Below are 55,909 nucleotides of genomic sequence, written 5' to 3' on the forward strand. Positions count from 1 at the left end.
CCGGCGTTGTTGTCGCCGTATTCAAGCAGGATGCCGACCGACTGCGAGAACTGGCCCTGGTTGTGGGACAGGCGGCCCGACAGGCTGAAGTCCTGGTTTTCGCTGTTGCCGGTCGAACCGGCATAGGACAGGGCGACCGAACCGAAGGTGCCCTGACGGCTGTCCGGGGTGCCAAAGCGATAGGCGTCGTCCGAGCGGGCGAAGTCGTCGCGCACGTCACGTTCCAGGTCGCGCTGCGCCTCGGCAACATCGGTGATGCCGGTGGCATTGGCGCCGGCCATGGATTCGGACTGGGCGAACGCGGGCGAGGAGAATGCCGCGGCCAGAGCGGTCGCTCCGGCAAGGTAAGCAAGGGTTTTCATCTGTAGCAGTCCTTTTACTGAACCGTTTTCGTGTCCACGGCCGCTGTTCGGTGCAACCGTGAGCATCTCTGCTGGGGTAGAATTATCCCCAGCCTTGCCCCGCATAAAGGGTGAGCCGGAACGCACGCACAGTCGCAAAATCGTGAAAGCACTGTAGCTTTTTTGCATCGGCGGATTTTCGACCATGGCGATTTGTGATGAAACCAAATGTCGTTTTCAATTTTTAGGAGGTTTTTAACGAAGTTTCATACTCTAATGGGCAATGTCCAACATCACGGAACGTTAAGGAATCGTAACAGTTTTGTCCCGAACAAGCTTTGCGCAAATTTTAGGCAGGCTATTCTTGCTCGCCCCAAGGCTGCATTGTTGCACGGTGTCCACAGTTGGATCGTAAATCCTTGTGAAGGGACGGAACCGGAAATCGGCCAGGAACGTTGCCCGGCGATCAGGTGTTTTTCTGCGCCGGATCATGATCGGCAGCGGCGCGCCCACGGCCCTGCGCAGCCCACGCGGCCTCGAATCCCGGCCTTGGGCCATACGCATCACCGCAATGCCGAACTGGACGCCCGAAAACAGCAGGATGTGGAATGCCAGCAGCATGGCCACGGCGATGAAGCCGCCCCGGGTCGCCCAGACCAGATGCCGCAGACCCGCGACATCCAGCGCGATCAACAGGCCGGTGAAGACCGCCCCCAGAAGGGCGCCCCAGGCGATGCTGACGATATACAGGCGGACAAGACGAGGCATGGCGGCAGCACCGGCGCGGTTGGAACACTTCGGCACAATAACGCAATGCGGCGCTTTTGGGGAAAGAAAAATCGCGGCGAAGGGCCGCAGGGCCAGGATCGGCCCAGGGGCCGGACGTCAGAAGGCGTCCGGCCGGGCTTCGCGTGCCATGTGGTCCAGCACCGCGTTGACGAACTTGGGTTCGCGGCCTTCGGGGAAGAACGCCTCGGCAATGCGGACATATTCGGTGATGACGACGCGCGGCGGCGTATTGCTGGCGACCAGTTCGGCCCCGCCGGCGCGAAACAGCGCCCGCAGCACCGGGTCGATGCGGTCGATCGGCCATTTCGCGACCAGCGCGCGGTCGGTCGCCTGGTCGATGCGCGACTGCCAGTTCACCGCGTCATCCAGGATGCGGCCGAACAGCGACTCGTCGGCCTCAACCGAAACCATGTCGGAATCCTCGTCCTCGCGGCCGATGCGCCACTGGCGGAATTCGCGCAGGACGGTGTCGGCGGACTGGCCGGCGGCCTCCATCTGGAACAGCGCCTGCACGGCATAGACGCGCGCGGCCGAGGTGCGGGCCTGGCGTTCGGCCCGCTGCTCGGGGGTCCGGTTTTCCCTCGACCCGCTCATGCGCCGCGCGGCCCGTCAAGTTCGCCTGCCAGGCGGATGATGTCGGAGCTGACGGCCCCCTCGCCCGCGGTGCGGCTTTCCCAGCGCCGCTTCAGCGCGATCAGGTGCAGCGCGGCGGCGGCAGCGCCCCCGCCCTTGTTCTGCCCCTCGGGGTCGGCGCGGACGGCGGCCTGTTCGTAGTTCTCGACCGTCAGGATGCCGTTGCCGATGCAATGGCCCTGCAGCCCCAGCAGGGTGAGTCCGCGCGAGCTGTCGTTGCACACCGTGTCGTAGTGCGTCGTTTCGCCCCGGATCACGCAGCCGATCGCCACGTAACCGTCATAAAGCCCGCGCGCGGCGGCCAGCGCAATGGCGGTCGGGACCTCGAGCGCGCCCGGCACCTCGACCAGATCGACGCTGGCGCCCGCCTCGGCGGCGACGGCGCGCGCGCCCTCGACCATCGCATCGGCGATCGAGCGGTAATAGGGCGCGACGACGACCAGAAGCCGCGCGCCCTCGATGCGGGGCAGCGGCAGTTGTTGATGTTCGATGCTGGCGGCCATGTCTTACCCTTTGGGAATCGGACGGGTGGAATGGATCGAAAGCCCGTAGGCGTCAAGCCCGACGATCTTGACCGGGGCGGAGTTGGTCAGCAGCGCAAGCTCGGACAGGCCCAGGGCGGACAGGATCTGCGCGCCAAGCCCGTACTGGCGCAGCACATGGGGCGACACCTCGCCCTGCACCGGCAGGCGCTTTTCCAGGTCGCGGAACAGCACGACGACGCCGCGCCCCTCCTCCTCGATCAGGCGCATGGCCTGGGACAGTTCGCCCGCATCCTCGCGGCCGATGCCCAGCACGTCGTGCAGCGGGTCCAGCGCGTGCATCCGCACCAGGACCGGACCCGGGGCGGTCAGGTCGCCCTTGGTCAGCACGATATGTTCCGCGCCCGAGGTCTCGTCGGCAAAGACCCGCATCATCCAGTCGCCGCCATGGATCGAATGGACCGCGCGCTGCGCGCGCTCGGCGATCAGGTTGTCGTGGCGGCGGCGATAGGCGATCAGATCGCTGATCGTCCCGATCTTCAGCCCGTGGCAGCTGCGCGAAGCCAACCAGGTCCGGCAGGCGCGCCATGGTCCCGTCGTCGTTCATGATCTCGCAGATCACGCCCGCGGGGACAGGCCGGCCAGGCGCGCCACGTCCACCGCCGCCTCGGTATGGCCGGCGCGAACCAGCACGCCCCCGTCCCGGGCGCGCAGCGGGAACACATGGCCCGGCGTCGCGATGTCGGCCGCGCCCTTGGTCGGGTCGATGGCCACGGCGATGGTATGGGCCCGGTCATGGGCCGAGATGCCGGTGGTGACGCCCTCGCGCGCCTCGATCGACATGGTAAAGGCGGTTTCGTGCCGGCTGGAGTTCCTGGGGCTCATCAGCGGCAGGCCCAGCGGCGCGATCCGGGCGCCCGGCAGCGCAAGGCAGATCAGCCCGCGGCCATGAGCGGCCATGAAGTTGATCGCCTCGCGCGTGGCCATTCGGCCGCAATCACCAGATCGCCCTCGTTTTCGCGATCCTCATCATCGACAAGGATAAACATCCGGCCTTGCGAGCCTCGTTGATGATCTCCTCGGTCTTCGAGATCACGTCCGCCCAGTCGCGCTCGACGGGTCCGGGTTTTTCATAGTGCATCCGCCGCTCCATGCGTCCTTAGCGCGGGCGGGGCGGCGTCCGCCCGACCACCCGCATCGTCCTGTCCGGCCCGGCAGGGCCTGTTGCCGGGTCTGCACCGCACGGGCCCCGCGCGCAAGCCCCGATGCGCGCGCCCATGCGTCAAGGGGCCGGCATCCTTGTCACAATCCGCCCGCCAGCCGCGCGACATAGCGCGCCAGCGTGTCGATCTCCAGGTTGACGGCATCGCCCACCCGCGCCTCGCCCCAGGTCGTCACGGTCTGGGTGTGGGGGATGAGGTTCACGCCAAACCGCGCGCCCTCGACCTCGTTCACGGTCAGCGAGGTGCCATTCAGCGCGACCGAGCCCTTTTCGGCAATGAACCGCGCCAGCCCCTCGGGCGCGCGGAAGGTGACGCGCGTGCTGCCGCCTTCGTCGTGCATCTCCTCGATCACCGCGGTGCCGTCCACATGGCCCGACACGATGTGCCCGCCCAGTTCGTCGCCGACGCGCAGCGCGCGTTCCAGGTTCAGCCGCTTGCCGGGCGCCCAGCCGTTCGCGCCGATGTTGGTTTTGGACAGGGTCTCGGCCGAGATGTCGACCTCGAACCAGTCCGCGCCCTTTTCCACCACCGTCAGGCAGACCCCGTCGCAGGCGATCGAGGCGCCCAGGTCCACCCCCGCCATGTCGTAGTGGCAGGCGATGCGCGCGCGCATGTCGCCCCGCATCTCGACCTGGCTGACATTGCCGATATCGGTGATGATCCCGGTGAACATGGCCGCTCCGCTTTCGTCAATCCTGCGCGCAGACCTAGAGCCTCGGCGTCCGCTCTTCAAGCAATCCTTGATAATTTGCCGGGAAAGGGCGTGACACCCCGGCGCGATTCGTGCATCAGTCGGTCGTTCCGGCATTAACCGGCTGTTCCGTGATCGGTCCCCTCAGGTTTTTTCATTCCGGCTTTGGCGGCCATCTCCGTGGAAAAAGACGTTGTGAATGTGCTGACCCCGACCATGATGCCGCCCTTCGATCTTGCGGCGCGACCGGCCGAGCAGCGGGTCTTTCTGATGCTGCAGGGGCCGCACGGCCCGTTCTTTGACCGCCTGGCGCGGCTGTTGCGCGCGGCGGGCGCCACCGTCTGGCGCGCCGGCTTCAACGCCGGGGACGAATTCTTCTGGAAGGACGCCGCCCATTTCATTCGCCACACCGGCACGCCCGAGGAATGGCCCGCCCATCTTGAACGGCTGATCGCCGAAAAGGGCATCACCGACCTCGTGCTTTACGGCGACGTGCGCCCGATCCACGCCGCCGCCCGCGCCGCCAGCCTGCGCCACGGCCTGGTGCTGCATGTGTTCGAGGAAGGCTATCTGCGGCCGTTCTGGATCACCTACGAACGCGGCGGCTCGAACGGCAATTCGGCGCTGATGGGGATCGCGCTGCGCGAGATGCGCAACGCCCTGCGCGGCCGCATGGGAGAGTTGACGCGCCCTCCCGCGCGCTGGGGCGACATGCGCCAGCACAAGTTCTATGGTGCGCTTTATCATTTCTTCGTCCTGATCGCCAACTGGCGCTACAAGGGATACCGCACCCATCGCCAGATCGGCGTCTTTCGCGAATTCCGGCTGAACCTGCGCCGCCTGCTGCTGACCCCCGTCGACATGATCGCCCAGCACCGCGAGGCCGAGGCCGTGCGCCGCGGCGGCTTTCCCTATGTGCTGGTGCCGATGCAGCTGGAACACGATTCCAACTTCGTCGCCCATTCGCCCTATGGCACCATGTCCGAGTTCACCGACGAGGTGATCGCCGAATTCGCCCGCTCGGCGCCCCGCCACCATCATGTCGTCTTCAAGGCCCATCCGCTGGAGGACGGGCGCGGCGGCATCCGCCAGGCCGTGCAGCGCAAGGCCCAGGACCTGGGAATCGCGGACCGGGTGCATTTCGTGCGCGGCGGCAAGCTGGCGCGGCTGCTGAACCAGGCGCGCGCGGTGGTCACGGTGAACTCGACCTCGGCCCAGCAGGCGCTGTGGCGCGGGCTGCCGGTCAAGGCCATGGGGCGGGCGGTGTTCGACAAGCCGGGTCTGGTCTCGCATCAAAGCCTGGCCGATTTCCTGGCCGAGCCCGAGCCGCCGAACCCCTATACCTATCGCCGGTATCGCGATTTCCTGCTGGAAAGCAGCCAGGTGCCGGGGGGGTTCTATTCCGAGCGTTCGCGCGCCCATGCGCTGCGCATCGTCGTCGACATGATGCTGGCGCCCGAGGATCCCTATCAGGCCCTTCTGGCCGGACGTGGGAAATATCGGCAACAGTTGGACACCTATACGGAATGACAACTGGCGCAGTTATGGAAAACTCAAGAAAGCTGGGATAGTGTGCCCGAAAACGCGGCGCCAACAAGCCGGATTCGGACGAAAGTGACAGGAGTAAGAAGTTTGACCGCAACCAGTTTCTCGCGCCGCGGCGCGGTTATGACGACCGCGGCACGCCGTTCGCTGGCGATCCGCGCAAGCCGGATCGCCGTGATGGGTGCCGTCATGCTGCTGACAGCCTGCGGTCTGCCCCGCTCGGGCCCGACACGGGGTGAAATCTTCAAGGGTTCGGTCGCCAACGGGGGCAGCACCCATGTCGTCACGGTGGACGACCGGGTGAACCGGGCGGCGAACTTCTCGCCCGCCTATGGCTTCGGATCCGACTTCAAGAACGCCGGCCAGGTCGGCGCGGACGAAGTGCGGCCGGGCGACGTCCTGGGCCTGTCGATCTGGGAAAACGTCGATGACGGGCTGCTGGCCTCGATGGGGACCAGTTCGACCCAGCTTCAGCAGTTGCAGGTGGACAGCCAGGGCTATATCTTCGTGCCCTATGCCGGCCGCGTCCGCGCCGCGGGCAACACCCCCGACGAACTGCGCCGCATCATCACGCAGAAGCTGGAAACCCAGACCCCGGACCCGCAGGTCATGGTGACGCGCGTGGCCGGCGACGGCGCGACCGTCTCGGTCATGGGCAAGGTCAACGGCCAGGGCGTCTTCCCGATCGAACGGCCGACCCGCACGCTGTCGGCCATGCTGTCGCGCGCCGGCGGCGTCAGCATCGAACCCGAGGTCGCGGTGGTCACGGTCAAACGCGGCAACACCTCGGGCCGCGTCTGGTTGCGCGACCTTTACTCCAGCTCGCGCAACGACATCGCGCTGCGCCCCGGCGACATCATCCTGGTCGAAGAGGACGAGCGCAACTTCACCGCTCTGGGCGCGCTGGGCGGGCAGACCAAGGTTCCGCTGGGCAATGACGAGGTCAACGCCATCGAGGCCGTGGCCATGGTCGGCGGCCTGTCGACCACGCTGGCCGACCCCAAGGGCGTCTTCGTCCTGCGCGAGGAGCCGCAGTCGGTCGCCCGCGCCGTGCTGGGCCGCAACGACATCTACGGCGACCAGCGCGTCGCCTATGTGCTGGACCTGACCCGGCCGGACGGGATGTTCCTGGCCCGCGACTTCGTCATCCGCGACGGCGATACCGTCTACGTCACCGAAGCGCCCTTCGTGCAGTGGCAGAAAACGCTGAGCGCGATCCTGACGCCCGCCTCGCAGATCGGCTCGACCAGCCGCTCGTTCGAGTAGCGGGATGCACGACGACAGCAAGGCCGCCGGGACCCCCCGGCGGCTTTTCGTATTCAACGGCGGGTTCTTCACCCGCCCGCGCCTGCGTCGCATCCTGACGCTGGCCGGCTGGCGGCCGGTCCTGGGCCTGCCCAGGGCCGGCGACGCCGTGGGGATCTGGGGCGCAAGCCCGACCGCCTGGCGGGGCGAGGCGATGGCCGCCCGCGCGGGCGCCGGCCTGGTGCGCGTCGAGGATGCCTTCCTGCGGTCCGTGCTGCCCGGCCGCAGCCCCGGTCCCACCGGCCGGCGCGGTCCGGTCGGGCTGCTGATCGACCCGCTCGGCCTGCATTTCCGGCCCGAACAGCCCTCGCTGATCGAAAGCCTGGTCCCCTCGGCCCGGGCGGCGTCGCTGGCCGGCCAGGCGCGGGACCATCGACCGGCTGATCGCGGCGGACTTCAAAAAGGCGGCCTTCATAACCGCTTCGCCGCCGAGGTCTGTGCTGGTCATCGACCAGACGCGCGGCGATGCCTCGCTGCTGGGTGCCGGGCGGGCCGAGTTCCTGGACATGCTCTCTGCCGCGCGGGATGAAAACCCGGGCCTGCCGGTGGCCATCCGCAGCCATCCCGAAACCGCCGCCGGGCTGCGCCCCGGCCATTTCACCCGCGACGACCTGCGTCCGGGCGATTGCTTCTGCGACGGCCCGGTGTCGCCCTGGCGGCTTCTGCGCGGGGCGGCGCGGGTCTATGCCATGTCGTCGCAACTGGGATACGAGGCCGTGCTGGCCGGCCACAGGCCCCGCGTCTTCGGCCAGCCCTTCTATGCCGGCTGGGGCCTGACCGACGACCTGCACGGCTTTCCCCGCCGCCGCCCCGCCCCGGTCGAGGCGCTGTTTGCCGCAAGCCATCTGCTGGCGCCGGTGTGGTATGATCCCTGCCTGGACCGGCTGACCGATTTCGACGGCGCCCTGAACCAGCTCGAGGCCGAGGCCAGGGCATGGCGCCAGGACCACGCGGGCCACCTGGCCCATGGCATCCGCCTGTGGAAGCGGCCCTTCGTCGCCCGCGCCTTCGGCGGCGGCAAGGGCGTGCGCTTTACGGCCAAGCCCTCGGCCAAGGTGACGCTGGCCTGGGCGGGCCTTGCCGACCGGGTTCCCGGCGCGCTTCGGGTCGAGGATGGCTTCATCCGCTCGCGCGGGCTGGGCGCGGCGCTGGTCCCGCCCCTGTCGCTGGTCGCCGACGATCTGGGCATCTATTACGACCCGACCCGCGAAAGCCGGTTCGAGCGGCTGATGGCCGAGCCGATGCCACCGGGCGGCGCGGCGCGGGCAGCCGCGCTGGCCCGGGCGCTGGTGGCCAGCGGGGTGACGAAATACAACCTGGCCGGCACCGTGCCCCGCCTACCCCCGGGCCACCGCATCCTGGTGCCCGGCCAGGTCGAGGACGACGCCTCGATCCGCCTGGGCGCCGGTGCCGAGCGCACGAACCTGGCCCTGCTCCGCCGTGTGCGGGCCGAAAACCCCGGGGCCGTGCTGATCTACAAGCCCCACCCCGATGTCGAGGCTGGGCTGCGCCCCGGTCTGATTCCGCCCGCCGATCTGGCCGGGCTGGCGGATGTGGTCGCGAGGGAGACCGGCGCGGCCGCGCTGATGGCAGAGGTGGACGAGGTCTGGACCATCACCTCGACCCTGGGGTTCGAGGCGCTGCTGCGCGGCCTGCCCGTCACCACGCTCGGCGCGCCTTTCTACGCCGGCTGGGGGCTGACGCGCGACCTGGGGCCGGTACCGGACCGCCGCCGCACCCGCGCCGACCTGGCGCGGCTGGTCCATGCCGCACTGATTGCCTATCCGCGCTATTTCGACCCCGCGACCGGCCTGCCCTGCCCGCCCGAGATTGCGCTGGAACGCCTGGCCGACCCGGGCTTCGCCCCGGGCGGGCCGGGCCTGCGGCTGCTCGCCAAGGCGCAGGGCGCGCTCAGCACCCATGCCTGGCTCTGGCGACGCTGAGGAAGCCGGGCCTTTGGCAAGCGGGTCAAAGCGCCGTCACTCGGCCCGCAGCCAGCGGTGCATCAGGTCGGGGCCGATGGGGCGCGTCTCGACCAGGCGAAAGCGCGGCGCATCGGCCAGCCGCGCCAGCGCCAGCGGACCCGTCGCCGCCCGCCCGTCGCCGCCCAGCACCACCCCGGCCGTATAGCCGACCAACTGGTCCACCAGCCCGGCGCGCAGCAGGCCGGCCGCCAGGATGCCGCCGCCTTCGCAGAGCACCCGGGTCAGCCCGCGCGCGCCGAGGTCTGCCATGACCGCCGCGGGATCGCCCGCAAGCTGCCACAGCGGACCGTGTTCGGCGCCTTCTGGCGGCAGGTCCGGCAGGGGGCCCGAGGATACCACCACCCGCACTGGCTGGCGCACCCGGCCCATGCCGCGCACGTTCAGGCCTGGGCGATCGGCCCGCGCCGTACCGCCGCCGACCATCACCGCGTCATGGGTCAGGCGCAGGCCGTGGACATGGCGCCGTGCGGCGGGCGCGGTGATCCACTGGCTTTCGCCTAGCGCCGTGGCGATGCGCCCGTCGAAGCTGGTCGCAAGCTTCAGCGTCAGCATCGGCCGGCCCAGCGTCACCCGCGTCAGGAAACCCCGCTGGGCCTCGCGCGCCGCAGCCTCGCGCACGCCTTCGGTCACGGCGATGCCGGCGGCGCGCAGCATGGCGTGGCCACGCCCCGACACGCGCGGATCGGGATCGGTCAGCGCGGTCACAACGCGGGCGACGCCGGAACGGATCAGCGCCTCGGCGCAGGGCGGGGTCTTGCCGTGATGGGCGCAGGGCTCCAGCGTGACATAGGCGGTGGCGCCCCGCGCGGCCTCGCCCGCCTGGGCCAGGGCGCGGACCTCGGCATGGGGGCGGCCGCCGGGCTGGGTCCAGCCGCGCCCGACGACGCGGCCATCGCGCACCAGCACGCAGCCCACGGCCGGGTTGGGCCAGGTGTTGCCCAGGCCACGCCGCGCCAGCGCCAGCGCATGGTCCATGTGGCGCGTATCGCTCACTCTTCGACGGTGCCGGGGCGCAGTTCGCTGACGAACTTGTCGAAATCGTCAGCCGCCTGGAAGTTCTTGTAGACGCTGGCGAAGCGGACATAGGCCACGGTGTCGATGCGGGCCAGCGTCTCCATCACGATCTCGCCGATGACCTTGGACGGAATGTCCGTGTCGCCCAGGCTTTCCAGCCGGCGCACGATGCCGGAAATCATCTGGTCGATGCGTTCGGGGTCGATGGGGCGTTTCTGCATGGCGATGCGGATCGAGCGTTCCAGCTTGGCGCGGTCGAAATCCTCACGCCGGCCGCTGGTCTTGACCACCACCAGGTCGCGCAGCTGCACCGTTCATAGGTGGTGAAGCGCCCGCCGCAGGCCGGGCAGAACCGCCGCCGCCGGATCGCCACATTGTCCTCGGCCGGACGCGAGTCCTTGACCTGGGTATCGACATTTCCGCAGAACGGACAGCGCATCCCTTGACCCTTTGCAAGCCTGAACCCCCGCCACTATAGGCAGGCCCGAAGAACTTGGGTAGGGGCGGCGTTTTCCCACAAGATACGGGGGCTGCGCGGGCCCGGCAATCCGTCTCGACAGGTCCGACGGGGCCGTGCAACATGCGGGCGGACCGGCCAGGGGAAAGGCCGGCAACAGCGGAGGAAACCATGACAAAGACCAACCAGCTTGACCGGCGCGGCTTTCTGGCCCGGGCCACGGTCGGCGGTGCGGCGGCAGCGGCGGGCGCGACGCTGGCCGCCCCGGCCATCGCCCAGGAAATGCCTCAGGTGAAATGGCGGCTGACCTCGTCCTTTCCGAAGTCGCTGGATACGATCTATGGCGCCGCGGACGAACTGTCGCGCCGCCTGAGCGAGGCGACGGACGGCAGGTTCCAGATCAGGCCCTTTGCCGCAGGAGAGATCGTGCCCGCGCTGCAAGCCGCCGATGCCGCCAGCGAAGGTTCGGTCGAGGTCTGCCACACGGTGGGCTATTACTATTTCGGCAAGGATCCGACCTGGGCACTGGGGTCGGCGGTTCCCTTTTCCCTGTCGGCGCGGGGGATGAACGCCTGGGCCTATCACGGCGGCGGCACCGATCTTTACAACGAGTTCCTGGCCGACAAGAACCTTTATGCCCTGCCCGGCGGCAATACCGGTGTGCAGATGGGCGGCTGGTTCCGCAAGGAGATCAGGACGCTGGACGACCTCAAGGGGCTCAAGTTCCGGGTCGGCGGCTTTGCGGGCAGCATTCTGGAACGGCTGGGCGTGGTGCCCCAGCAGTTGGCCGGGGGCGACATCTATCCGGCGCTGGAAAAGGGCACGACGGATGCGACCGAATTCGTCGGCGCCTATGACGACCGGAATTGGGCTTCGTCAAGATCGCTGCCCTATTACCTTAGGGGCTGGTGGGAGGGCAGGGACGCTGAATGGCCGCAGATGCCTGACAGCGATCCCGCACCAGAAGGCACTGCTGAAGCGGATCTGCCATGGCATCGATTCCGCCATGTTGCAGAAATCGACTGGAAGGACATGACCGCCATCAAGCAGATATTCGACGGCAGCAGAGGCCGATATGGCGCGCGTAAGGTTTGGCACCAGTTGCGACGCGAAGGGCGCGACATCGCCCGCTGCACGGTGGAGCGACTGATGAAAGTCATGGGATTGCAAGGCGTTCCGGCACGACTACTATACCTGGACGCAGATCGCGGAATACAACTACGACACGTTCATGATGCAGCAGCGCAACGCGAACAAGCTGTAGCCGCTGCTTTTGCCGGCAGGAAAGCCCCGCTGCCGCGGGGCTTTTTCGTCTCAGTCCGGCGCGCCGATCTGCGGCTGGCCGATGGGCGGCTGCCCCGGCGGGGGCGCCCCGATGACCGGCTGCCCGGCCGGGGCCCCGCCAAAGGACGGCTGCCCCAGCCCGCCGGGCTGATCCAGGCCCCCAGATTGCCGGCGGGAAGCTCGATGCTGACGCTGTCCAGGTCCACCGCCGGCCCCTTGTCCAGCAGCCCCGTCACCAGCCCCGGCCAGAAGATCACCACGACGACCAGCAGAAGCTGCATCACCAGCCAAGGGATCGCGCCCATGTAGATGTCGGTCGTCTTGACCTCGCGCGAGGCGATCGAGCGCAGGTAGAACAGCGCAAAGCCGAATGGCGGGTGCATGAAGCTGGTCTGCATGTTGATGCACAAAAGTACCCCGAACCAGACCAGATCGATGCCCAGCGACTGCGCCACCGGCGCCAGCAGCGGCACCACGATGAAGGCGATCTCGAAGAAGTCCAGGAAGAACGCCAGGAAGAAGATGAAGATGTTGACGAAGATCAGGAAGCCGATGGGCCCGCCGGGCAGGTGCGACAGCAGGTGCTCGATCCAGCGGCCGCCGTCCATGCCCTGAAAGACCAGGCTGAACAGCGTCGCGCCGATCAGGATGAAGACCACCATCACCGTCAGGTCGGCCGTGGCGTGGACAGCGTCGCGCATCATGCGGAAATTCAGCCGCCCGTGCAGCAGCGCCAGGACAAAGGCGCCGACGACCCCCAGCGCGCCCGCCTCCGTGGGCGTGGCCAGGCCGATGAAGATCGTGCCCAGCACCAGAAAGATCAGCGCCATCGAGGGCACGATGCCCATCAGCACCTTCACGACCAGGGCGGCGTTCAGTTCACCCCGCATCTCGGGCGGCAGGGGCGGCATGTCCTGGGGCCGGATCAGCGACAGGACCAGGATATAGCCCAGAAAGATCAGCACCTGCAGCGCCGAGGGCCCCATCGCCCCCAGGTAGAGGTCGCCCACGGAACGGCCCAGCTGGTCGGCCAGCACCACCAGCACCAGGGACGGCGGGATCAGCTGCGTGATCGTCCCCGAGGCTGCGATCACCCCCGTCGCCAGCCGCGGGTTATAGCCATAGCGCAGCATCACCGGCAGCGAGATCACCCCCATGCGTCATGACCGGGCCGCGACCGTCCATTCTTCGGTCTGCTCCATCAGGATCGCGCCGACCAGTCTCCGGATAGGCCAGCCCGCCCGGCACGAGCGCCGAACAGCTTGCCCGTGCCCTCCAGCAGGTCCTCGGCCAGGCCGGACCGCTCCAGCACCGCGCCCATGAAGGTAAAGAACGGGATCGCCAGCAGCAGGTCGTTCGAGATGATGCCGAAGAAGCGGTGCGGCAGCGCCGACAGGAAAGAGGGATGGAAATGTTCCGTCGCGATGCCGATGGCGCCGAACAGCAGCCCCACCGCGCCCAAGGTGAAGGCCACGGGAAAGCCGTAGAGCATGAAGCAGATCATGCACAGAAACATCGCCGGAGGCAGGACGCCATATGCGAACATGGGTGGCTCCGGGTTCTATTGCAGGGGCTTGGAATATTTTGTCTCAAGCACGATCAGGCCGCGCAGGGCGGCGATGCGCTTGATCAGCTCGGACAGGCCCTGCAGCGTCAGCAGGCCGAAACCCACCGGCAGCAGCAGCTTGGCCGGCCAGCGCACCAGGCCGCCGGAATTCGACGACATCTCGTGGATGCGCCAGGACGACACGAAGATCGGCCAACTGAGCCAGGCGGCATAGGCGGCAAAGGGCAGCAGCAGGAAGATCAGCCCGAACAGGTCGATCCACAGCCGCGCCCGGTCCGAGACAGCGCCATAGATCAGGTCCACGCGGACGTGTTCGTTGCGGTAAAGCGCCGCCGCCGCGCCCAGCAGCACGATGGCGCCGAACAGATACCACTGCACCTCGAGCCAGGCGTTCGACGAGGTGTTGAACAGCTTGCGCACGATGGCGTTGCCCGCGCTGATCAGCACGGCGGCCAGCACCAGCCAGCTGACGCAGCGGCCGATGAACAGATTGACGCGGTCGATGCCCCGCGACAGGCCCAGCAGGGCACCCATGTCGAAACCTCCCCTTGATGCGGCCCCTCCTCGGTGCCGGCGCGCCGGTTGATCCGGTCGTCACCGGATTTGTATGAGTGAAGGGAAAATACCGGTCAAGCGCCGCCCGGTTTACGTCGCGGCAAGCGCCAGCAGGGCGGCGATCTCTCCGACCTGCTGGACGGCGCCGAGGACATCGCCGGTCTGCCCGCCCAGGCGCCGCGGGCCAGCCGCGCCAGCGCGTATTGCGCCAGCCCGCAGGCGAGAAGCGCGGGCAGGACCCCGCCCGCCGGGACCAGCGCCAAGGCCGCGATCAGCAGTCCCACCGCCACCGCCGCGCCGGTGGGGCGCCCGGCGCCGCGCCCCAGCCCGCGGGCCGGGCGGGTGGCAGAAAGGCCAGCGCCGCGGCCAGCCCGCGCGCGAGCAGGGCCGCCGCCCCGATCAGCGCCAGCCGCCCTGCCCCGGCGCCAGCGCCGCAAGCGCGGCGGCGCGCAGGCCCAGCGACAGAAGCAGCGCGATGGTGCCGTAGCTGCCGATGCGGCTGTCGCGCATGATCCCAACGCGCGGGCGCGGTCGCGGGCCCGCAGCCATCGGCGAAATCGGCCAGCCCGTCCTCGGCAGCGCGCCGGTCAGGGCCATGCCCGCCGCCAGGGCCAGCAAGGCGCAGGCCAGCGGCGGCAGGCCCAGCCCCGCGGCCAGCGCCAGGACCAGCCCCGCGCCCGCGCCCACGACCACGCCGACCAGCGGAAAGGCCCAGGCGGCGGCGGCCAGAGGCGGGGGCGTTTCTGGCAGCCAGCGCCCGACGGGCAGCCGCGTCAGCCAGACCAGCGCGGTCGCCGCCTGGACGATAGGGTCAGCCAATCCCCGCCTCGGCAAAGGTGGCCATGCCGTTGTGGCACTCCAGCGCCGCGCGCAGGACCATCAGGGCGACGGCCGCGCCGGTGCCTTCGCCCAGCCGCATGTCCAGGCCGACGACCGGGGTCTTGCCCAGCACCGCGACCAGGCGGCGGTGGCCCGGCTCGGCGCTTTCGTGGCCGATCAGGCAATGGTCCAGCGCGTTGCGGTCGTTGATGACCAGCACCCCCGCCGCCGCCGTGCAGATGAAACCGTCCAGGATCACCGGGATGCCCAGTTCGCGGGCCCGGATCACCGCGCCGCAGATCGCGGCCTGTTCGCGCCCGCCATAGCTGCCCAGGATCGAGGCGGCGCTGGCCGCGCCCTTGTGCCGCTTCAGGCCGGCCTCGACCGCGGCGATCTTGCGAGCCAGGATGTCGTCGTCCGCGCCGGTGCCGGGGCCCACCCAGTCCTCGGCCCCGCCGCCGAAGGTCGCGGCGGCCAGAGCGGCGGCGACCGTCGAATTGCCGATGCCCATCTCGCCCAGCAGGATCACGTCGGCCTGCGGATCGACCGCGTTCTTGCCGGTCTGGATCGAGGCGACCAGATCGGCGGTTTCCATCGCCATGCCTTGGGTGAAATCGGCGGTCGGCCGGTCCAGGTCCAGCGCGATGACCTGCAGGTCGGCCCCGGACAGGCGGCACAGCTGGTTGATCGCGGCGCCGCCGTTGCGGAAATTCTCGACCATCTGGGCCGTGACCTCGACCGGGAACGGGTTCACGCCCTGCGCGCACACGCCGTGGTTGCCGGCAAAGACCAGCGCCTGGGCGCGGTCGATCCGGGGCCGCGCGCGCCCCTGCCAGCCGGCCATGAACACGGCCAGTTCCTCGAGCCGGCCCAGCGATCCGGGGGGCTTGGTCAGCTCGGCCTGGCGGTTGCGGGCGGCGGCGGCGGCTTGGGTGTCGAATTCTTTCAAGGCATCTCTCGCGGTGGTTTCAGGCGAAGCGGCAGGCCGCTGACGGCCATCCAGACTTCGCAGGCGACGGCGGCAACCGACTGGTTCATCAAGCCATGCGCGTCGCGGAAGCGACGGGCAAGCGCATTTTCGGGCACGATGCCCTGGCCAAGCTCATTCGTGACCAGAACGACGGGGTCCGGGGTCCGCGCCAGGGCCGCGCACAGCCGGCCACGGCGGGTTCGGGGTCGCCCGCCGCCATGACGTTCGACAGCCACAGCGTCAGGCAATCGACCAGCCGCACGCCCTGGGTGCGGGCCAGGACGCCGGGCAGGTCCAGCGCCTCCTCGACCGTCTGCCAGCTCGGGCCGCGCCGGTCGCGGTGGCTGGCGATGCGGCGCGCCATCTCGGGGTCGCGGGCCTCGGCCGTGGCGACATAGACCAGCGGGCCGCCGGCCCGGCCGGCCAGCGTCTCGGCCAGGGCCGACTTGCCGGAACGGGCGCCTCCGGTAACCAGGGTGATGCGGCGATCAGGGTTCATCCCGTCCTTGTTTCACAAGCGGCCGCGCCGGAAAAGCGGCAAATCCCGCTTGCCCGGGCCCGGGTTTCGCCGCAAACCTTGCCCGCCCGCGCGGCCTTCTCGCGCGCGGCCCGATCCTGCACCGGAGGTGCCCGATGATCCGCCTGCTGACGATTGCCGCGCTGGCCCTTGGCCCCGCCCTGCCCGCGCTTGCCGCAGACACCGCCGAAGGCGAGACGCTGGCCAAGGATCAAAGCTATACCTTCCGCCTGCCCGAGGCGATCCGGACGCTGGACCCGCAGAAGAACGCCGACCCCCAGGGCGCCGAGGTGATCCGCCAGCTGTTCGAGGGGCTGATGAACGCCGACGCCCATGGCGCGCCGGTGCCCGGGGTCGCCGCCTCCTATGATCTGTCGCAGGATCGGCTGACCTATACCTTCCACCTGCGCCCGCAGGCGAAATGGTCGAACGGCGATCCGGTGACGGCGGGCGACTTCGTCCGCGCCTGGCGCCGGCTTGCCGACCCCGAGACCGCATCGGAACAGGCCTGGTATCTGGAACTGATGCATGTCGAGAACGCGACCGAGGTCATCAAGGGCGCGAAAAAGCCGCAGGAGCTGGGCGTGGCCGCACCCGACGACCGCACCTTCCAGGTCCGGCTGTCCGCGCCCTCGCCGCAGCTTCCCCATATGCTGAGCCATCCCGCGACCTATCCCGTCAACCGCAAGGCGCTGGAACAGGGCGACGGCTGGACGCGCCCCGGCACGCTCGTGGGAAACGGCGCCTACCAACTGGAAAGCCACGACCTGGGGGCCCGGATCCTGATGGTTCCGAACCCGCATTACTGGGACGCGGCCCATGTCGTGATCCGCAGGCTGCAGGGCGTGACGCTTGTCGACGACGCCCAGGCGCTGGCGCGCTATCGCGACGGCGGGATCGACCGCATGCGCATCCCCGCCGGGCAATATCCCGCGCTGAAACAGGACCGCCCGGCCGAGGTCGTGGTGCTGCCGCAGGGCTGCACCTATGGCTTTGTCCTGAACCTGGGCGACAAGGGCCCCGAGGCGCTGCGCGACCTGCGGGTGCGCCAGGCCCTGTCGCTGGCCACCCCGCGCGAGGCGGTGGTCGAACAGATCCTGCAAGGCGGCCAGGCCCCCGCCTTCGGCTGGACCCATCCCGTGACCCAGGGGTTTTCCGCCCCCGTCCCCGAAGCCGCCGGGCTGACGCCCGCCCAGCGGCTGGACCGCGCCCGCGCGCTGCTGGCCGAGGCGGGATACGGCCCCGACCGGCGGCTGGCCCTGTCGCTGACCTTCAACGACACCGACCCGACCCACCGCAAGATCGCCGAGGCCATCCGCGACGCCCTGAAGCCCCTGGGCGTCGATCTGGTCCTGCGCGACCTGTCCTGGAAGGTCCAGGTCGAGCGGATGCAGACCGGCGAGTTCGAGCTGGCGCGCCAGACCTGGTGCGCGGACTACAACGACGCCTCGACCTTTCTGGACATCTTCCGCACCGGGGGCGCGAACCCCGGTCACTTCTCGGATGCCGAATACGACCGGCTGCTGGACCACGCCCGCACCGCCCCCGACCCCGCGCCGGACTATGCGGCGGCCGAGGCGATCCTGCAGCGCGCATTGCCGGTGATCCCGGTCTATCACTATGCCCGGGCCGAATTGCTTCGCGACGACATCCGCGGCCTGCCGCGGGCGAACATGATGAACGAATGGTGGGCCAAGGACCTGTACCGCGTCGCGCGCTAGGCAGGTCAGGTCACGGCCAGCAAGCGGCCCATCTCGGCCCGCAGTTCGGCCAGCTCGAAGGGCTTGGCGATGAAGCCGTCGGCGCCCAGTTCCAGCCCCTTCTTGCGCTCGACGCCGAGCCGCGCGCCGTCATCATCAGCACGCGGATGCCGGAAAGGGCGGGGTCGGCGCGCATCGCCGTGATGATCTGATAGCCCGAGATGTCGGGCAGCATGATGTCGAGCAGAACCAGGTCGGGCCGATTGAGCCGCATCTCGTCCACGGCGCCGGCGCCGGTCGCCAGCCGCCGGTGGCTGTGGCCGTCGCGGGTCAGCAGGAACTCCAGCGCGACGGCGATATTGTCCTCGTCCTCGACGATCAGGATATGCGCCATCACCGGGCTCCTTGCGCAGGGAACCGGGCCCGGCGAACCGGACCCGGTCGGGCGGATCAATCCGCGAAGATGTCCTTCCTGTGGGTCCCGTTCGGCACGAAGATCGTCCCGATCACCACCGTCATCACGGCCACGATGATGGCATACCACAGGCCGGCATAGATGTTGCCCGACTGGGCCGAGATCGCGAAGGCCGTCGCCGGCAGCAGCCCCCCGAACCAGCCGTTGCCGATGTGATAGGGCAAGGACAGGCCGGAATAGCGGATGCGGGTCGGGAACAGTTCGACCAGCATGGCCGCGATCGGACCGTAGACCATCGTCACCAGCAGGATCAGATAGGTCAGGATCACGACGATGGTCAGCTTCTGCGCGGTGAAGATGTCCAGGAAGTGGTCCGCCCGCGCCACCGTCTCGTTGGTTTCGGCGTTCAGCGGATAGCCCACCGCCTTCAGCGCGTCGTTCACCGCCTTGTCGAACGCGGCCTTGGTGGCGGCCAGTTCCTCGCCCGACAGGGCCGAGGCGTCGTAGGACGGGATCACCGTGTCGCCGATCCTGATCTCGGTCGGGCTGCCGGCCGGGGCCTGGACGCTTTCATAATTGACCGAGGACTTGGCCAGCGTCGCCTTGGCGATGTCGCAAGGCGAGGTGAACTTGGCCGTGCCGGTCGGGTTGAACTGGAACGAACAGCTGGCCAGGTCGGTCGAGACCGTCACCGGGGTCTGCTGCGCCGCGTAAAGCGCGGGGTTCGCCGTCTTGGTCAGCGCGTGGAACACCGGGAAATAGGTCAGCGCCGCGATCAGGCAGCCGCCCAGGATGATCGGCTTGCGGCCGATCTTGTCGGACAGCGCGCCAAAGAACAGGAACCCGCCGGTGCCCAGGATCAGCGACCAGGCCACGAAGACGTTGGACGAGAAGCTGTCGACCTTGATGACGTTCTGGATGAAGAACAGCGCATAGAACTGACCCGAATACCAGACCACCGCCTGGCCCGCGGTCAGGCCCAGCAGGGCGATCAGCGCGATCTTGCCGTTCCTCCAGTTGCCGAAGGCTTCCTTCAGGGGCGCTTTCGACTGCGAGCCCTCTTCCTTCATCTTCTTGAAGGCGGGCGATTCGTTCATCTGCAACCGGATATAAAGCGAGATCAGCAGCAGGAAGATCGAGCCCAGGAACGGAATCCGCCAGCCCCACAGGTCGAACGCCTTGATCATCTTCTGCGTGCCGTCCGGGTTCAGCACGGCCTGGCCCGCCGCATCGACGACCGGGGTCGGGTCCCAGTTGCCGTTGACATAGCCCTGCACCATCAGGATCACGATCAGCGACAGCAAAAGGCCCAGCGTGGCCGTGGTCTGGATGAAGGCGGTGAAATAGCCCCGCTGGTTCGGCGGCGCGTGTTCGGCCACATAGACGGCGGCGCCGCCGTATTCGCCACCCAGGGCCAGACCCTGCGCCATGCGCAGCACGATCAGGATGACCGGCGCGGCGACGCCCCAGCTGGAATAGCTGGGCAGAAGGCCTACCAGGAAGGTCGAACAGCCCATGATCAGGATGGTGGCAAGGAAGGTATACTTGCGCCCGATCAGGTCGCCCATGGCGCCGAACACCAGCGCGCCGAACGGGCGCACGATGAAGCCGGCGGCAAAGGCCAGCAGGGCAAAGACGTTCCGCGTCGCCTCGGGGAAGGCGGTAAAGAACTGCGCCCCGATGATCGCGGCCAGCGAACCGTAAAGGTAAAAGTCGTACCATTCAAAGATGGTGCCTGCCGATGAGGCAAGGATCACCTTCTTCTCCTCGGACGTCATCGGGCGCGAGCGCACCGATGCGACATCCGTCTGGTTATAGGCCATGTGTTTCCTCCCTGTCAGCCGGCCTTGCCGGCGGTGTTGGGCATAGGGGGGCCGTTCCCTGCGGCGCGGGCCGAAAGGTCGTGCGGCAGGCAACAGCCTGGTCCCGATGCGTGCTGTCCGCCCTTGCGGCGGTTCTTGCGTCCGTTCCGCGCCCGGGAACCCTCCCGCTCCGGGCGCGGACCTTCTCAGGGCCTGCCGCCAAGCGGCGGCGGCGGCGGCGCGGGACCGTGGCCCCGACGCCCTGTCATTACCCCCTGTTCATCCTGTTTTCGATGAGTTCGTCGACGACGGCGGGTTCGGCGAGGGTGGATGTGTCGCCCAGTGCGCCGTAGTCGTTCTCGGCGATCTTGCGCAGGATGCGGCGCATGATCTTGCCCGAGCGGGTCTTGGGCAGGCCCGGGGCCCACTGGATCAGGTCGGGCTTGGCGATCGGACCGATCTCGGTCCTGACCCATTTCTCAAGCTCGGCGCGCAGCGCGTCGCTGGGCTCGATGCCGTTCATCAGCGTGACATAGGCATAGATGCCCTGCCCCTTCAGCGGATGCGGATAGCCGACCACGGCGGCCTCGGCGACCTTCTCATGCGCGACCAGGGCCGATTCGACCTCGGCCGTGCCCATCCGGTGGCCCGAGACGTTGATCACGTCGTCGACCCGCCCGGTGATCCAGTAATAGCCGTCCTCGTCGCGCCGGCAGCCGTCGCCGGTGAAGTAGTAACCCGGATATTGCTGGAAATAGGCCTCCTCGAAGCGCTGGTGGTCGCCCCACAGCGTCCGCATCTGCCCGGGCCAGCTGTCAGCGATGCACAAGACGCCCTCGGCCGGGTTGCCCTCCTGCACCGCGCCGGTCTGGGCGTCCAGCACCGCGGGACGCACGCCGAAGAAGGGCAGCGTCGCAGCACCCGGCTTCGTCTCGATCGCGCCGGGGATCGAGGTGATCATGTGCCCGCCGGTCTCGGTCTGCCAGAACGTGTCCACGATCGGGCAGCGGCCCTGGCCCACGTGCCGGTCGTACCAGTTCCAGGCCTCGGGGTTGATCGGCTCGCCGACCGAGCCGAGGACGCGCAGGCTGGAGAGGTCGTATTTCTCGACCCATTCCGGCCCCTGCCCCATCAGCGAGCGGATCGCGGTCGGCGCGGTGTAGAACTGCGTCACCTTGTGCTTTTCGCAGACCGCCCAGAACCGGCCCGGGTCGGGAAAGTTCGGCACGCCCTCGAACATCACGGTGGTCGCGCCGTTGGCCAGGGGCCCATAGACGATATAGCTGTGGCCGGTGACCCAACCCACGTCCGCCGTGCACCAGAAGACGTCGCCGTCCTTGTAGTCGAAGACGTATTGATGCGTCATCGCGGCATAGACCAGATAGCCGCCGGTCGTGTGCACCACCCCCTTGGGACGGCCGGTCGAGCCCGAGGTGTAAAGGATGAACAGCGGATCCTCGGCCCCCATCGGGCGGGGCGGGCAGTCCGGGCTGACCTCCTCCATCAGGCGCAGCACGTCCACGTCGCGGCCCTCGATCCAGGTGGTCTGGTCGCCGGTGTGCTTGACGACCAGGCAGCGCACCTTGTCCGAACAGTGCAGCAGCGCCGCATCGGTGTTCGACTTCAGCGCGGTGCGCCGGCCGCCGCGCGGCGCGGTGTCGGCGGTGATGACCAGCTTCGCGCCGCAATCGTTGATGCGGTTGGCCAGCGCGTCGGGCGAAGACGTCGATGACAAAGGGAATGACACCCATGCGCGCATGCCAGCATGGCCTAGGCCGCCTAGGAGACATCGGCTGAACACAGCCGGTGACGCGCATGACGCTGGTTCGGCATATCGGCGACGAAGACTCGGTTCACCTTGTCGTCCGGGCAAGGTTGGGCGCCGGCATCGAGGTTGGTCGTGACGACCTTCTTGCCCGCGCGCTTGGGCAGGTGGCGGTCGATGCAGTTGACCGAGGCGTTCAGCACCCCGTCCTCGAACCACTTGATCGAGACCCGGCCCAGGGTGAAATCGGTGTTCTTGACCTTGGCATAGGGCTCGATCCAGTCGATCCGCCGGCCCTCGCGCCCCCAGAACCCCTCCGGGTCCGAAATCGATTCGTCATAAAGCCGCGCATAGTCGGAAGGACCCACATGCGCACCCTCAAATCCAGGCGGAATCGGATGTTTTTCAACGTATCAAGGGACATGGCAGGCCTCCTCCACTCGCTCTGCAGCGCCCTGCGATCCTGCCCACCCCCTCCCCGGGGCACACACGGCCGTCTGTCATGGCGCCGATTGAGGGAGGTTAATACAGATCACGCCATCGCGTAAAATGGTTTCTGCAAAGGCATTTTCTGTAAATTTATTGACTTTGGACCCGAGCAGTCTGTAAATCTTTGACAGCCGCTTGCCAGAGCCCGCGGGCCGGGCAAAAACTGGCACTTATGACGACCGACCCCTTCCTTGCCCCCGACGGCCGCGCCCGCGCGCTGGCCCGCCGCCTGATCGACACGGCGCGCCATGCCAGCCTGGGCACGCTGGACCCGGACAGCGGCGCCCCCCTGGTCACGCGCATCGCGCTGCAGGCGGACCCGGACGGGGCGCCGGTCGCGCTGCTGTCGGGTCTGGCCGCCCACGCCCGCGCCCTGGCGCTGGACCCACGCGCCGGACTGATGGTCGCGGGCGACGGTTCGGGCGATCCGATGACGCAGCCGCGCCTGTCGGTCCTGGCCCGGGCCGTGGTCGCTGCCCCCGACCCTGCCCGGCGCGACCGCTGGCTGGCGCGCGACCCCCGCGCCCAGCTTTACATCGACCTGCCGGATTTCCGCTTCTGGCGCCTGGAGCCGCTGTCGGGCCTGCTGAACGCGGGCTTTGGCCGCGCCTATCGGCTGGCGGCTGCGGACATGCTGAAGCCCCCGGCCGCAGAAGAAGCGGTCGAGGGCGACGACAGTCCGGCCGGGCCGAGCCCCTAGAGCGGGTCGTCCATGCGCACGCGCAGCGCGATGCTGCCCTTGGTGGCCGCGCCCCAGTTCAGCGCGACCTGCTTTCGGGTGGTGCCGACCGACGGCTGGACCCAGGGCATCTCGGTCACGCGGGCATTCGCGGCATTGTGATGGCCGAGGTCGCCACGACCGCCTCGACCTTCTTGGCGTAGCCGTTGAACGGCAGCGAGGTGTCCACGTTCACCAGCCAGCGGTTCGAGGTGGTCGCCTGCGTGAAGGTGATGTCCACCGGGTTCGCCACATAGGTGTTCACCCCGTTGAACATGTTGCCCTGGAACTGGATATTGCGCATCCGGCCATAGTCGAGGTTCGCGAATGTCGTGTCCACGCGGTCGATCCGGGTGATCTTGTTGGTCAGCGACTTGAAGACATTGCCCATGACCGCCAGCCCGTGGATGAAGTGGCCCGAGCCATAGGGCTTGACCACCAGCCAGTTGAACCCCAGCGTGGTGTCGGAGGCCAGGAACGTATTCCCGGTGATCGTCAGCCCGCCGAAGGAATACTCGTCGCCCTCGAAATCGGGCTTGGCGTCGTGTTCGTTTGTCCATTCGATCGAGCAGTTGTCGATATAGTTCGAGGTGACGTTGGCCTGCACGTTCGTGCGCGTCAGGATCAGCCCGCCGAACCGCACGCCGACCTGCGCGGTGTCGCCCTGGAACCAGTGGTTGTTGTCGATCATGTGGCCGCCGCCCGCCGCCACCATGAAGTGACCGAAACGCACGAAGCGGTTGTGCCGGATCTTGGTGTCGTTGGCGTTGACGTTGATCGCGACCGAGGTGCGGTTCTGCGACAGGGTCGACATCTCGTTCGACAGGAACTCGCAGCGGTCCACCACCATGCCCTGGCAGGCCGTCCCGATCGAGGTGATGCCGCGGTCCTTTGGCCGGGTGAAGTAGCAGTCGCGGAAGCAGTTCATCGAACCGTCCTTGGCCAGCATCACCGCGCTGGCATTGCCGTCCAGCAGGAATTCGATATCGGCGAAGTTCAGGCGGCTCAGGCTTTCCATGTCGGAAAAGTCGAAGGCATAGCGATAGCGGGTGAAGGTATAGGCGCGGGTCCCCGCCCCGCCGTAAAGCCCCTGGGACAGCGACAGGGTGCCGGCGGCGACGTTCTTGCCGTTGACATAGACCTCGCGGCCGACGCCGTTGCCGCTGATGCGGGATCCGATCTCGATGTTGGCGATGTTGGAGACGTTGGTCAGCACGCCCGGGTTGTTGGGGTTGTAGGTCGCCGTGGCGCTGACCGCCCTGGTGTCCCAGGCGGGGCCCGGGGTGATGGTGATCTGGCCGTTGGCGATGACGCGGCGGTTGCCGAAGCTGGTCAGGTTCGGGGCGTAATCGGCGACCTTCAGGGGCTCGGTCAGGTGCACGCACCGCCCGCCCAGGTCCAGAAGCGCATGATCGGTGAACCCGAACAGGGCCTGCAAGGCGCGCTTCATCCCCTCGGTTTCGCTGCCGAAGGCGCTGGCATAAGTCCCGAAGTCGAACTTGCCGGTCAGCGCCAGCCGGGCCGAGCGGGGCATTTTCAGGACGCCGACGAACCGTGCCGGCACGCTCAGGCTCAGGTCGGCGCCGATGTAATAGGTCCCCTCGGGCACCAGCAGCTGGCCGCCCCCCGCCGCCGCATTGGCCGCGACAAAGGCCGCGCGGTCATCCGCGACGCCGTTGCCGATGGCGCCGAAATCGCGCACGTCGACCCAGTCCAGCATCCCGGCGACAAAGGCCACGGTCACGTCCTCGATCACGATGTTCTCGATGCGGACCGCACCGTTGTTGTCGCCGATCAGGTCGATGCCAAATGGCCGAAGCCGCCTGCCGGCCCCAGGCCATGTCCACCCCCTCGCGCCGGCCGGTGCCGACGATGGCGGAAACCTCGACCACATCGCCATAGGCGGTCAGGCTGACGGTCGTCCCGACCTGCACAACGCCAGGGACGTTCGAGCCGTCGGCCGCGGCGGCATAGCCTGCGATCCGCACCTGGGGGATGTTGCCGGCGATGGCCTTGACCCGCGTCGATATCCGCAAATAGGTCCCGGGGCTGATCGGCGTCTTGCCCATGTATCGCAACGAGGTGACGCTATCGAGCTTCACGATCTCGATGCAGTCGCCGAAATCCTGGTCCGCCGGCACCATGCCAAGGTTCGCCTGCCCCGCCCAGGTCGGGCTGCCTGACGTGCCGTCGGTTCGCGACCATTGGTTCATTCCCAGCCGGAACTCGCGCGGCATCAAGGACTTGTTGCCGGTGATCGTGATGGCCATGCCAAATTCTCCTTACCAGATCCTGCCAGCCCATGGGCCGCGCGCTCTGGTGGGAATGTGGCAAGGCGGCGTTAACCGTTCCTTAACCATGCGCGCGCGGCAACGGGGCCGCACGCAACGGGCCGGTTTGGATCAGGCGGCGGGTTCGGACACCAGCTCGCCCGCCAGCGCGCGCTCGATCAGGGCGCGGGTTTCCTCGACGCCGTAAAGCGCGATGAAGCCGCCGAAGCGCGGCCCTTGGTCGGCGCCCAGAAGCACCTGGTACAGAGCCTGGAACCAGTCCTTCATCGGCTCGAATCCGTGATCGCGGCCGATGGCAAAGACCATGGTCTGCAGCGCCTCGGCATCCGCCGGCTGGTTCCACGCAGCCAGCCGGCCCGCCAGGTCCTCAAGCGCCCGGCGCTCGACCTCCGTGGGTGCGCGGAACACCCGCGTCGGCGCCACGAAGTCGTTGAAATAGCGCACGGCGAACTCGGCAGCGGCATCCAGCGTCGGGTTTGCCTCGGGACTGGCCTCGGGCGCATAGCGGCGGATGAACCCCCACAACCCGGTCTTGTCCTTGGCCCCCGCGACGGACGCAAGGTTCAGCAGCATCTGGAACGGCACCACCATGTCCGAGGCGGGCACATCGCCGCCATGGATGTGCCAGACCGGGTTCGCCAGTTGCTGCTCGGGTGTCTGCTCGGGATAGGCGCGCAACTGCTGGTGATATTCGTCCACCGCCTTGGGGATGACGTCGAAATACATCCGCTTGGCGGTCTTGGGCTTCTGAAACATGAAATAGCTCAGGCTCTCCGTCGCCGCATAGGTCAGCCATTCGTCGATCGAAAGGCCATTGCCCTTGGACTTGCTGATCTTCTGGCCGTGCTGGTCCAGGAACAGCTCATAGGTGAAATGCTCGGGCGGCCGCCCGCCCAGGATCTTGCAGATGCCGTCATAGATCGGGGTGTTGGTGCTGTGATCCTTGCCGTACATCTCGAAATCCACGTCCAGCGCGGCCCAGCGGGCGCCGAAGTCGGGCTTCCATTGCAGCTTCACATGGCCGCCCGTCACCGGCAGCGTCATCTCCTGCCCATCCTCGTCGTCGAAGGTGATGGTGCCAGATTTCGCATCGACATGCTTGATCGGGACGTAAAGCACCTTGCCGGTCTTGGGGCTGATCGGCAGGAAGCAGGAATAGGTCTGCTGGCGCTCCTCGCGCAGACTAGCCAGCATCACCGCCATGATGTCGTCGTATTTCTCGGCCGCCTTCAGCAGCGTCGCGTCGAACCGGCCGGACTTGTAGAACTCGGTCGCGCTGATGAATTCGTATTCAAAACCGAAGGTGTCCAGGAAACGGCGCAGCATGGCGTTGTTGTGGTCGCCAAAGCTTGCGTATTCGCCGAAAGGGTCGGGAACCGAGGTCAGCGGCTCCTGCAGGTGCTGGCGCAACATGTCCTGCTGCGGCACGTTGTCGGGAACCTTGCGCATCCCGTCCAGATCGTCCGAGAAGCAGAACAGCCGCGTCGGAATGTCCGAGATCATCTGGAAGGCGCGGCGGATCATCGTCGTGCGCGCCACCTCGCCGAAGGTGCCGATATGGGGCAGGCCCGAGGGTCCATAGCCCGTCTCGAACAGGACATAGCCCTTTTCCGGGTCCTTCTTTTCATAGCGTTTCAGAACCCGGCGGGCCTCCTCGAAGGGCCAGGCCTTGGATTTCATGGCGGCGTCGCGCAGGGCGGTCATCGGGGCTCTCCATCGCTAAGGCCTTCCCCGTATTGAAACATGACCCGATGGTCAATAATTTCGCCCCGAACCCACGGAGAAATGCCATGACCGACAACCTGCCCTCGTTCTCGCCCTGCGACGCGCTGGTCGCGGTCATGGTGGGCGTGTCCGCCTCGGACCAGAACCCCCGCACGTCCGAGCTTCTGGCCATCGAACGCGCGGTGAACCATACCCCGGTCTTTGCCAATTACGACATCGACCGGGTGCGCGCCGTGTCCCAGACCGTGATGACCCTGTTCGAGGAGGAGGACGGCCTGGACGCGCTGTTCGGGCTGGTCCGCCAGTCGCTGCCCGAAAAGCTGTTCGATACCGCCTATGTGCTGGCCTGCGACGTCGCGGCCTCGGACGGGCGGCTGGGCGAGGTCGAGGCCGAGATGCTGGCCGAGATCCGCGACCAGCTGGACATCGACCGGCTGCATGCCGCCGCCATCGAGCTTGCGACCCGGGCACGGCACCGGCTGCTCTAGGATCGGCGATCAGGGCGCCTGTGGTGCGCGCAGCATAGGTATTTGAAAAACGGTGAAAGCGCGATGCGTCAGGCCCGTCCCGCCCGGATGGCGGTCGACGAGAGCGTGCTGAGCGGCACGTTGATCATCGCCCAGGCGGGGGGTGCGGCGTCCGCCAGGCGGCCGATGCGGCTTTCGGGCAGGCGGGCTTCGGCAAGGATGCGGGCGGTGCGGGAAAACCGCGCGGGCATGCGCCAGCCGGGGCGGGCGATCACGCCGATAGGAACGCGGGCGGCGATCTCGCGCCAGCGGTCCCAGCGGTCGAACTGGACCAGGTTGTCGGCCCCCATCAGCCAGACGAACCGCGCCCGGGGGTAAAGCCGTTGCAGCCCTGCGATGGTGTCAACGGTCTTGCGGGTTCCAAGAACCGCTTCGATCCCGGTCACGGTGACGCGCGGGTTTTTCATGATCTTTCGGGCGCTTGCGATCCGTTCCTGAAGAGGTTTCGGAGCATGACCCTTGAGCGGGTTGCCCGGGCTGACCAGCCACCAGACCCGGTCGAGGCCAAAGCGGCGCAGCGCCTCGTCGGTGATGTGGACATGGCCCTGGTGGGCGGGGTCGAAGGAGCCGCCCAAGAGGCCGATCCTCATGCCCGGCAAGGCCAGGGGCAGGCCCGCGCGCAAGTCAGAACAGCCCTTCGATCCGGCCCTGCGGGTCCAGGCCGATGCGCAGCGCGGCGGGTTCGCGCGGCAGGCCAGGCATGGTCATGATCTCGCCGCAGATGGCGACGAGGAAACCCGCCCCGGCCGACAGCCGCACCTCGCGCAGCGGGATCACGAAGCCCTCGGGCGCGCCCAGGGCGGCGGGGTCGGCGGAAAAGGAGTATTGCGTCTTGGCCATGCAGACCGGCAGGTGGCCGTGCTGGGCCTGCCAGGCCTCGATCTGTTCGCGCACGCCGGGGGCGGGCTCGACCCGCTCGGCGCGGTAGATGCGGGTCGCGACCGTCTCGATCTTGCCCCAGAGCGGCATGTCGTCGGGATAGAGCAGCCGGAAATCGGCCGCGCCCGAGCAGGCCAGGTCCACCACGGCGCGGGCCAGATCCTCGGCCCCCGCCCCGCCCATCGCCCAGTGCCGGCAGAGCACCGCCTGGACGCCGAACTCGGCGCAATAGGCGCGCAGGGCGGCTATCTCGGCCTCGGTGTCGCTGGCGAAATGGTTGATGGCGACGATGACCGGCAGGCCGAAGTCGCGCAGGTTCTCGATATGGCGGCCAAGGTTCGCGCAGCCGTCCCGCAGCGCCGCGACGTTTTCCGCGCCCAGCTCGGCCCGCGCCACACCGCCGTTCATCTTGAGCGCGCGCACTGTCGCCACCAGCACCACCGCATCGGGCGCGAGCCCGGCCAGCCGGCACTTGATGTCCAGGAACTTCTCGGCGCCCAGGTCGGCGCCAAAGCCCGCCTCGGTCACGACGTAATCCGACAGCGCGAGCGCCGTGCGCGTCGCCACGACCGAATTGCAGCCATGCGCGATATTGGCGAACGGGCCGCCGTGGACCAGTGCGGGATTGTTTTCCAGCGTCTGCACCAGGTTCGGCTGCAACGCGTCGCGCAGCAGGACCGTCATCGCCCCGTCCGCGCCCAGGTCGCGCGCCGTCACCGGGGTCTTTTCGAAGGTCTGGCCGATGACGATGCGGCCCAGCCGGTCCTGCAGGTCGGCCAGGTCCGAGGCGAGGCACAGGATCGCCATCACCTCGGAGGCCACGGTGATGTCAAAGCCGGTTTCGCGCGGATAGCCGTTCGCCGGCCCGCCAAGCGCAACCACCATGTCGCGCAGCGCCCGGTCGTTCATGTCCATGACCCGCCGCCAGGTCACCCGCCGCGGGTCGATGCGCAGCGCGTTGCCCCAATGGATGTGGTTGTCGATCATCGCCGACAGCAGGTTGTGCGCGCTGGTCACGGCGTGGAAATCGCCGGTGAAATGCAGGTTCATCTCCTCCATCGGCACGATCTGGGCCATGCCGCCGCCGGCCGCGCCCCCCTTCATGCCGAAATTCGGGCCCAGCGAGGCCTCGCGGATGCAGATGGTGGCACGCTGGCCGATGCGGTTCAGCGCGTCGCCCAGGCCCACGGTCGTGGTGGTCTTGCCCTCTCCGGCGGGGGTGGGGTTGATGGCGGTGACAAGGACCAGCCGCCCGCGCGGCCGGTCGGCCAGGTCGGCGATCGCCTCATGCGTGATCTTGGCCTTGTCATGGCCATAGGGCAGGATCTGCTGCGGACCCAGGCCCAGGCGGGCCGCGATCTCGGCGATGGGGCGCTTGCTGGCGTCGCGCGCAATCTCGATGTCGGACCTCATGGCATCCCCCTTGTCGGTCTAGCTGCCCAGCCGGGCGCGGATGCGGCCCATCCATTCATGGCGCCGCAGCCACAGCGCGGCAGCGACCCAGAGCGCCGCGATCACCCAGATATCAATCGCCAGCCGCAAAAGGAAGCCGTTGAAATCCTTGGGCGCCATCATGTCCAGCGCGTCGCCCCAGATCGACAGCAGCACGCAGACGATAAAGGACCACAACCCGCCGCGCCCGATCTCGGCCAGGTCGCGGCCCAGTTCGGTATCGGCCATCCAGGCAAAGGGGCGCGCAAGCGGTACGGCGACCAGCCATGTCGCGGCCATGATCGACATCAGCCGCAGCCCGTCGAGCGACCACTTGTCGATTTCGCCATAGATCGACTTCAGCATGGCGGCGACGGGCTTGGCGGGCTCTCCGATGCGCCAGCACAGAAGGATGGCAGCCCCGAACAGCAGGATGCCCAGCGACACGGCGGTCAGCACCCCCGACCGGCGGCGCAGCACCGGCATGATGTCGTGGCGAAACGCCCCCAGGGCCACGCCGAGAAAGAACAGCAGCTGCCAGCCGAAGGGATTGAACAGCAGCCCGCCGGGCCTCTGGTTCGGGACCAGCATGTTCAGGGGCTCGGCAAAGAACCAGACCGTGACCGACACCGCCATCGCCAGCCACGGATAGCGCAGCAGGAAGGGCACGGTCAGCGGCACGGTGACGATCAGCACGACATAAAGCGCCAGCACGTCCAGCAGGTTCGGCTGCATCCACATCAGCATGACCGTGACCAGATAGCCCAGCGGGTTGTCGATCACCCAGCGGGAATACTGGAACCAGACCGCCGTATGGTTGATCTTGAGGTCGTAAAGCAGCCGAGAGAACAGCGCCAGCAGCACCGCGCCGACGACCAGCGCCAGCCAGACCTGGAAGGCGCGCTTCAGGAACCGCAGCTGCGCGGCCTGGCGGCCCTGGCGTTCCTCGACCTTGACCCAGACCATGCCGACCAGAAAGCCCGACAGCAGCACGAACAGCTCGGCTGCGTCGAAGACGGTGAAGTTGGCCAGCGTCACGTTGCGCAGGACGCCCATCGGCATGTGGTCCAGCATGATGCAGACCAGCGCATAGCCGCGCAGCATGTCCAGCGCCGCGATCCGGTTCATGCGGGCAACTTGGCAAAGGCCTCGACCAGGCGGCGGTCCTCCAGCAGGGCCAGCTTTTCGGCCTCGCTCAGGAAGCTCAGCGCCTCGGCCTGGGTTGCGGCATGGGCAAGCTTCGCCTCGGCCGAGATCGCGTCCAGCCGCGCCGAGGCCGGGCCGTCGGGCGCGCCCGCCCGAAGAAGCGAGGCGACGCGGGCCTGCATCGCGCCGTCCCGGCCGACCGCTTCCAGCCCCTCGCGCGGCAGGGTCGCCGCGATGCGATAGTCCAGCGCATTGGCAGCGGTCAGGATTTCGGGCGGATCGCGCTCCTCGGGCGTGACCAGCAGGCCCTGGCGCCGCGCCCAGCGGCCAAAGACCGGGCTTGCCGACCAGCGCGAGGTCAGCGGCGACAGGATCAGCCCGGCCAGGATCGGCGACAGCCAGACCAGCTGCGGCGGCGAAAAGATCGCCAGCACGACCAGCGTGCCCACGCCCAGGAACACATGCAGCGCATGGCGGCGCAGCACCACCGACCAGGGCGGCACCTGGCCGGCGCGGACCTGCGCCTCCCATCCCGAATCGCGGCCGCGCAGGATGTCATAGATCTGGCGGGTCTGGATCAGCATCTGGACCGGGGCGATCAGGGCCGACAGCACGATCTCGAACAGGGCCGATCCCAGCAGCCGCACCGGCCCGCCCGAGTTGCGGGCCAGCGGCCGCGCCCAGGCCCGGAACAGGCCGATGAACTTGGGGACCAGCAGGAACGACATGGCGGCAACGAACAGCCACAGCATCCGCACCGGATCGAAGGTCGGCCAGTCGGGGAACAGCTGATAGGTCTGCGGGAAATAATCCGGCCGCGACAGCAGCACGTTCGCCGACAGCGCCAGGCCGACCAGGATCATCGCCAGCCAGATCGGCGACATCAGGAAGCCCAGGATGCCGATGACGAAATGCGCCCGGCTGATCCAGGCGAACCCGCGCGAGAAGATGATCCGCGAATGCTGCAGGTTGCCCTGCGCCCAGCGCCGTTCGCGCACGGCCATGTCCAGCAGCGTGGGCGGGCTGCCCTCGAAACTGTCACGCAGGTCGTGGTCCAGCCGCACCTTCCAGCCGGCCCGGCGCAGCAGCGCCGCCTCGACGAAGTCGTGCGACAGGATGTGGCCGCCGAAGGGGGGCTTGCCCGGCAGGTCCGGCAGGCCGCAGCATTGCGCAAAGGCCGCAACCCGGATGATGGCGTTGTGGCCCCAGAAATTGCCGCTGTCGCCCGACCATGCGGCGACGCCGCGGGCGATGGCAGGGCCATAGACGCGGCCCGCGAACTGGGTCAGGCGGGCGAATATGGTCTGGCCGCCGACCAGCATGGGCATGGTCTGGATCAGGCCCACGGCGGGGTCGGCGTTCATCCGCGCCGACAAGGCCTTGATCGTCGCGGCGCCCATGACGCTGTCGGCGTCCAGAACCACCATCTGGTCATAGCGCCCGCCCCAGCGGGTCACGAAATCGGCGACGTTGCCGGCCTTGCGGCCCTTGTTGTTCTTGCGCCGCCGGTACCAGACCGGCACGGGCGAGATGTCGCGCAGCCGGCTGATGGCGACCATCTCCTCAAGCACCGCGGCGGGCTTGCGGCTGTCGGACAGCACAAAGATCTCGGCCCGGTCGGCCATGCCCACGCGGTAAAGGTCGCGCGCCAGGGCCGCCAGCAGCCCCGCCGTCGCCGCCGCGTCCTCGTTGTAGACGGGCATGACGATGGCCACGCGCGCGTCGTTCGGCCCCTCGGGCGTGCGCAGGCGCGGCGCAAGGAACCCCGCGATCATCGAGGTGAAGGAAAAGCCGACCCAGGTGAAGGTCAGCCCGAACAGGACCAGCAGCACCCCCTGCAGGACGGTGACATTGGTACCGAAGGCGCGGTCCATCTGCTGCCAGCCGATCCAGGCGATGACGGCCGCGCCGCCAAAGGCGATCAGCCGCGCCAGGATCGTGCGCAGGCTGGGCCAGCGCGCATCGGGGCCGCGCGGGGGACGGCCGCGGAAATCCTGCGCCGGCATGTCCAGCGGCGCCTCGGGCGGGGTGGCGGGTCCCTCCCCTGCCCCGCCCAGGTCAAGCCGGGCCCATTCGCCTTCGTCTGCCAGCGTGATGGCCGGGAAACGGGCGGCGTCGGCGGCGGGGTCCCGGGTCTGATCGGTCTGGGTCACGGCGTCACTCGCGCGTCCAGCGGGCGATCCAGGTCTCGCTCAGGGCGCCCCCGGCCCCGTTCAGCACCGCCGACAGGTCGGCCAGCTTGGCACCGTCGGGAATGTATTCGAAGGCCAGCCGCATCCGCCCCTGTTCCGGCATGCGCAGCAGATAGCTGTGCCCGATGCTGCCCGCGCTTGCCTTGATCTGCGCCACCGGATCGTCGGATCCGAACACGTCCAGGTCATAGTCGATGACGAAGGTGCGCGCGGTCGCGTTGTTGACCGACTGGCCCGACATCGTTTCGACCACCCGGGCGATGGGGGCGCTGTCGGGCGGCTCGGGGGCAAAGCTCAGCATATAGTTGAAGTCATAGCGCTCGCCGGCCTTCAGCGTGTCGGCGGGCTGCCAGTAGGACACGATGTTGTCGTTGAATTCGTTCTGCACCGGGATCTCGACCAGGGTGACGTTGCCCTTGCCCCAGCCTTCCTGCGGCGCGATCCAGGCCGAGGGGCGCTTTTCATACCGCGCCTCGGCGTCCTGATAGGCGTCGAAGCTGCGCGCGCGCTGCGCCAGGCCAAAGCCCAGCGGGTTTTCGTCCATGAAGGCGGACACCTGCAGCGTCGAATGGCCCGACAGGACGCGCCACAGCCGCTGTTCGCTGCCGGTCAGCATCTGCAACCCGTCGCTGTCGTGGACCGCCGGGCGGTAATCGTCGACCCGGGTGCGGTCGGTCGGCCCGAACCAGTACATCGAGGTCAGCGGCGCGATGCCCGCATTGTTCATGTCCTGGCGCGGGAACAGGGCGACGCGGGTGTCGAACACCGTCTCTGCCCCCGGGGTGATGCGGAACTCGAACGCGCCGGAAACCGAGCGGCTGTCCAGCAGCGCGTGGATCGTCACATAGCGGTCCTGATCGCTGGGCTTGTGGATCCAGAAGCCGCGGAACAGGGGAAACTCCTCGCCCTCGGCGCTGCCGGTGCCGATGGCAAGGCCGCGCGCCGAAATGCCGTAGAGCGTGCCCCGCGCCACCGCCCGGAAATAGCTGGCGCCCTGGAACACGGCGAATTCGTCCATCACGTCGGGACGGTTCAGCGGCGCGCGCAGGCGAAAGCCCGAAAAGCCCATGTTGCCGACGGTTTCGTAATCCACCCCGTCGGGGAAATGGGCCGGATCGAATTCAAACATGTGGGGGTCGAACTTGACCGGGATCACCACGCCCTCATCGACCAGGCTGATGTCCACGGGTTCGTGAAAGATCGCCCCGGGCGCCAGCAGGTCCATGGCAAAGTCGCGGCTGCCGGCCCAGGGATCGCGGTCGCGGCGAAAGCGGATGCCGCGATACTGGTCGTAGGTCAGGTTCGAGAAGCTGCCGACCAGTTCGGCGTCGCGATAGGCATAGGGCTTGCTGGCCAGGTCGCGGGCCATCTCGGCCACGTCCTCGAATCCGAAGGGCTTGGGGGCGGCGGCGGGGGCCGCAGGCTCGGGTGTCGGGGGGTTGCTGACGAACTGGCAAAAGCGAACGAGTGGAAGCTGCAGCGCAAATGGCTGTTCTCTGGGGCAGTTGCGATCTGCGCTGATATGATGCTCATCGCTGTCAGCATTGGCTGATCCTAGCTCTTGGCCCGAAAGGCCGGAATTGCCGTGCGGATTTGGCATTGCTGCAACGATCAGGCAAGCCTTTTTGCCCAGAATGGCGAGCCCTTGCCAAATGTTGAACGAAAATCGTCGATGAGGAAAGGGCGCGGCTGGCCGCCGCGCCCCCATTCGCCCGTATTCGGGGCCTTATCGGTTCAGTTCGCGCAGGATCTTGCCGTCCACGCCCACCTCGACCAGCACCGGCTCGCCCTCGGGGTTGGTGGCGCGGGCGATGGTGATCGGGCCCTGCTGCAGGATCTCGGCCACCTCGGTATAGCCGGCATCGGTCAGGCTGGCGCGGACCTGGTCGGGGGTCAGCGGGTCGCCCTGGGGCGCGGGGCCCCGGCGGTCGCGGTCGCCGCGCCGGTCCCCATCGCGGACATGGCCGCGGTCCCCGTCGCGGCCATGGTCGCGGTGACGCTTGCCTTCGTGGCGCGGGCCCTTGCCGTCGGGACCGTCCCGGCCGTGGTCCTCGCCATGCGGGCCCTTGGGACCGCCGGGGCGCATGTCGCCCATGCGGGGCCGCTCGGGCTCGCCCCGGCCAAAGCGCATCAGGGTGCCGTCGGCGGCAAAACCCGCCCGCAGCGCCTTGCCCTGCGCGTCCTGGCCCGACAGGGCGATGCCCTCGGGGCCGTTGAAGATGGCATCGAGGCGCGCGAATTCGCCAAAGATCGCCTGGCCGCGCACGGGCTGGGGCACCAGCGCCTCGATCAGGGACTGGGGCAGCACGGCACCGTCCTTGGCGCGCAGGCCGCGCAGCTCGCCCTTGCCGTCCAGGAAGGCGCCCAGCTCGGTGCCGTCGGCCAGCTTGCCCTGGATGCGGGTGCCATGGCGGCCGGGCTTGCTGTCCACATCGGTCAGGCCCGCGTCGCGCAGCACCTGCGGCAGCGTCACCGAGGCCGGCGCCTCGGCCGCGGGGGGCGCGGCGGGCGCGTCCTGGGCCAGCACGGGACCGGCCAGCATCGCGGCCAGCGCGCCCATCGCCACCGAGGCGGTGAAGAATCTGCTCATGTCGTGTTCCTTGTCCTGAGTCGGGGCGCGCGCTTTGCGGGCCCCATGCGAATCGTCTCTAGTCCGGCGGCCACCAACAAAGCGCCAATGGCCCGTTTGGTTTCCGTTTGGCTTTTGCGGCTAGGATAAGGCATGTCGATCCGCCCCGCCCTGCTTGTGCTTGCCGTCGCGGCCCTTCTGGGGCTGGCCACGGCGTTCCTGCCCCGCGCACCCCATGCCGCGCCACCGGGCCATGGAGACGAGGCGCGCGACTTCGTCCCCGAAGACCTTGGCTTTCGCGTCATTCCCCTGCAAGAGGCCGCGCGGATCGCGGGCCGGCGCTTTCAGGGCCGGCTGATCGCCGCCCGCCTTGCCCCCGCCCGCCCCGAGGAACGCGCCCGGGGCGTCGAGCTGGTGCACGAACTGCGCCTGATGACGCGGTCGCGCGACGTGCTGCTGATCCGCCTGGACGCGCGCACCGGCGCCTTTCTTGAAGTCGCCGGCAGCGGCATGACAGAAGCGCGGCGCAGAAGGGACGACTGAATGAGAGACGCTTCATGAGATGCCTGCCATGAGATGCCTGATCGTCGAGGACGACCCCGTCCTGGCAACCCAGCTTGACCGCGCCATGACCGATGGCGGCTTTGCCTGCGACATCGCGGGCGACGGCACGCGGGCGAATACCGGGCGCGACGGAAAGCTATGACCTGGCGATCCTGGACCTGGGCCTGCCCGGCCGGCCCGGGATCGAGGTGCTGACCCATTGGCGCGAGGGTGGCGTGACCATGCCGGTCCTGATCCTGACCGCGCGCGGGGACTGGACCGACAAGGTGGCGGGCTTTCGCGCCGGCGCCGACGACTATGCGGTCAAGCCCTTCCGGCTGGAGGAGGTGGTGATCCGCGCCCAGACCCTGGTGCGCCGTGCCGCCGGCCATGCCCAGGCCGTCATCAAGGCCGGGCCGCTGCGGCTGGACAGCCAGCTTGGCGTCATCACCAGGAACGGCATGGCGCTGAAGCTGACCGGCTTTGAAACCCGCATCCTGTCCTATCTGATCCACCACCAGAACCGCGTCGTCAGCCGGACCGAGCTGTCCGATCACCTGTACGACGCCGCCGCCGACCGCGACTTCAAGTCGATCGAGGTGGTCATCGGCCGCCTGCGCAAGAAGATCGGCGAGGGGCTGATCGAAACCCGGCGCGGCGAGGGCTATGTGCTGCGGGGCGCCGCTTGATCTGGCGCGATTCGATCCGCGCGCGGCTGATCGGGCTGTCGGCGGTGCTGATCGGGGTGGCGCTGGTCGCGGGCTATCTGGCCATCGCGGCCATCCTCGACCGCTTCATCACCGACCGTTTCGATGCCGAGACCGAGGCCGTGGCTGACGCGCTGATCGCCGGCGCGTCCATCGACGCGGCGGGACGGCTGGTCGCGGGGCCCGCGCCGCCGACCCGCGCTTTGCCATGCCGCTGTCGGGCTGGTTCTGGCAACTGGCCCAGGACGGCACGGTGGTGGCGAAATCGCCCTCGCTGTTCGACAATGTGCTGGAAACGCCGCAGGCCGATTTCACCGGCGGTCCCGGCACCGGCCCGGGCGGCGAGCCGCTGCGGGTCACCCGCCACGCCTTTACCCTGCCCGGCAGCCAGTCGGCGCTGGCCGTCACCATCACCGCCCCCCGGGCCGAGATCGACGCCAGCATGGCCCGCCTGCGCCGTCCCCTGGCGATTTCGCTGGGCGTGCTGGGGCTGGCTCTGGCGCTGGCCAGCGTGGCGCAGGTCGCGGCGGGGCTGGCCAGCCTGGACCGCATGGGCCGCGACCTGCGCGCCGTTCGCGCCGGAAAGGCCGAGTCCCTGCCCCTGCCCCCGGTGGCCGAGCTGCGCCCGATCGCCGCCGAGATCAACGGCCTTCTGGAGCAGAACCGGCTGGTCCTGGCGCGCGCCCGGGATCATGTGGGCAACCTGGCCCATTCGCTGAAGACGCCGCTGGCCGCGCTGGACAATGCCCTGCCGCCCGCCACCTCGGCCAGGCGCTGGTCGCGCGCACGGACCGCCAGATCGGCTGGCAGCTGCGCCGCGCCGCAGCTCCGGCGCGCCCCGGGCGCTTGGCCACCGCACGCCGGTCCTGTCGGTCGTGGGCGACATCCTGATGGTGCTGGGCGGCCCGATCCGCGAATCCGGCCTTGCGGTGGAAACGCTGGTCCCCGAGGACCTGGCCTTTGCCGGCGAACGCCAGGACCTTGAGGAGATGACCGGCAACCTGATCGAGAACGCCGTGAAATGGGCCGGACGCCGCATCCGTATCGCGGCCGCGCCCCAGGGCGCCGACATGCTGGCCATCCGCATCGAGGACGACGGCCCCGGCATGTCCGACCAGGACCACGCCCAGGCCCTGGCGCGCGGCGGGCGGCTGGACGAGACCGGCCCGCCCGGCTCCGGCCTTGGCCTTGCCATCGTGGCCGATCTGGCGGCGCTGCACGGCGGCAGCCTGCGGCTCGAACGCTCGGACTTGGGGGGGCTTGCCGCCATCCTGCACCTGCCTGCCTGAAATGGCGGCAAACCGGCCTTCGGATAATTTTACCATTTGATAAAAAATCCGACCCGTGAGAGCCTGATTCCATAAGAACACAGCCAGCAGGGAGGTCGCCGTGACCCACAGCCAGCTTACGCCGGGCGTCGTGCCGGGCCGTTTGCCGGCGGAGTCCTATTCCGCCAATTTCTCGGATGTCTCGCCGCCCCTCGACCCGCACGAGGCCCGGGTCGAGGCGGACCGCTGTTACTTCTGCCACGACGCGCCCTGCATCGCGGCCTGCCCGACCAGCATCGACATTCCCCTGTTCATCCGCCAGATCTCGACCGGCACGCCCGATGCGGCGGCCCGCACGATCTTTCACCAGAACATCCTGGGCGGCATGTGCGGCCGCGTCTGCCCGACCGAGAACCTGTGCGAAGGCGCCTGCGTGCGCATGGAGGCCGAGGGCAAGCCCGTGCGGATCGGCGCCCGCAGCGCTATGCCACCGACCATCTGATGGCGCAGGGCGTGCATCCGTTCCGGCGCGGCCCCGCCACCGGCCGCCGCATCGCCGTGGTCGGCGCCGGCCCGGCGGGGCTGGCCGCCGCCCACCGGCTGGCCGCCAAGGGCCACGATGTCGTGCTGTACGACGCCCGGCCCAAGCCCGGCGGGCTGAACGAATACGGCATCGCCAGCTACAAGGCCGTGGACCATTTCGCCGCGCGCGAGGTCGAATGGCTGCTGGGCATCGGCGGGATCGAGCGGCGGCTGGGCCAGGTACTCGGCCGCGATATCACGCTGGCATCGCTGCGGGACGGGTATGACGCGGTTTTCCTTGGCCTCGGGCTGCAAGGCGTCAACGCGCTTGGCGCCGAGGGCGAGGCACGCGCCCATGTCGCGGACGCCGTCGACTTCATCCGCGACCTGCGCCAGGCGGCGGATCTTGCGACCCTGCCGGTCGGCCGCGATGTGGTGGTGATCGGCGGCGGCATGACCGCCGTGGACGCGGCCGTGCAGGCCAGGCTGCTGGGGGCGCAGAACGTCACCATCGTCTATCGCCGCGACCAGGCCCGGATGGCTGCCAGCCGCCACGAACAGGACCACGCCACCCATTGCGGCGTGCGCATCATCTGCAACGCCGCGCCGCTGCGCGTCCTGGGCAATGGCGCCGTGCGCGAGGTCGAGTTCATGTATACCCGCCAGGGCCCCCTGGGCCTTGAGGATACGGGCGAGCGCTTCCGTCTGCCCTGCGACCAGCTTCTGCGCGCCATCGGCCAGCGGCTTCAGGGCGACACCGGAGGGCTTGCGGTTTCCGGCGGCAAGATCGTGACAGAAGGGCCGGGCCGCACCTCGGTCCCGGGGGTCTGGGCCGGGGGCGACTGCGCCCTGGGCGGCGACGACCTGACCGTGACCGCCGTGGCCGAGGGCCGCGCGCGGCCGAAGACATCCACGCCGCGCTGATGGCGCAGGCCCAACCCCTGGAGGCCGTCCATGGCTGACCTGCACACGGACTTCATCGGCATCAAGTCCCCGAATCCGTTCTGGCTGGCCTCGGCGCCGCCCACCGACAAGGAGGTGAACGTCCGCCGCGCCTTCCAGGCCGGCTGGGGCGGCGTCGTCTGGAAGACGCTGGGCAGCGAGGGCCCGCCCGTCGTCAACGTGAACGGCCCCCGCTATGGCGTCATCCACGGCCCCGACCGCCGCGTCCTGGGGCTGAACAACATCGAGCTGATCACCGACCGCCCGCTTGAGGTGAACCTGCGCGAGATCAAGTCGGTCAAGCGCGACTATCCCGATCGCGCCCTGGTCATCAGCCTGATGGTGCCCTGCGACGAGGAATCGTGGCGCGACATCCTCGCCCGGATCGAGGATACCGGCGCCGACGGGGTCGAGTTGAACTTCGGCTGCCCGCACGGCATGGCGGAACGCGGCATGGGCAGCGCCGTGGGCCAGGTCCCCGAATATATCGAGATGGTGACGCGCTGGGTGAAAAAGCATTCGCGCATGCCCTGCATCGTCAAGCTGACCCCGAACATCACCGATGTGCGCAAACCGGCCGAGGCGGCGATGCGGGGCGGCGCCGATGCGGTCAGCCTGATCAACACGATCAACTCCATCACCTCGGTCGATCTCGACCTGTTCGCGCCCCAGCCCACCATCGACGGCAAGGGCAGCCACGGCGGCTATTGCGGCCCCGCGGTCAAGCCCATCGCCCTGAACATGGTGGCCGAGATCGCCCGCAACCCCGCGACCCGCGGCCTGCCGATCAGCGGCATCGGCGGCGTGACGACATGGCGCGACGCGGCCGAATTCATGGCCCTGGGCGCGGGCACCGTGCAGGTCTGCACCGCCGCCATGACCTATGGCTTCAAGGTGGTGCAAGAGATGATCACCGGCCTGCGCGACTATCTGGACGACCACGGCATGGCGCTTTCGGATCTGGTCGGCCGCGCGACGCCCAATGTCACCGACTGGCAGCACCTGAACCTGAACTACACCACCAAGGCGGTGATCGACCAGGAGGCCTGCATCCACTGCGGCCGGTGCTATGCCGCCTGCGAAGACACCAGCCACCAGGCCATCGCCATGCTTCCCGGCCGCGTCTTCCAGGTCAAGGAAGAGGAATGCGTGGCCTGTAACCTGTGCCTGGACATCTGCCCGGTCGAGAACTGCATCACCATGCGCGAGCTTGCCGTGGGCGAGATCGACCAGCGCACCGGCCGCCCCGTCCAGCCCTACGCCAACTGGACCTCGCACCCGAACAACCCGATGGCCCAGGCGGCGGAGTAAGCGCTGCGGCCTCTCCCATGGCCGGAAACGGCCCTGGGATCGCTCATCCATGCAACAAGGCGGGTCTGGGTTTCGGACCATGTACCGGGCGCCAAACCCGTCTCCGAAGGATTGCGCCCTGTCCCGCGGCTGCCGGACCCACCCGCGCGAGGGCCTTGCCCGCGCCCCGGCTTCACGCTACGTCGCAAGGGTCGGAGGAGTGGCAGAGTGGTTTAATGCACCGGTCTTGAAAACCGACGTGGGGGCAACCCCACCGTGGGTTCGAATCCCACCTCCTCCGCCACTTGCCCCCACGAAAGCGTTCTCCCGATCCGGCTGCGGCCGGATTTTTCCGTTGTTTTCGAGGGTTATGCGGGATGGGCTGAGCACCGGCGTCGGCGCGGCGGCAGATATTGTCGTCGGCACAGCCAGCGTCTCATCTTCGAGCGCCCCGCCCGCACGCGGCGGCTTCAGAAACTGGCGTCGTCAACAGTCATCAGACTCACCCCATATTGTTCGTATACAAATAAAATAGCGTTTGAGGCAAGTCAAGAAGAATTGCATGTATGCATACGGATTTTCATGATCTACGGCAGATGTTGATCACATTCCCTCATTTGCCAGAGCACAGCGAACGCTCGGAGCCCTCGGGGAAGGACCACAAGGTGGCACCGAATCCAGATCGGTGGACGGACCAACATGGAATCCGGCACCGGACGATGCCTATTGCTTGGTCGATCAACACTGACGAGCCGAGCCTGTTAATCGCTGACAGGTCGAATCGTTGCCCGCACACCTACGAACAGGGCTTTGACCTGAAGCTCTGGCCCTCCCGGCTAGAGCAGCCTTTAACTCAATTGACACAAGCCTCGCAGTCATACTTCGTCAAATCTGAGTTAATGCGCACCGTCAGCAGCGGACCGGACATTCCGTCAAGCTGTTCACGCACCTGGCGCGCGGTGAAATAGTCCTCGTCCCAAAAGGACGAACCGACCGTGCCGTAAAGGCGCAGTTCGCTCATGGTTGCCTCATGGCCGACCGCGCGTTCTGCAGGATTTCCTCTGCTTCGGACACCGGCGTCTGGGCCGATTTCGCGCCGGGATCGCTGTCGAAAACCAGCCCGAGACGCTTTGCAGGGGTCAACTCAGTCGTGGCGCTTCATTTCGGACGAGCCACTGATACAGCGAGGTCTGGATCGAGCAGATACGTCATAGCGTGGGCCATCGCTTGAGGCGATCGTCGGTGGCGAAACCGGTCCGGTGCCCGAAGCCGATGCAGGTGACTGGGCACGCGGCTGCCGTCTCGCCGATCGCGAACCGCCGCGGCCATTCTTTTATGGGAGCGGTGCGCCAGGCGAGCCTGGGCAGGCCGACTGCTCGATGGCGGGTGCCATCGGGTCCCAGCGGATAGTCCCCGCACCGATGCAGGATCGCACCCAATTCGCCGCGAGCGCTTAATGCTGTATTACGTATCTGCAATTACCAGGGCCGCGAACAGTCGTTCATCAAACACCTATTCTTGCAGAAATATCTGGAGAATGCGGCTTACAAGCTTTTCCAGGGGCGCTCGCCCGTCTTCAATTTTGTCGATGCTTTCGCTGGTCCTTGGCGCCATGTATATCGCCGCCTGGTCCACCTATGGCTTCGAGACCGCGGTCTGCTACACGGCCGAGTTCAGACGAACACACCAAGTCACTCGACACATTCAGGAATGCGCTTCCGGTTCTGCTGAACCATCCCGAGTCGTCTTCACAAGCACATGAACCGCCCGGCGGCAATAAACCAAGACAGGCAGTGATATGCACGGACGTCTAGGCTGCTTCGAGTAGAAAAATCTCGCCCAGGTCATTCAAGCTTTCGTGGACAGTGGGCTGAGTATCATGTAAAGCCTTCATGGGCGTCCGACCGGGTGGATTGCCGATCGCCGGCCGATTTGCTCGTTTGTGACGGATCTGCATGGTGAGGTTCTGTTCAACTTCATGGCGGAGCATGTGAACCGTCATGCGGGATGCGGATGAGTGTTGCAACATCAAATGGGATCAGTGCTGAGCCTAGCGGACTCCAGACTGGCGGCCACGGCCTTCGCGGCTTTCCGAAAGGCAGCGAGGAGAAGGTCTAACGGCGCATCGGGCCAAGATGAAGGAGGACGGCCGCTGCGACGCATCTACCCAACATCGGATCCGGACCAAGCCGCCGGCAAGACTGCATCTAGACGCGATTGATCGTTGGAATCCATCCTATTCACATCTGATATTCGGTTTTTCGTGAGTCAGAACTTACGCAAGAAAAAGCGAAGCCATTCGACAGTGCGAACATCAAGATATACTGGAGTGTCAACCGCGCATCGGTCGACGAACAGATCATCGAGTTCGAGGCACAAAGCTGACGGTGTCAGTTGCACATCAAACATGAGTTGAGCGACCGAAATGCTGCATCGGGCTGGTGCGATAAAACAGGAATCGCGTTCGAAAGCGTGCGACCTCTCGTCATGAGCAACTTACTCTGCCGGGAACCATGTACAAAGCGATTTCGATGAGGGCCAGCACAACCAGGATTTATGCGAACCCATAAGCAAAAAAAAAAGAGAAAAACAGCATACGCCGACATCGAGAAGTCTGATCCCACCTTCATCAAAACCGAATGGCAGTCCGACTTCTTCCATCTAGCTGGCGCATGTCGAGCGAGCCTGACGGATGCAGTCAAGCTCACATTCCGGCTTACGTCGTTCGATCAGGGTCGTCAGTTCCCGCGCAACAGCGTCAAAGCAGTCGAGAAGCGGCTGCTTGGGGAGGTCTGGTCTGTTTGCGATAGTATAAGGTATCTCTTGATGAGCTTTTCCATGTTCTCAGCCTTGGCGAGCGCCGCAGGATCGCTTGTCCCGATCATTCGTTCTGCCCGGCTTTTGATTTCCTGCAGCTGCCGATCTACCGGAAGTTGAGAAAAAGAGTCCGGAAGACCAAAAGCTCCCTCAAACACCGTCCGGAGCGCTGTTGAACTGAGGATGGAGTACCACTTGGTGTTCTCGCTTGAATCTGACAAAACCAGCCGAGGAAGCTCACGCTGTGCGTTAAGGGCCAGTTCTAGTTCCTCATGGCTTTCGCCTATGCTTTTTTCGAAGGATCGTGTCAGATAGAGCGTACTCACAGCCTGAACATCAACCTTCTGACTTGATGCCTCGCTGCCGAATTTGAAGGCTTGATTAAGCTCAAGATAGCGCTTATCCGTAAGACGGTTTACAATGCTTTTCTTGTCATCTGGGTCGGCCTCCATCACCTTCTTGATGAAGGCTCGGTTTCTTATGTCGCCATCTAGGCCAAATGCGCGCAATGCAACTTTCAAAAGCTTGTAGTCGGAAACCAGATCGTCGACATTCTCGACTTTTGCCATATTCTTTGCAAAGTAATCGCGTGAACTGACTGGATTTTTTCGAAAGCGACTGAGTCCGGCCCGCTTGACGGTCTGCTGAAGCGATCCAGCATTCCGGACAACAGATCAACGTATCCTGGCAGAGCATGAGGCAGGCGCGAAGTGCGCTGACCTGTGCCGGAAGCACGGCATGTCGGAAGGCACCTTCTACAACTGGAAGGCCAAGTTCGGCGGCATGACGGTGTCGGAGGCGAAGCGGCTGAAGGGGCTCGAGGATGAGAACGCCAAGCTGAAGAAGCTGCTGGCCGAGCAGATGCTGGATCTGGCGGCGATGAAGGACCTGGTTGCAAAAAATGTATGGTCCGCCCCGCTATTGCAAGGTTTTCGTGCGTGGCCGTCCGGCTTGCGTAAATGTATCCGGCCTCTGATCAGTCAGCCGCTTTTGGCGGCAAGGCCTTGATGAGATCCGCCCCTCGGGTTCCAGATTAGTGGTGCGGGATCGCGTCCCGCTTTTTTGCGCGTGGCTTACCCCAGGTCGATCAACCGTTTGGTCATCACTTTCCCCTGCAATCGGTTCTGCGGCCGAAGGGTCAGCTTAACGCTGCGCCTCTCGACGGCAGGTAGATGGCGCCGGGCCTTGTGAGGATAGCCCATACGATCCGGGTCAGCTTGTTTGCCAAGGCGACGACGGCCTTGTTGCGGTGGGTTCGTGCCTCAAGGGCTGAGAGCCAGCCACCGAGGGCATGGTTCGCCCGGTTCAGATGCAGAAGGCAGGACCGGGCGCCATGAATGATCAGTCGCCGCACATAGCGATTGCCGCGTTTGCTGATGCCCAGAAGGGTCTGCTTGCCCCCGGTCGAATGCTCTGCCGGCACCAGCCCCAACCAGGCAGCCAGATCGCGAGCCTTGCGGAATTGCCGTCCGTCCCCTGCGGCTGCGACGATCGCGGTCGCGCCGAGAGCTCCGATGCCCGGGATGGTCACCAGGCGACTGACGGCGTCGTGCTGGCTGGCATAGGCTTCGACCTTGCCGGTCACAGCCCTGATGCGCCCTTCGATGTAGGCGAGGTCATCGAGCAGCTCTTCGAGCAGCACCCGCATGGCGGGGGTCAGGTCATTCTCCACATTGCCCAGATGCCGACGGATGTCGGCATGAAAGCCGCCAGCGCCGACGCGCATCGCCAGTCCATATTCAAGGCAGAAGGCTCGCGCCTGGTTGATCAGCGCCGTCCGCTGCCCCACGAGCCGGTCGCGGATGCGATGCAGGGCTTGCAGATCGATCTGCTCGGGTGTGCGAACCTCGACGAAGCGCATCGTCGGCCGCGTCACCGCCTCTGCAATCGCCGCCGCATCGACCGTGTCGGTCTTGTTCGATTTGACATAAGGCTTCACGAAGCGCGCCGGAATGATCCGGGCATCATGGCCCATCGCGACAAGCCGACGCGCCAGCCATTGCGAGCCCGGGCAGGCCTCCATGCCGATGAGTGCATTCGGCGCGGCATCGAAGAAGGCCAGCAACGTGTCGCGCGAGAACTTCGCGCGCTGAATCACCGATCCAGCGGCGTTCAGGGCGACGACGTGGAACAGCTTCTTGCCGATGTCGTATGTGGCCTCGAACTGCATGTGGCTCCTTTCTCTCCGTTCGACGGTGGTGCCACGATGTCGCCCGGCACGGGGCGGACCATCGCCGCAACGGCCTGCGCCCGCGTGAAGCGCGAAGCCGTTGCGTCTTCGGCAGTCCGAGCATGGCCCACGGAACGGCGGCGCTGCATCTCGGCCGATTCGAACGCTGATCCTGCTATCGCCCCGACGCGCGCCGGTAGGCGTACGCGCCTTGAGGGTATTGCCCCATTGCTGCCTGCTGTTCGTTTCCCGGTTCCATGGTGGTGCTGGACGTCAAGGGAGAGCCCTCGGGGATCAATCGGATCTATCGGCTCTACCGCGAAGAAGGGCTGACGGTGCGCAAGCGGAAGGCGCGGCGCAAGGCGGTCGGAACACGGGCCCCTATCCTGGTCGAGGCGCGGCCCAATGCACGCTGGTCGCTGGATTTCGTCCATGACCAGTTCGATTGCGGGCGAAGATTCCGGGTGCTGAACATCGTCGATGACGTGACCCGGGAATGTTTGGCGGCGATCCCGGACACCTCAATCTCGGGGCGGCGCGTGGCACGAGAACTGGCCGCCCTGATCGAACGCCGCGGAAAGCCCGGGATGATCGTCTCTGACAACGGCACCGAACTGACCAGTAACGCGATCTTAACCTTTGCCGCCGATCGCGACATTGAGTGGCATTACATCGCCCCGGGCAAGCCGATGCAGAACGGATTTGTGGAAAGTTTCAACGGGCGGATGCGGGACGAGCTGCTCAACGAGACCATGTTCCGTAACCTGGCCCATGCCCGTATCGTGATCGCCGCCTGGGCTGCCGACTACAACACCGAACGCCCGCACTCGGCCTTGGACTACCAGACCCCGGCTGACTACGCGCGGACACTATTACCAACCGCAATCGCCCGACCCGCTGCACGCGATGAAAGTTCCGCGCGCCGGGTGATTGATCAACCCGCGCCGAATAGGCGGAAACCAGATCGTCGACATTCTCGACTTTTGCCATATTCTTTGCAAAGTAATCGCGTGAAGACTGGATTTCAGTACTTTTTTCGAAAGCGGCACGCTGACGGTCTGCGGTCCGCTCCAGTATCTTCCAGCCAAGGTATCCTCCGCTGCCCAATTGGACGTTATATGTCATGGTGAGAGGATGCCATGATTCGCGCCTCACGAGGGAGAAGAGTCCGGAGCTGCTTGAGCGCGTGGTAATAATTAGTTTGGAGAACGAAGGCCGTCGCGTAGGACAATGCCAAATGGCTATCTTTATCGTTCAACGCATGAGACAGTTGTTCGATGGCGCATAGGAGTTGCCTCCGTCCGTCAGATTCAGGCGCATCTCCGGATGGGATGGCCGCAGCGTCGGCTTGAAATCGACCACTTCGGTCCATGACCGAAACCTGCGCGAAGAAATAGTCGATATCCACCTCGGGATAGGTCCAGAGCGGGACAGCGTATCCGGGCCAATGTCAGCCGAATCGGTCAAGTGCACCCCAGGTCGTGCGGATCGTGCTACGGCGGCGATAGAAATCCAGCGTCGAAAATGGTCCCCGAATCGCCGTGCTGCGCAAGATTTCGCCCGAGCCAAAACCAAGGAGGTGTCGGGCCCAGGGCTGTGGAATCAGACGAGACGGAATGATCCTGCGGCGCCGCGTCGTGACACCGAAACGCCCTCGCTTGCGTTAGAATCACCCGCCGCCATCTCTGTGCCATCTCCTGATCGGGCGGGATCTGGTCCAGCAGCTCAGGTAGTATGGGCGCATCACCGATCCCACTCGTGGTGAATCCAGCTGCCCGGACTTCCAAGGATTTCTCGTCAATTCCGATGTGGATCTTGCGCCAGACCCTGCGTTTAGCGCCGCCATGCTTGCGGGCGTTCCACTCGCCTTCGCCTTCAACCTTGATGCCAGTGCTGTCGACCAGCAGGTGCAGCGGCCCATCCGACCCACGATAGGGAATGCTGACCTTCAGGGTTTTCTGGCGACGGCTAAGCGTGCTGAAGTCCGGCACCGCCCAGTCCAGACCGATCAGCCGTAGCAGGCTCTCGACGAACCCAGTGGTCTGTCTTAGCGCCAGGCCGAACAAAACCTTCATCGTCAGGCAGGTTTGGATGGCGGCATCGCTATAGTCGTGCTGGCGGCCACGCTTGCCGGTGGGCTCGGCTTCCCAAGTCATGGCGGGGTCAAACCATATCGTCAGCGAACCCCGACGCTTAGGGCGTCACGTTGGTGATGAGTCCGGTGCTGCTTGAAGAGCGTGCCAAAGCTAGCTTGAGCGCGTGGTGTAGATAATTAGGTCTGGAGAACGAAGAACGAAGGCCGTCGCGTAGGACAATGCCAAATGGCTATCTTTATCGTTCAACGCATGAGACAGTTGTTCGATGGCGCATAGGAGTTGCCTCCGTCCGTCAGATTCAGGCGCATCTCCGGTAAGAACAAGCTGCGCAATATAGCATGCTCGCGCGACGGGAGTGCATGCGTCGTTTGGGTGGATTGCGTCCCGCAAGCGAAGGATGTTCGCATTGGGGGTCTTGATCGAAATTTTCGAGCGCCTGTCCCCGTTTTCTATGACGGCGCCATTGATAAGAACGCGTTCGTTTGGCGCGAGCTTCAGGACAAGCCCGCTCATCTTTCACTCCCCGCACGCAGTCCTCTCATCACGGACATGTTGATGTCGATCAGAACCTTCATGGTAGCCTTTCCTGCCATGGCTTTCTGACCATGGCGCAGCGAAAAGAACGCTAGTGACAAGAGGCCGGCTTTGACATCATCAGGCAAGGCGTTGTCCGGATGAGCCAAATCCGACGCTAGCAAGATCCATAGTTCGTTATTCCTGGCAACGGCTGAAATGGCGTCAGGGGTTTGGCAGCTGCTATCTGCTTGACGCATTATGCGCGTTACGCGCGACAAAGCGTCATATTCGGTATCACGAGGGCTGCGCAGAGCCTGATTACCATAGGCGTGATCAGAGAAGGGGCTGACGGCGTTCAAGATCGTGTTTCCCGATTATCCAGAAATTCTTTTCAAGGAAGATGGGGCGCCTTGCGGCGCCCCGTTTCGACTTAACCGCGGAACAGCGACAGGATCGACGAGGGCGGCCTGGTTGGCGATCGAGAGTGAATGGCAGCGATCCTGGGAGGTCATATCGATCTGCCAGCCCGCCGAAATTGGGAAAGCCAGGCGAAGCTGCGTTCGACGACCCAGCGATGCTTTCCGAGATGGGCGCTGCTTTCGACACCCTTTCGGGCGATGCGATGCTTGATACTACGTTTGCTGCAAGCCCGGCGGCAGCGGGCATAGTCGTAGCCCTTGTCCGCATGGAGCTTGCCGGGCCGCTTGCGTGGCCGTCCCCGCTTACCTTGGACAGGAGGAATGGCATCAAGCAAAGGCTCAAGCATTCTACTATCGTGGAGGTTGGCGCCGCTGAGACGCACCGTCAGGGGAATGCCCCGCCTGTCAGTGATGATGTGGCGCTTCGTGCCGGGGCGGCCGCGATCCGTCGGGTTCGGCCCGATGACGTCGCCCCCTTTTTTGCCGCGATGGACGCACTGTCCATGCAGGCCCGGCTCCAGTCCAGGTGACCGGCGCGGTGCAACTGGTGCAGCAAGGTCCGATGCAACTGGTCCCAGATCCCGGCCAACTGCCAATCTCTGAGCCTTCGCCAGCATGTCACACCTGAGCCACAGCCCATCTCGGCGGGCAACATCCGCCAAGGGATACCGCTCATCAGGACAAAGAGGATCCCGGCCAGGGCAGCACGGTCCGATATCCGAGGCCGCCCGCATGTTGCAGAAGGGCTATGGTCAATGTCGAGGCAGGGCGACGGGCCTGACGGCGATCAAGAAAGCGTGGTAGCCGATTATCCAGAAATTCTTTTCAAGGAAGATGGGGCGCCTTGCGGCGCCCCGTTTCGCGACTTAACCGCGGAACAGCGACAGGATCGACGAGGGCGCCTGGTTGGCGATCGAGAGTGCCTGGATGCCCAACTGCTGCTGGGTTTGCAGCGCCTGCAGGCGGGCCGACGCCTCCTCCATGTCCGCATCCACAAGCGAGCCGATGCCCGACGTCAGGTTGTCGGACAACTTGCTGATGAAGTTGGTCTGGTTTTCGATCTGGTTCTGAGCCAAACCAAAGTTGGCGGCAGCCTTGGTTGCGGTTGCGATCAGCCCTTCCATGCTGGCCAAGGCAGCAGCCGCGTTTGCGTCCGAGGTGACCGAAAGCCCGTTCAGCGCGGAAAGCCCGCCGCCCGAGGCAGCCGTGCCGCCGGTTGCTGTCGTCGCGGTGACGTTCACGGCGGCAGCGCTGTCATTGGTGAAGCGGATGCGGTTATCCGACACAGACACCGAGTAGCTCGACAGGCCATTCTGCTGCAGATAAGCCGACATCTGGTTACCCAGTTTCGTGGCTACATCCTCGGCGCTGTCGTTGGCACCGGCGACATACTCGAACGTACCCGTGCCGCTGGTAGCGCCAGGCAGGGGCATCGCGATGCGATAGCTGTAACCCGCACCAACTGTTCCGATGCTGATGTTCTGGGTTGCCCCAGCCGCGACGGCCGCCGCGCTGCCTGCCGCCGTACCACCGTTGTTGATAATCGCAGTCGTGGTGATCGCAGTGGCACCGAAGGTCGCGGCAGTAGACCCCGACATACTGAGGTTTTGCCGCTCTACGGAAATTTTCGACGCGCTTACACCGGCAGCCGAGCGATCAAGCGACGAGACAACCTCGTAGTCAGCCGTGGAACTTCCGTCGATCAGGTTCACACCGTTGAATTGGGCAGTCTTCAGAACGCCCCTGATGGACGAAACGTAGCCGTCGATGTCCGCCTGCAGGGTAGCCCGATCATTTGCACTGGCGGTTTGCGCCGTCAGCACCTTGCTCTTGATCTTGTCAAGAGCCTCGCTGATGTCCTCGACGGCAGAGCGAGCGGTCGCGACAGTCGAGTTGGCGGTATTCAGGCCGGTCGAAATGGTCTTGATGGCGCTGGTATCGGACTCCATCGTTTTTGCGATGGACCAGATGGCAGCATTATCCTTGGCCGTGCTGATCGCCTTTCCGGTCGAAATTTCACTTTGCGTCTTGCTCAGCCCCGAGTTGATGGTCTTGAGCGTTTGCAGCGCGACCATGGCCGAGTTGTTGGTCAGAATGCTGGACATGTCTTTAACTCCATTAAATGGGGATTTTTCCCCTGTTCAGATGATGGCCTTCTGACCGGCGGGAATTTCCCGGTGCCTCTGAGCACGAGTCGGGTTTATCCGACAGGAGTGAATAAAGCGTGAATTGGCATCACTGCTCAACGGATTAAAGATTTCACTTTTAATCAAAACCGCCCGATGACTGTTCCGGGCGTGCTTCGCTGCGTCCGTGCGCCATCCCGATCATAAATATCCAAGCCGCGGGCTAACCGCATCAGCTCGCGCAATTGCTCACGCGCGCTGGCAACGCCGTCGCGCGCGGCGCCAGACAAGCCAATGATTCTGTTCAATTCGGCTGCGATGCGCTTGCGTTCGAATGGAAGAGGCGGGTTTTCAACAATGGCCGCTTCGAAACGGCCCAGCATCTGGGCCGCATCGTCGGGGCGAAAGGCCTCGATCGCCTGCCGGGCCTGCGTCAAAAGTTCAAGATGTTGGCTCATCCGGCTGCTCCTGTCCGCTCACCCAGGCCCAGATCGATTCGCTTCGCAAGGGCCGAGGCGTAGGTTTCAGTCAGCATGCTGGAGAACTGCTCCTCTCCGATGCCGCCGCCGAACCCGCCCCCCATGGGTTTCGGGCCTGCATATTTCAGCATTTCGGACAGAAATGCCTTTTCCAGCCCCTCTGTCACCTTGGCTTGGACCGTATCGATCCTGCTGTGAATTGGGCTGTCAGGTGCAACCTGCATGGGTAATCTCCTAAAAATCGCGACATCGGATTTCTTTTAATGGCCTGCGGTAAATATTCGGTAACCGGATGATGCTAGGACCGAGGACGTAAAGCTCAGGAACGATTCATGCCCGTGTCCCCGATAGAAGCCACCCAGCGACCTGTTTCATCATCCAACCTTCGGCCTTGCCAAGTGGCGGAAGCCGGTGATCGGTTTGAAGACCTTCTGGACAGTCAGGATGTCCCGACCGCTTCCGAACTACCGCAGAAAACCCAAGCCGAGCCGGAACACGAGGATGAGGAGGATGACAGCGCTCAAGACCCGGACGTTGATCCGGTCTTCGTGCCGCCCGATGACCTGAAGATACAGACATGCCGCTTGGCCGCAGAGGATGTATCAGTGTCGCCGGACGCCTTGTCTGGAGAGACCGGCGAGAGCGGGGAAATGTTGGAATGCAACGCCGGTTCAGGCGCTGTCGACATTCTCGTGCTTTCTCTTGGTGCAAAATCCCAATCAAACGCAAGAATTTCTGAAGATAGTGCAACAGTGCCGGACAACAGGACACCAAAGACCGATGCAGCCTCCGGTTTCACGCCGCTCGATCCCACGTCCGCGGCGGCCGAAGCGCGGCCGCGGGAAGCCGTAGACCGACCATCCCCAGACTCCGTGGCTCCATCCGATCTGGCCCCGCCTGAGTCGCTTGAAGCAGCGGAAGGCCTGGAAGCGGCGGTCGAAGTCGTGCTTCACCAAGGTCGTGAGGTTCGGGCCGAGATGCGGGGAACCGCCGCGGTTCATCCACCCCATCCCACCGCTCCGCATGAGGTGACGCGACAGATTGCCGACTCGGTTCGCAATTCTGACGAAACCCGGTTCGAGATCACCCTAACTCCCGAGGAACTGGGCAAGGTTCGCCTTGTCATCAGCCCCGGAGAGAGGCCGTCGGTTGCCGTCTATGCCGAAAACAGGGAAACGCTCGATCTTTTGCGGCGCAATGCCGACCTGCTGGATCGGGAACTGAGGGATGCTGGCTTTGGCGGGGCTTTCCTTTGGCCACTGCACGGCACAGGACGGCAATCCGCGTCACTCCGGCACCTCGTTCTCTGGGCACGATGCAGGATCCGTTCGGACCGAAGACAGCCCGCAAGGCCCACGCCCTTCGCAGGGCATCACCCTGCGCCAACTCGACATTCGCATCTGAAGGCACACCATGGTCACCAGCATTTCCGGCGCAACCGCCGCCACAACATCCGCCGTCTCGGGCAAGAGCACCGGGTTTTCGGGTTCGGGCGGGGATTTCGAAACCTTCCTGCGGATGCTGACGACCCAGATCCAGAACCAGGACCCGTTGAACCCGATGGAGAGCACCGAATTCGCCGTCCAGCTGGCCACATTCTCGGGGGTAGAGCAGCAGGCACTGACCAACTCGCTGTTGAAAGAGATGCTGGGCAACTCGTCCGGCGGCACGCTGGCGTCGGTCTCCGGCTGGATCGGCAAGGAGGTGCGGACGACCGGCCCGGTCCTGTTCGACGGAAGCCCCGTGACGCTGGATATCGAGCCTGCAGCCGAGGCAGATGCCGTCAGCCTGGTGGTGCTGGACGCCCAGGGCAAGGAGGTGTCCCAAACCAGCATCGGCACGGGATCGGGCGAGGTCGACTGGCAGGGCCGGGGCGACGACGGTGCCCTGTTGGCGTCGGGCTTGTATCAGTTCCGGGTGGAATCCTCCAAGGGCGGGACTGTCCTGTCGACCGAGGATGCGGCAGCCTACGGCATGGTCACCGGGGCCAAGCTTGAGAATGGTGCGGCGCAGCTTGTCCTGGCGGGCGGCGCAACGGTTGCCGCCGAGGATGTCACCGGAATCCGCAATGCCGAAGGGTAAGATCAAACCTGCCACGGGCAGAGGCCAGCGTTTGCATTCGCCGCTTTCGTATGACATGTCTTGCCCGCTTGCGCCAGCCGACGTCTTGACGGGTGCTGGTCTGGTGGCGTAGCCGGACGCAGGGGCGTGTAGCTCAACGGTCAGAGCAGGGCGCTCATAACGCCTTGGTTGGGGGTTCGAATCCCTCCACGCCTACCACCATACCATTTTGGGCCATAAATTGCTGGACAAAGTGTCCCGCAATTTATACCTGCGGGACACACGCCCCGCTTGAGTTGACCAACGTGAACTCGGTCTGATCCCAGAACCGGTGCCATGCCCCCGCCTCATCGAACCGATAGAACCCTGATTTTCACTCATGCGGCCCCGGCCGGAACAGCGTTCAGACCCTCTGGCGCGGTCAACTGGATGATGCGATGGACCGTGCAGGCCTCATTGTGGAAGCGGCCACCCTCGCGGCGCTCGACTTCGAGCGGAGGATCATAGGGCTGGTCCAGATCAAACACATGCTCGACATAGCCGCCGAACATGATCACGATATCGGCGGCGAACGGGTGGGTCATGCGGATCGCTGTCAGGGCCGTCCGCTGCGGTAAAGCGATCCGCCGCCCTGAGATGTGGCTGCGGAAATCTGAACAAGCGGGGTAAGTGGATTTTCCGAGCAACAGCGGCATGATGCTGCGAACGAGGAGAAGACCATGGGCCGACGACCGCGCCGGAACCAGCCCGGCATTTCAGGCGAAAGTGGCTTTAGCCGCGATCAAGGGCGAGAAGACCATGATCGAGCTTGCGCAGGATTTCGACGTTCATCCGAACCAGATCACTTGGCGTCATCGTCCGCATTGTAGCAGGCATCTAACGCAATGAACCGGACGCCGCGCAGATCAAAATGGAATAGCCGCTGGGTTGGTGATGCCAGTGATCGGCCGGAAGGTATCCTAGGACAGCCGAGTTTTCGACGCTGCCCATCCAAACCGACCTCAAAGCACGATCCGCTGCGAAGCGGCGGCCAGCCGCGGCGCTCCCTGCACAAAGGCCGCGTGGGAACATTGGTTCGCCAGAAAGGTTGATCGCAATCATCAGGAGGTAGACATGGCAGATGACCCCAAGATCCAGCGACAGGATCAATCGACCTATCCCGCCGACATGGAGGAGGAACGGCAGGAGCCCGACGGGCTGGGACACGACAAGCCCAAGCCTTCGGACGCGCCGCCCGCCACGACGACGGTCGCGAACCCGGCAAAGGTCGAGACCCCGGATTGATCTGGACCTCGGGCGCTCCAAGTTGATGTGGAAGCGCCGACATCAACGGCCATCCCTTGCCGTGTGCAACCCGGCAGCATTGTGGAGGAAACGTATATTCCGCAGCCGCCGTCAACTTGCCGCTATGTTTCTTGCGCAGGCGATCATGTCAGGATCGGTCGTAAGCCAATGGATGAGCGGCAGCGAGACTGCAAAGCGTTGGCAGAGAACGCATTCTATTGGGCACAGAGCATGAACGGATTCAGGAAACCGCCTGAACCCGAGACGGAAACCACGCAGACAATTAAGGAAAGTTTTTAGCCGTTTTCCAAGCAGATGGCGACCCCGGGAGGGCTCGAACCCCCAACCTAGCGCTTAGAAGGCGCTTGCTCTATCCGGTTGAGCTACGGGGCCCTGTTTGCAAGGCGCGGGCCGTGGCCTGTCCCTAAGGGCGACAGCGCATTTCTGAACGCCGCCAGGGACGATGTCAACCGGCGGCCAGCGTCAAGGTCATGAAGACGCTGTTCGGGTCCGGCCGGTAGTCCCCGAAAGGCGGGCATTCGGAGAATCCGGCACGCTCGTACAGGCGGCGCGCGGGGCGGAACATGGCCTGCGCCCCGGTCTCGAGGCTCAGGCGCGACAGGCCCTGGGCCCGGGCCTCGGCGATCAGCCCGTCCAGCAGCACGCTGGCCAGGCCCCTGCCCCGTTCCTCGGCCAGGACATGCATCGACTTGATCTCGGCGTGATCGGGGCCGATGCGCTTGATCGCGCCCATGCCGACAGGCCGGCAACCGTCGCGCAGGACCAGGAAGCGGATGGCGGGATCGACCAGATCCTCGCGCGGCAGCATGTGGATGGATTCGG

General features: G+C 66.1%; 48 protein-coding genes, 3 tRNA genes and 15 pseudogenes (2 of these 66 running past the window's edge). 23 read left to right on the forward strand and 43 right to left on the reverse strand.

Going from position 1 to position 55,909, the window contains the following annotated elements; all coding sequences use genetic code 11:
- The 6 genes and pseudogenes from DPM13_RS19125 to DPM13_RS19150 all read right to left on the reverse strand — a co-directional run.
- Positions 1–548: the beginning of a DUF481 domain-containing protein gene (locus DPM13_RS19125; RefSeq protein WP_223252214.1), read on the reverse strand. Its footprint begins 586 nt before the window's first position; only the first 548 of its 1,134 coding nucleotides appear in the window; its start codon is at positions 546–548; its stop codon lies off the left edge, out of view.
- A 96-nt stretch (positions 549–644) separates the two neighbouring features.
- Entirely contained in the window at positions 645–1,034 is a 390-nt protein-coding gene (locus DPM13_RS24495) for a hypothetical protein (protein WP_223252215.1), read from the reverse strand.
- Positions 1,035–1,226: 192 nt separating this feature from the next.
- Positions 1,227–1,724, reverse strand: a complete 498-nt coding sequence (gene nusB, locus DPM13_RS19135; protein WP_112888635.1) for a transcription antitermination factor NusB — start codon at positions 1,722–1,724, stop codon at positions 1,227–1,229.
- A complete protein-coding gene (locus tag DPM13_RS19140; protein WP_080622702.1) occupies positions 1,721–2,266 on the reverse strand; it encodes a 6,7-dimethyl-8-ribityllumazine synthase in 546 nt (181 codons plus the stop codon). The genes nusB and DPM13_RS19140 overlap by 4 nt, the downstream gene beginning before the upstream one ends.
- A gap of 3 nt (positions 2,267–2,269) precedes the next feature.
- Positions 2,270–3,386, reverse strand: a pseudogene (gene ribB / locus DPM13_RS19145) (3,4-dihydroxy-2-butanone-4-phosphate synthase).
- 161 nt (positions 3,387–3,547) lie between these two features.
- Positions 3,548–4,141 (reverse strand): riboflavin synthase, encoded by a 594-nt coding sequence (locus DPM13_RS19150; protein WP_028718596.1) that lies wholly within the window; start codon positions 4,139–4,141, stop codon positions 3,548–3,550.
- 234 nt (positions 4,142–4,375) lie between these two features.
- Between DPM13_RS19150 and DPM13_RS19155 the strand changes: the two genes are divergently transcribed.
- The 4 genes from DPM13_RS19155 to DPM13_RS19165 all read left to right on the forward strand — a co-directional run bounded on the left by DPM13_RS19155 (position 4,376) and on the right by DPM13_RS19165 (position 8,952).
- A complete protein-coding gene (locus DPM13_RS19155) occupies positions 4,376–5,689 on the forward strand; it encodes a capsule biosynthesis protein (RefSeq protein WP_174714425.1) in 1,314 nt (437 codons plus the stop codon).
- Between the two features lie 138 nt (positions 5,690–5,827).
- Positions 5,828–6,970 carry a polysaccharide biosynthesis/export family protein gene (locus tag DPM13_RS19160; RefSeq protein WP_112888636.1) on the forward strand — a complete coding sequence of 381 codons (1,143 nt, stop codon included), beginning with the start codon at positions 5,828–5,830 and terminating at the stop codon, positions 6,968–6,970.
- Between the two features lie 4 nt (positions 6,971–6,974).
- Positions 6,975–7,538, forward strand: a complete 564-nt coding sequence (locus tag DPM13_RS27805; RefSeq protein ID WP_317616349.1) for a hypothetical protein — start codon at positions 6,975–6,977, stop codon at positions 7,536–7,538.
- A complete protein-coding gene (locus tag DPM13_RS19165) occupies positions 7,447–8,952 on the forward strand; it encodes a capsular polysaccharide export protein, LipB/KpsS family (RefSeq protein ID WP_317616350.1) in 1,506 nt (501 codons plus the stop codon). The genes DPM13_RS27805 and DPM13_RS19165 overlap by 92 nt, the downstream gene beginning before the upstream one ends.
- Before the next feature lie 36 nt (positions 8,953–8,988).
- On the opposite strand, the gene ribD is transcribed toward DPM13_RS19165, so the two are convergent.
- Both ribD and nrdR read right to left on the reverse strand, forming a co-directional pair.
- Positions 8,989–9,969: a bifunctional diaminohydroxyphosphoribosylaminopyrimidine deaminase/5-amino-6-(5-phosphoribosylamino)uracil reductase RibD gene (ribD, locus tag DPM13_RS19170; RefSeq protein WP_112888824.1), complete on the reverse strand. Its 981-nt coding sequence runs from the start codon at positions 9,967–9,969 to the stop codon at positions 8,989–8,991.
- A gap of 14 nt (positions 9,970–9,983) precedes the next feature.
- Positions 9,984–10,447: pseudogene (nrdR, locus tag DPM13_RS19175) on the reverse strand (transcriptional regulator NrdR).
- Positions 10,448–10,747: 300 nt separating this feature from the next.
- Here nrdR and DPM13_RS19180 point away from each other — a divergent pair.
- Together DPM13_RS19180 and DPM13_RS24500 are read left to right on the forward strand one after the other, a co-directional pair.
- A pseudogene (locus tag DPM13_RS19180) lies at positions 10,748–11,260 on the forward strand (TRAP transporter substrate-binding protein); the annotation flags it as partial.
- Positions 11,261–11,539: 279 nt separating this feature from the next.
- Positions 11,540–11,641, forward strand: a pseudogene (locus DPM13_RS24500) (IS3 family transposase); the annotation flags it as partial.
- A gap of 53 nt (positions 11,642–11,694) precedes the next feature.
- Here the strand turns inward: DPM13_RS24500 and DPM13_RS19190 are convergent.
- The 8 genes from DPM13_RS19190 to DPM13_RS19210 form a co-directional block, all read right to left on the reverse strand.
- A complete protein-coding gene (locus DPM13_RS19190; protein ID WP_262983200.1) occupies positions 11,695–12,906 on the reverse strand; it encodes a TRAP transporter large permease in 1,212 nt (403 codons plus the stop codon).
- Between the two features lie 44 nt (positions 12,907–12,950).
- Entirely contained in the window at positions 12,951–13,295 is a 345-nt protein-coding gene (locus tag DPM13_RS25545) for a TRAP transporter large permease subunit (RefSeq protein WP_262983201.1), read from the reverse strand.
- Positions 13,296–13,310: 15 nt separating this feature from the next.
- On the reverse strand, positions 13,311–13,850 hold the full coding sequence (locus DPM13_RS19195; RefSeq protein WP_028718588.1) for a TRAP transporter small permease subunit: 540 nt from the start codon (positions 13,848–13,850) through the stop codon (positions 13,311–13,313).
- A gap of 111 nt (positions 13,851–13,961) precedes the next feature.
- Complete coding sequence (locus tag DPM13_RS24505) at positions 13,962–14,090, reverse strand: adenosylcobinamide-GDP ribazoletransferase (RefSeq protein ID WP_317616455.1); 129 nt, start codon at positions 14,088–14,090, stop codon at positions 13,962–13,964.
- Positions 14,091–14,270: 180 nt separating this feature from the next.
- A complete protein-coding gene (locus tag DPM13_RS24510) occupies positions 14,271–14,690 on the reverse strand; it encodes an adenosylcobinamide-GDP ribazoletransferase (RefSeq protein WP_223252216.1) in 420 nt (139 codons plus the stop codon).
- On the reverse strand, positions 14,683–15,639 hold the full coding sequence (cobT, locus tag DPM13_RS19205) for a nicotinate-nucleotide--dimethylbenzimidazole phosphoribosyltransferase (protein ID WP_112888637.1): 957 nt from the start codon (positions 15,637–15,639) through the stop codon (positions 14,683–14,685). Before cobT ends, DPM13_RS24510 begins: the two co-directional genes overlap by 8 nt.
- The gene (locus DPM13_RS27550; RefSeq protein WP_397246444.1) at positions 15,636–15,806 is read right to left on the reverse strand and encodes a bifunctional adenosylcobinamide kinase/adenosylcobinamide-phosphate guanylyltransferase; all 171 of its coding nucleotides are present in this window, start codon (positions 15,804–15,806) and stop codon (positions 15,636–15,638) included. The genes cobT and DPM13_RS27550 overlap by 4 nt, the downstream gene beginning before the upstream one ends.
- Positions 15,728–16,159, reverse strand: coding sequence for a bifunctional adenosylcobinamide kinase/adenosylcobinamide-phosphate guanylyltransferase (locus DPM13_RS19210; protein ID WP_397245205.1), 432 nt, complete (start codon positions 16,157–16,159; stop codon positions 15,728–15,730). Before DPM13_RS19210 ends, DPM13_RS27550 begins: the two co-directional genes overlap by 79 nt.
- 134 nt (positions 16,160–16,293) lie before the next feature.
- On the opposite strand from DPM13_RS19210, the gene DPM13_RS19215 reads away from it, so the two are divergent.
- Positions 16,294–17,898, forward strand: coding sequence for a peptide ABC transporter substrate-binding protein (locus DPM13_RS19215; protein WP_112888638.1), 1,605 nt, complete (start codon positions 16,294–16,296; stop codon positions 17,896–17,898).
- 5 nt (positions 17,899–17,903) lie between these two features.
- On the opposite strand, the pseudogene DPM13_RS19220 reads toward DPM13_RS19215, so the two are convergent.
- The 3 genes and pseudogenes from DPM13_RS19220 to acs all read right to left on the reverse strand — a co-directional run bounded on the left by DPM13_RS19220 (position 17,904) and on the right by acs (position 22,227).
- Positions 17,904–18,271, reverse strand: a pseudogene (locus DPM13_RS19220) (response regulator transcription factor).
- A 56-nt stretch (positions 18,272–18,327) separates the two neighbouring features.
- Positions 18,328–20,115: an MFS transporter gene (locus DPM13_RS19225; protein WP_223252217.1), complete on the reverse strand. Its 1,788-nt coding sequence runs from the start codon at positions 20,113–20,115 to the stop codon at positions 18,328–18,330.
- Positions 20,116–20,362: 247 nt separating this feature from the next.
- Positions 20,363–22,227 (reverse strand): annotated as a pseudogene (acs, locus tag DPM13_RS19230) (acetate--CoA ligase).
- Between the two features lie 293 nt (positions 22,228–22,520).
- Here acs and DPM13_RS19235 point away from each other — a divergent pair.
- Positions 22,521–23,048: a pyridoxamine 5'-phosphate oxidase family protein gene (locus tag DPM13_RS19235; RefSeq protein ID WP_112888639.1), complete on the forward strand. Its 528-nt coding sequence runs from the start codon at positions 22,521–22,523 to the stop codon at positions 23,046–23,048.
- Here DPM13_RS19235 and DPM13_RS25550 read toward each other — a convergent pair.
- From DPM13_RS25550 to DPM13_RS19245, 4 genes are all read right to left on the reverse strand, one after another.
- A complete protein-coding gene (locus DPM13_RS25550) occupies positions 23,045–23,167 on the reverse strand; it encodes a hypothetical protein (protein ID WP_262983202.1) in 123 nt (40 codons plus the stop codon). The two genes, DPM13_RS19235 and DPM13_RS25550, sit on opposite strands and share 4 nt — an antisense overlap.
- Positions 23,164–24,822 carry a polysaccharide lyase domain-containing protein gene (locus DPM13_RS19240; protein ID WP_223252218.1) on the reverse strand — a complete coding sequence of 553 codons (1,659 nt, stop codon included), beginning with the start codon at positions 24,820–24,822 and terminating at the stop codon, positions 23,164–23,166. The genes DPM13_RS25550 and DPM13_RS19240 overlap by 4 nt, the downstream gene beginning before the upstream one ends.
- A complete protein-coding gene (locus DPM13_RS24515; RefSeq protein WP_223252219.1) occupies positions 24,728–25,336 on the reverse strand; it encodes a hypothetical protein in 609 nt (202 codons plus the stop codon). The genes DPM13_RS19240 and DPM13_RS24515 overlap by 95 nt, the downstream gene beginning before the upstream one ends.
- Before the next feature lie 132 nt (positions 25,337–25,468).
- A complete protein-coding gene (locus DPM13_RS19245) occupies positions 25,469–27,061 on the reverse strand; it encodes a lysine--tRNA ligase (RefSeq protein ID WP_112888640.1) in 1,593 nt (530 codons plus the stop codon).
- Between the two features lie 86 nt (positions 27,062–27,147).
- On the opposite strand from DPM13_RS19245, the gene DPM13_RS19250 reads away from it, so the two are divergent.
- The gene (locus tag DPM13_RS19250; protein ID WP_112888641.1) at positions 27,148–27,570 is read left to right on the forward strand and encodes a tellurite resistance TerB family protein; all 423 of its coding nucleotides are present in this window, start codon (positions 27,148–27,150) and stop codon (positions 27,568–27,570) included.
- A gap of 68 nt (positions 27,571–27,638) precedes the next feature.
- Here DPM13_RS19250 and DPM13_RS19255 read toward each other — a convergent pair whose 3' ends face one another.
- The 6 genes from DPM13_RS19255 to DPM13_RS19280 form a co-directional block, all read right to left on the reverse strand.
- On the reverse strand, positions 27,639–28,199 hold the full coding sequence (locus DPM13_RS19255) for a nicotinate-nucleotide adenylyltransferase (protein ID WP_262983372.1): 561 nt from the start codon (positions 28,197–28,199) through the stop codon (positions 27,639–27,641).
- A gap of 34 nt (positions 28,200–28,233) precedes the next feature.
- Entirely contained in the window at positions 28,234–29,901 is a 1,668-nt protein-coding gene (locus DPM13_RS19260; RefSeq protein ID WP_112888643.1) for a formate--tetrahydrofolate ligase, read from the reverse strand.
- Positions 29,902–29,919: 18 nt separating this feature from the next.
- On the reverse strand, positions 29,920–31,047 hold the full coding sequence (locus DPM13_RS19265; protein WP_112888644.1) for an OpgC domain-containing protein: 1,128 nt from the start codon (positions 31,045–31,047) through the stop codon (positions 29,920–29,922).
- Positions 31,044–33,218 carry a glucans biosynthesis glucosyltransferase MdoH gene (gene mdoH, locus DPM13_RS19270; RefSeq protein WP_080622717.1) on the reverse strand — a complete coding sequence of 725 codons (2,175 nt, stop codon included), beginning with the start codon at positions 33,216–33,218 and terminating at the stop codon, positions 31,044–31,046. Before mdoH ends, DPM13_RS19265 begins: the two co-directional genes overlap by 4 nt.
- Before the next feature lie 4 nt (positions 33,219–33,222).
- Positions 33,223–34,626, reverse strand: a complete 1,404-nt coding sequence (locus DPM13_RS19275; RefSeq protein ID WP_262983373.1) for a glucan biosynthesis protein — start codon at positions 34,624–34,626, stop codon at positions 33,223–33,225.
- Positions 34,627–34,983: 357 nt separating this feature from the next.
- Entirely contained in the window at positions 34,984–35,847 is an 864-nt protein-coding gene (locus DPM13_RS19280) for a hypothetical protein (protein ID WP_112888646.1), read from the reverse strand.
- A 132-nt stretch (positions 35,848–35,979) separates the two neighbouring features.
- Here DPM13_RS19280 and DPM13_RS21555 point away from each other — a divergent pair, with 132 nt between their 5' ends.
- From DPM13_RS21555 to DPM13_RS19315, 7 genes and pseudogenes are all read left to right on the forward strand, one after another.
- Positions 35,980–36,369 (forward strand): PepSY domain-containing protein, encoded by a 390-nt coding sequence (locus DPM13_RS21555; protein ID WP_028717620.1) that lies wholly within the window; start codon positions 35,980–35,982, stop codon positions 36,367–36,369.
- 28 nt (positions 36,370–36,397) lie between these two features.
- Positions 36,398–37,058, forward strand: a pseudogene (locus DPM13_RS19290) (response regulator transcription factor).
- A gap of 226 nt (positions 37,059–37,284) precedes the next feature.
- On the forward strand, positions 37,285–38,061 hold the full coding sequence (locus DPM13_RS24520) for a hypothetical protein (RefSeq protein WP_223252221.1): 777 nt from the start codon (positions 37,285–37,287) through the stop codon (positions 38,059–38,061).
- A complete protein-coding gene (locus tag DPM13_RS24525) occupies positions 38,006–38,365 on the forward strand; it encodes an ATP-binding protein (RefSeq protein ID WP_223252222.1) in 360 nt (119 codons plus the stop codon). The genes DPM13_RS24520 and DPM13_RS24525 overlap by 56 nt, the downstream gene beginning before the upstream one ends.
- 100 nt (positions 38,366–38,465) lie before the next feature.
- Positions 38,466–39,828 (forward strand): annotated as a pseudogene (locus DPM13_RS19305) (NAD(P)-dependent oxidoreductase).
- Positions 39,821–41,119, forward strand: a complete 1,299-nt coding sequence (preA, locus tag DPM13_RS19310) for an NAD-dependent dihydropyrimidine dehydrogenase subunit PreA (RefSeq protein ID WP_028717623.1) — start codon at positions 39,821–39,823, stop codon at positions 41,117–41,119. The pseudogene DPM13_RS19305 and the gene preA overlap by 8 nt, the downstream one beginning before the upstream one ends.
- Positions 41,120–41,312: 193 nt before the next feature.
- Positions 41,313–41,402, forward strand: a tRNA-Ser gene (locus tag DPM13_RS19315).
- A gap of 549 nt (positions 41,403–41,951) precedes the next feature.
- On the opposite strand, the gene DPM13_RS21560 is transcribed toward DPM13_RS19315, so the two are convergent.
- Both DPM13_RS21560 and DPM13_RS19320 read right to left on the reverse strand, forming a co-directional pair.
- On the reverse strand, positions 41,952–42,119 hold the full coding sequence (locus tag DPM13_RS21560) for a hypothetical protein (RefSeq protein WP_189654776.1): 168 nt from the start codon (positions 42,117–42,119) through the stop codon (positions 41,952–41,954).
- A gap of 1,717 nt (positions 42,120–43,836) precedes the next feature.
- On the reverse strand, positions 43,837–44,484 hold the full coding sequence (locus DPM13_RS19320; protein ID WP_112888649.1) for a DUF1217 domain-containing protein: 648 nt from the start codon (positions 44,482–44,484) through the stop codon (positions 43,837–43,839).
- Between the two features lie 112 nt (positions 44,485–44,596).
- Between DPM13_RS19320 and DPM13_RS19325 the strand changes: the two are divergent.
- Positions 44,597–44,821: pseudogene (locus DPM13_RS19325) on the forward strand (transposase); the annotation flags it as partial.
- 232 nt (positions 44,822–45,053) lie between these two features.
- On the opposite strand, the gene DPM13_RS19330 reads toward DPM13_RS19325, so the two are convergent.
- Positions 45,054–46,085: an IS110 family RNA-guided transposase gene (locus DPM13_RS19330; protein WP_112888650.1), complete on the reverse strand. Its 1,032-nt coding sequence runs from the start codon at positions 46,083–46,085 to the stop codon at positions 45,054–45,056.
- 272 nt (positions 46,086–46,357) lie between these two features.
- Here DPM13_RS19330 and DPM13_RS19335 point away from each other — a divergent pair.
- Positions 46,358–46,958: pseudogene (locus DPM13_RS19335) on the forward strand (IS3 family transposase); the annotation flags it as partial.
- Between the two features lie 241 nt (positions 46,959–47,199).
- On the opposite strand, the gene DPM13_RS27555 reads toward DPM13_RS19335, so the two are convergent.
- The 8 genes and pseudogenes from DPM13_RS27555 to DPM13_RS19375 all read right to left on the reverse strand — a co-directional run bounded on the left by DPM13_RS27555 (position 47,200) and on the right by DPM13_RS19375 (position 51,945).
- The gene (locus DPM13_RS27555) at positions 47,200–47,457 is read right to left on the reverse strand and encodes a flagellar biosynthesis repressor FlbT (protein ID WP_223252650.1); all 258 of its coding nucleotides are present in this window, start codon (positions 47,455–47,457) and stop codon (positions 47,200–47,202) included.
- Positions 47,458–47,565: 108 nt separating this feature from the next.
- Positions 47,566–48,280, reverse strand: a pseudogene (locus DPM13_RS19345) (IS5 family transposase); the annotation flags it as partial.
- Positions 48,281–48,373: 93 nt separating this feature from the next.
- A pseudogene (locus DPM13_RS19350) lies at positions 48,374–48,694 on the reverse strand (flagellar biosynthesis repressor FlbT); the annotation flags it as partial.
- On the reverse strand, positions 48,691–49,056 hold the full coding sequence (gene flaF, locus DPM13_RS19355) for a flagellar biosynthesis regulator FlaF (RefSeq protein ID WP_189654777.1): 366 nt from the start codon (positions 49,054–49,056) through the stop codon (positions 48,691–48,693). The gene flaF and the pseudogene DPM13_RS19350, both read right to left, overlap by 4 nt.
- A 167-nt stretch (positions 49,057–49,223) precedes the next feature.
- A pseudogene (locus tag DPM13_RS19360) lies at positions 49,224–49,846 on the reverse strand (IS5 family transposase); the annotation flags it as partial.
- Positions 49,847–49,982: 136 nt separating this feature from the next.
- Positions 49,983–51,221, reverse strand: coding sequence for a flagellin (locus DPM13_RS26335; RefSeq protein WP_028720255.1), 1,239 nt, complete (start codon positions 51,219–51,221; stop codon positions 49,983–49,985).
- Positions 51,222–51,385: 164 nt separating this feature from the next.
- Positions 51,386–51,700 carry a restriction endonuclease subunit S domain-containing protein gene (locus tag DPM13_RS19370; RefSeq protein WP_112888655.1) on the reverse strand — a complete coding sequence of 105 codons (315 nt, stop codon included), beginning with the start codon at positions 51,698–51,700 and terminating at the stop codon, positions 51,386–51,388.
- The gene (locus tag DPM13_RS19375) at positions 51,697–51,945 is read right to left on the reverse strand and encodes a rod-binding protein (RefSeq protein ID WP_112888656.1); all 249 of its coding nucleotides are present in this window, start codon (positions 51,943–51,945) and stop codon (positions 51,697–51,699) included. Before DPM13_RS19375 ends, DPM13_RS19370 begins: the two co-directional genes overlap by 4 nt.
- 753 nt (positions 51,946–52,698) lie before the next feature.
- Here DPM13_RS19375 and DPM13_RS27560 point away from each other — a divergent pair.
- The 3 genes and pseudogenes from DPM13_RS27560 to DPM13_RS19390 all read left to right on the forward strand — a co-directional run.
- Positions 52,699–52,899, forward strand: a pseudogene (locus tag DPM13_RS27560) (hypothetical protein); the annotation flags it as partial.
- 235 nt (positions 52,900–53,134) lie between these two features.
- Complete coding sequence (locus DPM13_RS19385) at positions 53,135–53,803, forward strand: flagellar hook capping FlgD N-terminal domain-containing protein (RefSeq protein WP_112888657.1); 669 nt, start codon at positions 53,135–53,137, stop codon at positions 53,801–53,803.
- A 122-nt stretch (positions 53,804–53,925) separates the two neighbouring features.
- Positions 53,926–54,001, forward strand: a tRNA-Ile gene (locus tag DPM13_RS19390).
- A gap of 158 nt (positions 54,002–54,159) precedes the next feature.
- Here DPM13_RS19390 and DPM13_RS19395 read toward each other — a convergent pair.
- Positions 54,160–54,477: a hypothetical protein gene (locus DPM13_RS19395; protein ID WP_189654779.1), complete on the reverse strand. Its 318-nt coding sequence runs from the start codon at positions 54,475–54,477 to the stop codon at positions 54,160–54,162.
- Between the two features lie 24 nt (positions 54,478–54,501).
- On the opposite strand from DPM13_RS19395, the pseudogene DPM13_RS24545 reads away from it, so the two are divergent.
- A pseudogene (locus tag DPM13_RS24545) lies at positions 54,502–54,634 on the forward strand (transposase); the annotation flags it as partial.
- A gap of 261 nt (positions 54,635–54,895) precedes the next feature.
- Positions 54,896–55,066, forward strand: coding sequence for a hypothetical protein (locus DPM13_RS21565; RefSeq protein ID WP_189654780.1), 171 nt, complete (start codon positions 54,896–54,898; stop codon positions 55,064–55,066).
- 316 nt (positions 55,067–55,382) lie between these two features.
- Here the strand turns inward: DPM13_RS21565 and DPM13_RS19405 are convergent.
- Positions 55,383–55,459, reverse strand: a tRNA-Arg gene (locus DPM13_RS19405).
- A 73-nt stretch (positions 55,460–55,532) separates the two neighbouring features.
- A protein-coding gene (locus tag DPM13_RS19410) for a GNAT family N-acetyltransferase (RefSeq protein ID WP_112888660.1) crosses the window boundary here: on the reverse strand, positions 55,533–55,909 show its 3' portion. Its footprint extends 106 nt past the window's final position; 377 of the gene's 483 nt are visible here — the last part of the coding sequence; the start codon falls outside the window, past its right edge — the gene reads right to left on this strand; the stop codon is at positions 55,533–55,535.

The sequence above is a fragment of the Paracoccus mutanolyticus genome (genome assembly GCF_003285265.1).
In the GTDB taxonomy this organism is placed as follows: Bacteria; Pseudomonadota; Alphaproteobacteria; order Rhodobacterales; family Rhodobacteraceae; genus Paracoccus; species Paracoccus yeei.

Bases quoted from the DNA above. Each gene is read 5' to 3' on its own strand.
- DPM13_RS19385 (WP_112888657.1), top strand. From the start codon at position 53,135: ATGGTCACCAGCATTTCCGGCGCAACCGCCGCCACAACATCCGCCGTC.
- DPM13_RS26335 (WP_028720255.1), bottom strand. From the start codon at position 51,221: ATGTCCAGCATTCTGACCAACAACTCGGCCATGGTCGCGCTGCAAACG.
- DPM13_RS25545 (WP_262983201.1), bottom strand. From the start codon at position 13,295: ATGTTCGCATATGGCGTCCTGCCTCCGGCGATGTTTCTGTGCATGATC.
- DPM13_RS19370 (WP_112888655.1), bottom strand. From the start codon at position 51,700: ATGAGCCAACATCTTGAACTTTTGACGCAGGCCCGGCAGGCGATCGAG.
- DPM13_RS19250 (WP_112888641.1), top strand. From the start codon at position 27,148: ATGACCGACAACCTGCCCTCGTTCTCGCCCTGCGACGCGCTGGTCGCG.
- DPM13_RS27555 (WP_223252650.1), bottom strand. From the start codon at position 47,457: ATGGACCGAAGTGGTCGATTTCAAGCCGACGCTGCGGCCATCCCATCC.
- DPM13_RS19375 (WP_112888656.1), bottom strand. From the start codon at position 51,945: ATGCAGGTTGCACCTGACAGCCCAATTCACAGCAGGATCGATACGGTC.
- preA (WP_028717623.1), top strand. From the start codon at position 39,821: ATGGCTGACCTGCACACGGACTTCATCGGCATCAAGTCCCCGAATCCG.
- DPM13_RS19195 (WP_028718588.1), bottom strand. From the start codon at position 13,850: ATGGGTGCCCTGCTGGGCCTGTCGCGGGGCATCGACCGCGTCAATCTG.
- DPM13_RS19265 (WP_112888644.1), bottom strand. From the start codon at position 31,047: ATGAACCGGATCGCGGCGCTGGACATGCTGCGCGGCTATGCGCTGGTC.
- DPM13_RS19235 (WP_112888639.1), top strand. From the start codon at position 22,521: ATGACGACCGACCCCTTCCTTGCCCCCGACGGCCGCGCCCGCGCGCTG.
- DPM13_RS19395 (WP_189654779.1), bottom strand. From the start codon at position 54,477: ATGCCGCTGTTGCTCGGAAAATCCACTTACCCCGCTTGTTCAGATTTC.
- DPM13_RS19140 (WP_080622702.1), bottom strand. From the start codon at position 2,266: ATGGCCGCCAGCATCGAACATCAACAACTGCCGCTGCCCCGCATCGAG.
- DPM13_RS19155 (WP_174714425.1), top strand. From the start codon at position 4,376: ATGATGCCGCCCTTCGATCTTGCGGCGCGACCGGCCGAGCAGCGGGTC.
- DPM13_RS19280 (WP_112888646.1), bottom strand. From the start codon at position 35,847: ATGAGCAGATTCTTCACCGCCTCGGTGGCGATGGGCGCGCTGGCCGCG.
- DPM13_RS19320 (WP_112888649.1), bottom strand. From the start codon at position 44,484: ATGGCAAAAGTCGAGAATGTCGACGATCTGGTTTCCGACTACAAGCTT.
- DPM13_RS24520 (WP_223252221.1), top strand. From the start codon at position 37,285: ATGCCGCTGTCGGGCTGGTTCTGGCAACTGGCCCAGGACGGCACGGTG.
- DPM13_RS19245 (WP_112888640.1), bottom strand. From the start codon at position 27,061: ATGACCGCCCTGCGCGACGCCGCCATGAAATCCAAGGCCTGGCCCTTC.
- DPM13_RS19215 (WP_112888638.1), top strand. From the start codon at position 16,294: ATGATCCGCCTGCTGACGATTGCCGCGCTGGCCCTTGGCCCCGCCCTG.
- DPM13_RS19275 (WP_262983373.1), bottom strand. From the start codon at position 34,626: ATGGCCCGCGACCTGGCCAGCAAGCCCTATGCCTATCGCGACGCCGAA.
- DPM13_RS19255 (WP_262983372.1), bottom strand. From the start codon at position 28,199: ATGAGGATCGGCCTCTTGGGCGGCTCCTTCGACCCCGCCCACCAGGGC.
- DPM13_RS19190 (WP_262983200.1), bottom strand. From the start codon at position 12,906: ATGGGGGTGATCTCGCTGCCGGTGATGCTGCGCTATGGCTATAACCCG.
- DPM13_RS19330 (WP_112888650.1), bottom strand. From the start codon at position 46,085: ATGCAGTTCGAGGCCACATACGACATCGGCAAGAAGCTGTTCCACGTC.
- nusB (WP_112888635.1), bottom strand. From the start codon at position 1,724: ATGAGCGGGTCGAGGGAAAACCGGACCCCCGAGCAGCGGGCCGAACGC.
- DPM13_RS21555 (WP_028717620.1), top strand. From the start codon at position 35,980: ATGTCGATCCGCCCCGCCCTGCTTGTGCTTGCCGTCGCGGCCCTTCTG.
- DPM13_RS27805 (WP_317616349.1), top strand. From the start codon at position 6,975: ATGCACGACGACAGCAAGGCCGCCGGGACCCCCCGGCGGCTTTTCGTA.
- DPM13_RS19150 (WP_028718596.1), bottom strand. From the start codon at position 4,141: ATGTTCACCGGGATCATCACCGATATCGGCAATGTCAGCCAGGTCGAG.
- DPM13_RS21560 (WP_189654776.1), bottom strand. From the start codon at position 42,119: ATGAGCGAACTGCGCCTTTACGGCACGGTCGGTTCGTCCTTTTGGGAC.
- DPM13_RS19210 (WP_397245205.1), bottom strand. From the start codon at position 16,159: ATGAACCCTGATCGCCGCATCACCCTGGTTACCGGAGGCGCCCGTTCC.
- ribD (WP_112888824.1), bottom strand. From the start codon at position 9,969: ATGGACCATGCGCTGGCGCTGGCGCGGCGTGGCCTGGGCAACACCTGG.
- DPM13_RS19260 (WP_112888643.1), bottom strand. From the start codon at position 29,901: ATGAGGTCCGACATCGAGATTGCGCGCGACGCCAGCAAGCGCCCCATC.
- DPM13_RS19160 (WP_112888636.1), top strand. From the start codon at position 5,828: ATGACGACCGCGGCACGCCGTTCGCTGGCGATCCGCGCAAGCCGGATC.
- DPM13_RS24515 (WP_223252219.1), bottom strand. From the start codon at position 25,336: ATGGCCATCACGATCACCGGCAACAAGTCCTTGATGCCGCGCGAGTTC.
- DPM13_RS21565 (WP_189654780.1), top strand. From the start codon at position 54,896: ATGGCAGATGACCCCAAGATCCAGCGACAGGATCAATCGACCTATCCC.
- DPM13_RS19225 (WP_223252217.1), bottom strand. From the start codon at position 20,115: ATGGCCTATAACCAGACGGATGTCGCATCGGTGCGCTCGCGCCCGATG.